The organism is Sphingopyxis sp. GW821-FHT12C06 (assembly GCF_058807415.1).
In genome coordinates this window covers 559,732-611,182 of record NZ_JBXAQR010000004.1, presented here as the reverse complement: position 1 = coordinate 611,182, position 51,451 = coordinate 559,732, and the positions used below count along the sequence as shown (strand labels likewise).

The following is a 51,451-nucleotide window of genomic DNA, read 5'->3' as shown; positions in this document are numbered from 1 at the left end:
GACACCCGCGCGATCCTCGTCGAACTCGGACGCCGCAAAATGGTCGGCGGACAGGAAGACATGATCGTCGATGTCGCCCTCGATATGGTGAAAGCCCAGACGAAGGCCAAAGGATGAGCAAGTCCTCGCTGCACCACCCGCTCGCCGCGGCGGACGTGCCGCAATGGGATGACGAGGCCGATGTCGTCATCCTCGGCTTTGGCGCCGCCGGGGCCTGCGCCGCTATCGAGGCGTGCGAGGCGGGCGCCGACGTGCTGCTGTACGAGCGCAATTCGGGCAGCGGCGGCGCATCAGGGCTGTCGGGCGGCGAAATCTATATCGGCGGCAATGGCGGCACCGAGGTTCAGCGCGCCGCCGGATTCGCCGACACCACCGAGGCCTTCACCGCCTATCTAAAAATGGCGGGCGGCCCGTGCGCCGACGACGCCAAGTGCGAGCTATACGGCCGCGAGGCGCTGAACCATTGGGAATGGCTCAAGCAGCAGGGCGTCCCCTACAAGGGCAATTATCTGCCCGGCAAGCATATCGAGCCGGTCGGCGACGACACGCTGATCTGGTCGGGCAGCGAGGCTGCGGCGCCCTTTTGCGACGCCGCCGTCCCCGCCCCGCGCGGCCATGTCATCCAGTTTATGGGCTGGGGCGGCGGCCGCAAGCTGATCGACATATTGGAACAGCGCGTCCGCAATCTCGGCGCCCGGATCGTCACCGACGCCCGCGCCACCGCGCTAATCCGCGACGGCGACCGCGTCGTCGGCGCGGTGATGCGGATCGACAATCAGGACCGCTATGTCCGCGCCCGCAAAGGCGTCATCCTCGCCACCGGCGGTTTTGTGATGAACGAGGCGATGCGGCGCAAATATTGCCCGCTGACTTATCTGATCAACGACCCGATCGGCGACAAGGACGACGGGTCGGGGATCAATCTTGGCCTCAGCGTTGGCGGCGACGCGATCCACATGGACCAGTTTTTCACCACCTGCCCGTGGACGATCCCCGAACCGCAGGCGCAGGGCGTGTTCGTCAACCAGCAGGGTCAGCGTTTCATCAACGAAGATTGCTATCATGGCCGCGTGTCGCGCGCGATGCTCGATCAGCCCGGCGACCGCGTCTATCTATTGCTCGACAGTGCCCATTTCGACCAGCCGTTCGACTATGCGCGGATGACGATCGCGGGAACGGGTGACGACTGGGAAGAGGTCGAGCGCGAACTCGGCATGCCGCAGGCCACGCTGTCGGCGACGATGAATTTCTACAATGATCATGCGCGCCGCGACGACGATCCACTGTTCGGCAAGCGCGCACCGATCCTGACGCCGCTCGATCAGGGGCCCTTCATCGCGCTCGAACTGAATTTTCAGACCAGCTATTTCAGCTTTTTCACCCTCGGCGGCCTCCGCACCTCGACCGATGGCGAAGTGCTCGATCGCGGCGGCCAGCCGATTGCAGGCCTGTTCGCTGCGGGCCGCTGCACCAGCGGGCTTCCGGCGTGGGGCCACGGCTATAGCTCGGGCCTCAGCCTTGCCGATTGCAGCTTCTTCGGGCGGCAGGCCGGACGCGCGGCGGCGCTGGGCGAATAGCTCAGCCCGCGAGCTGCCCCCCATCCACCGTAAACAGCGCGCCGGTGATCTTGCGCGCCTGATCGCTCGCGAGATAGGCGACCATCCCGGCTATATCTTCAGGCTCGCAAATCCCGTCGGGCAGCTTGGGCGCGTTGCGCATCATCAGCGGCCAGTCGACTTCGCCCTCGGGCGGCGGGCGGTTGGTCATCGGGGTTTTGACATGGCCGGGGCACACCGCGTTGATGCGGACACCCCGCGCCGCGAATTCGACCGCGAGGCTCTTGGTCAAGCCGACGACGCCATGTTTCGATGCTGCATAGCCGATCGAATAAGGCGTGCCCTGCACCCCCGCAGTCGACGCCATGTTGACGATATTCCCGCCGCTGGCGATCAGAAGCGGCAACGCCGCGCGGCATAGCGCGAACACGCTGGTCAGATTGACCGCGATCAGGCGCTGGAACCGGACCTCGTCGAAATCGAGCGTCGGCCCCCAATCGAGCAGCCCCGCGATGTTGCACAAAATATCGAGACCGCTCTCCCCCGCCTGCGCCACCAGCGCACGACAGGACGCGAGATCGGTCGCATCATAGGTCAGCACCGTCATCTCGCCGACCGCCACCGCGGCGGTTTCGCGAAGCCCCGCCGCGTTGACGTCGGCAATGACGACGTGCGCGCCCTCGGCCACCAGCTGCAGCGCCGTCGCGCGCCCGATCCCTGACGCGGCGCCGGTGACGAGCGCCCGCTTGTTCGCAAACCGCATAGTCTATGCCTCCCGCAGCAGATGCTGGCTCATGTCGCCGGTCATCGTCAGTTCCATCTCGCGGCGCGTAAAATGCCACGCACCGCCGTCCTTCGCAAAGCGATCACAATAGCTCGCCACGGCGACCGGCTGGAGCAGGAAGCCTTCGGCCGCCTGAAAGATGATAGCGCTGCACCGCGCCGACGCCTGCGCATCGCCATCGGGCTCGATGATCAGATTGCCACTGTGGTGGCGGGTCAGTGGCCGCTGGTCGGCCCCGTGCAGCTTCACGAAGCTGCGCATCAATGCCGCGACCGCGGGGCCATCCTGATGGATATGCCGCCCGGTCGCGGTGTAGATCATGTCGGCGCGATCGAACAACGCACCAGCGGCATCAAAATCGGCTCCGTCGACATGGACGAAATAGATGTTGATCAGCCGCTGGATCGCGAAATAGTCGTCCGCCGTCAAAATTCCATTCCGACGGTCAGGCCATAGGTGCGCGGATCGGGGAAATAGCCGATCAGGATTCCGCCAAAGCCCGGCCCGAAATCGATGAAGTTGCTCGGCGCATCCTCGTTGGTCAGGTTGCGGACCCACGCGCTGATCTTCGCATCGACCCCGCCGATCGGGACACGCGTCAGCGACGCCGTCATATTGACGATTGTGCGTCCCGGCGACTGCGTGTCCGCAGCGACCTGATCCGACGCATTGGGCGCGCTCAACGCATAGGGGAAGGTGTGATATTTCGACACCATGCTGAGGTCGCCGAGAATGTTGAACCGGCCCCAGCTGCCCTCCATGACGCGCCAGTCGAACCCGGCCGAAACCGAAAATTTGGGTGTGTGCGGGAAGGCGCGGTTGTCCGACACGTCGATGCCGCCGTCGATGAAGCTGTCATATTTGGCATCGAGATAGGCGAAAGAGCCGTTGAAAGTCAGCCAGGGCGCGGGACGGATGATCGTTTCAATCTCGATCCCTTTGATCGTCGCGACCCCCGCGTTCAACACGGTCGACGCGGCTGCGCCCCCGGCATCGAAAACCGACAGCTGAATATCCTTATGCTTGTCATAGAAGCCCGCAATATTCAGCGTCATCGCCCCATCGGCGAGCACGCTTTTCAGGCCCACTTCATAGCTGTCGACCTTTTCAGGGCGATAGGGATTGCACAGCTCCGGCGTCCCGGTCGGGCAATCCGGGGTTGGCGCCGCGAACGTGTTGGTTTCGCCGTTGAAGCCGCCCGATTTGAAGCCCCGCGCGAAACGCGCATAGACGTTAAGGTCGCGGTTGAGCTCATAGGACAGCGTCGCCGCCGGGCTGAAATTGCTGAACTTCGCGTCGGGCAGATCGCCGAACTGCACATCGGCGACGGTGATCGGCAGAGCCGGCGGGGTCGCCAATATCTGCAGGAAGCGACTGATGTCCTTCTTCTCTTTGGTATAGCGCCCGCCGAGCGTCAGTTTCAGCGCCTCGGTGATCTTGAAATCGGCCTGCGCATAGGCCGCCCACGCCGTGGTGTTGGAGGCGTAGCGCGAATCAAACCGGTTCGCCCCCGGGCCGAACACTCCGAAAAACTTCTGGGGATTCACCGTCCCCGCGCTCTCGTCATAATAGAAGGCGCCGAGCACATAGTGCAGACGATCGTCGATGGCCGAACCCGTAAGCTGCAATTCCTGGCTGAAGCTGTTCATGTCAGTGATGCGCGACGTCTGCGCGATATCGACCGGCGACCCGTCGAGTTCGAGCGTGTCGACGAAACGCAGGTCGCGATAGGCGGTGACCGACTTGAGTTCGGCGGCGCCCAGATCAAGCGTCGCGGTCAGCGCATGACCATAAATGCGCGAATATTCGGAAAAAGGCGACGCATTGATGCTGAGCGTGCCCTGCCGGTCGGGATTGGCGAACAGGCCGAGCGGGATGCCGATATAGCTTGGGCTCTTGGGGTCGAAAATGTCTCGCGGATCGCCATTCTGGTTGACGCGCAGCAGCTGTCCCGGCGCGGGGCGCTGGTCATATTTGCTATAGTCATAGGCATAGTCGAAGGTCAGATTGTCGGTCGGTTCGAACCGCACCTGCACCATCGCGCTCCGGCCGTTGAGCGACTGCGCCTCTTTCACCGACGCCGGCTGGGCAAAGGGCGCCGCGGCGGGAAAAGGATTGTCCTGGATGTCGTAAAAGCCGTCGCGCTTGGCGATTTGCCCCGACAGCTTGATCGAGAAGGGCCCGAGCGCGGGCAGGTTCAGCGTCGCCTTGGCGCGCTTATAATCATAATTGCCATAGCTGACCTCCAGCTTGCCGCCGAGTTCGCCGGTCGGCTTGGCGGTCACCAGATTGACCGCGCCCGCGAGGCTGTTGCGGCCATAGAGCGTACCCTGCGGGCCGCGCAGAATCTCGACCCGCTCGAGATCGGCGACGTCGAAAATCGCACCCTGATTCTTGGCGATATAGACGCCGTCGAGGTAAAGGCCGACCGCGGGTTCCCACGTTACCGCCGGATTGATCGTCACCGATCCGCGAATAGCAATCTGCGCGATCGTCCCGCTGCCCGGCGCGCGTTCGAATTTCACATTGGGCGCAACCGCACCGAGACTGTCGATCGAGGTGATGTCGCGCGCCTCCAGATAGGCACTGCTGAGCGCCGAAATCGCGATCGGCACTTCCTGCAGATTTTCGGCACGCTTTTGCGCGGTGACAACGATGACATTGGGGTCGACCGCACTGGCATCATCCTGCGCATCCGCCTGCTGCGCCTGCGCCGAGCCAGCAGCCAGACCGATCGCCAGCGCACCTATTGCCGCTGCTCGTGCAAAATTCCTGGACATCCTATCCCTTTCGATCATCATTTCGATTCTGCGATCCTGTTACGCAAATGATGATAATAATGCAAATCTGATTTGCATTTGCGCAATTATATTGTCACTTATCCTTCCACTTTCGAAATGGGAGAAGTGCCGTGACCGCGCCGACGCTGGAAGAAAGAATTGAGCGACTGGAAGCGCTTGACGCCATTCGCCAGCTACCGGCCAAATATGCGCTGGCGCTCGACATGCGTGACATGGACGCGATGGTATCGCTGTTTCCCGCAGATGTGCGCGTCGGCAAGGGCGCGAGCGGGCGCGAGGCGCTGCGCGCCTATATGGATGGGACGCTGCGCGTACCATTCACCGGCACCTCGCACCATATCGGCGGCCATATCATCGAGTTCGACGACACCGATCATGCGCACGGCATCGTCTATTCGAAGAATGAGCATGAAACCCCGGTCGCGGGCGGCGACGGCGAATGGGTGATCATGCAGATGATGTATGTCGACGATTATGTCCGCGCCGATGGCCCCGACGGCCCGCGCTGGTATTTCGCCCGCCGCCTGCCGCTCTATTGGTACGCGACCGATCTCAACAAGCCGCCGGTCGGTCCAGACAAGATGCGCTGGCCGGGGAGCGAAGCGGTCCCGGGCAATTTCCACAAGCTCTTCCCAAGCTACGAGGAATTTTGGGCACGCGAAGGCGCACCGACCACGCCGGTCGCCGAACCTGCGCCGCTCGAGAAGTTTCTGGAACAGATGCGCCGCGGTCAGGCGGCGCCGAAGGTCAAGGTTCGCGCCGACTGACGCGAGGGTCAGCGCCCTGCCTTCACCCTAAAAGGAATAGCTCCCGCCATTGGCGACGAGCACCGATCCGGTGACGAAACTCGCGTCGTCGCTGGCAAGATAAAGCGCGGCGGCGGCGATTTCGGAAGGATTGGCCATACGGCCGAGCGGCACCGATGCCTCCATCCCCTTGATCCACTCGGCGGGGATGCCGTTCATGATCGGGGTGTTGGTCGGCCCCGGCGCCAGCGCATTGACGCGGATGCCGCGTGGCGCGAGTTCGCGCGCGAGCTGGCGCGTCAGGCCGATGATCGCCGCTTTGCTGGCCACATAATGCGGCGAGCCCTCACCCGACTGCGCCGAGGTCGAGGAGATGTTGATGATCGCCCCGGGGGTACCGTCGGCCGCCTTGATGCGGGCAAATTCACGCGCAACATAAAAGGGACCGTTGAGATTGACCGCCATCACCGCGGCCCAGCCACGATCTTCCATATGGATAAGCTGGTCGACGATCGCGTCCGACGCGCCCTTTTCGGCAAGCTCGCCGTTGCGCTGCGCCATCGCCGCGTAAAATGGCTCTGACCCGTCGCCGGGCGCCGACCCGATCCCGGCATTGTTAACCGCGACGTCGAGCCGCCCGAACGCCGCGCGCGCCTGTGCCAGCGCCGCAGCGACCGAGGCGCTGTCGCCGACGTCGCAGGCGATCCCCAGCGTTGCCCCCGCCTGATCGGCATCCTCCTGCCGCAAATCGAGCGCCGCGACCTGCGCGCCCTCGGCGACAAAGCGCGCGACAATCGCCTGACCGATCCCGCGTCCGGCGCCGGTGACGACCGCCGCCCGCCCCTGCAAACGCCCGCCCGTCACTGGTTCACCCCCAACGCATCACGCGCGGCGATATAGCCGAAGGTCAGCGCCGGGCCGATCGTCACCCCAGCACCGGGATAGCTTTCGCCCATCGCCGATGCGGCATTGTTGCCGATCGCATAAAGCCCGAAAATCGGAGCGCCGTCGGCCTGGACGACGCGCGCCTTGTCGTCGGTACGCAACCCGCCGTTCGTCCCGATGTCGCCGGGATAGATGGGCATCGCATAAAAGGGGCCCTTGCTCAGCGGCCGCAGGCACGGATTGGGCGCCACGCGCGGATCGCCATACATTTTGTCATAGGTCGCCAGCCCGCGATCGAAATCAGGGTCGCTGCCCTCGCCCGCATACTGATTGAAACGCGAAACGGTCGCGGTCAGCGCCGCAGGGTCGACCCCCATATCCGCCGCCAGCGCCTCGACCGTCTTGCCCTTTTTGAGGATGCCGCGCACTTCGCCGCGCTGGAACCAGTCGGGCATCAGCGGGAGCAGCGGCCCCACCGGATAATTGTGTCGATATTCATGGTCGAAGACGAACCAACTCGGCGAGGCGTCGCCATGCTCTTGTTCGCGCCGCGCCATTTGCTGGCCGACGATATGATAGGAAGCGGCTTCGTTGAGATAGCGTTTCCCGCTCTGGCTGACGATGATGCTGCCCGGCAGCGCGCGCTCGATGGTCGAGAGCCGCCCCCGATCCTCGCCCGGCACGTAAAAGACCGGCGCGGCCCATGCCGATTGCATGTTCATCGTGTCGGCACCCGCCGCGACGCCCGCGCGGATGCTGTCGCCGGTGTTGCCCGAGGTGCCGCCCGAATAGAGCGCATTCTGGTACAGCGGTGCATGCTCGCTGCGCATCGCGGCATTTTTGTCGAAGCCGCCGGCAGCAAGGATCACAGCCTTGCGCGCGCCGATCCGCAGATCGCGCCCCTGATGTCGCACCACCGCGCCGACAACCTTGCCCTTTTCGATCACGAGATCCTGCATCGGGCTGTCGAGCCACAATGGCACCTTGCGTTCGTTCAGCGCCAGCCGGATCCCGCCGGTCAGCGCATTGCCCAAGGTCAACCGCCTGTCCTTGCGCGATTTGAAGCGGAACGGCCAGTCGAACCAATAGCGCGCGAGGCTTTTCGCAAGATGGAGAAACCAGCCCTTCTGGCGGAACAACAGCATATAGGTTTCGTCGAAATGCCAGTTCAAATAGCCGAACAGGCTCGCCGCAGGCGACGCGAAGCGCAGCGTCTCGACGTCCTTCCCTAGCCCCCGGCCGTCGATCGGCAACGGCATATGAGTGCGATATCCGGTCGGGCTACCGCCCGGATTTTCAGCGTGATAATCGGGATAGGGAAAGGCGCAGTAGGTTATCGGCGTGTACGCCCCCATCCAGCGCAGCATCTCCGAAGCGTTCGAAACATAGGCGCGGATATTGGCGTCGGGGACGTTCTTGGCCGACAGTTTGCGGACATAGCGAAACGCATCATCGACCTTGTCGTGAAACCCCGCCGCCGCGGCCTGGTCGCTGGCGGGAATCCATATTCCCGCGCCCGAGGTGGCCGAAGTGCCGCCCCATAATTTCTCCTTTTCGACGATCAATACGTCGGCGTGATTTTCGGCGCCAACCAATGCCGAGAGCAGCCCGCCCGCCCCCGAACCGACGACCAGCAGATCGACTTCTTTGTCCCAGCTCATGCTTTGCGCTTTCGTCACGACTGATAGGAATAGGGCATATAAAGCTGCGCCGACTTGCCGCCGTCGACCGGCAGCGCCGCGCCGGTGATATAGCTCGCGGCATCGGACAGCATGAAACAGATGACTTCGGCGAGTTCTTGCGGGTCGCCGCCGCGTCCCATCGGGATCGCATCGGCGGTCATCGCTGCAACCTCGGGCGCCTTGCGCGCAAAATCCTCGGTCCCCGCTGTCTGCACCTGCCCCGGGACGATCGCATTGACGCGCACGCCGTGGCGCGCACCTTCCATCGCCGCGCAGGCGGTGAAATGGGTGAGCGCCGCTTTCGACGCCGAATAGCTGGTCATATTGGTCGCGGCGCGGATGCCGCACGAGGAGGAGACATTGACGATCGCGCCTTTGCCCTGCTTCGTCATGATCGCCATCGCCGCCTTGGTGCTGACGAACACCGCGTCGGCGTTGACCGCGAAATCCTTGCGCCAATGCTCGAGCGTCAGCTTCGACATCGGCGCATAATGGGTCGACATCGCATTGTTGACCAGCATGTCGAGCCGCCCGTGACGCGCCGCAACGTCGTCGATCAGCGCCGCGAGCGCGTCGAAATCGGTCACGTCCAGCACATGGGTTTCGACCCTGCCGCCCGCGGCTTCAATCTCGGCCTTGGCTTCGGCGAGCTTGTCCTCGCGCCGTGCGCAGACGGCGACGGTCGCGCCGCGTGCCGCCAGCATGGCGGCGGTCGCGCGGCCGATGCCGTCGCTGCCGCCGGTGATGATCGCCACCCGGCCGTCGAAAATTCCGCTCATGCTCGTCACGCTCCCGCTGCCATTTTATTGAGGGCGGCATCCTGCGCCCCGGTGAGGATACAGTGCGTCCCCGTCGGCAGATACATCATCGAAACGCAGCGGTTGCACGCGGTGCAGCCCGATGCATGCGCCGTCCCCGCCGCCCATTGGTTCACAATCTTCGGATCATGGATCAAGATGCGCCCCATCGCGACGCAATCAAAGCCGTCGGCCATCGCCATCTCGACCCCCTCGATCGAATGGACCCCGCCCAGATAGGCGAGCGGCATTGTCACCGCTTCGCGGATCTTCAGCGCATGGTCGCGCAGGTAATTTTCGTGAAATACGACATTCTGCGGCTCGGTGAGCGATTGCAGCCACATTCCCATCCGGATGATCGGGTTCGGATTGCTCGCGCGATTTTCCTTGGGAAAGGAGGAGCCGAACATCGCGGTGATCGATTCGACGTTCAGCCCGTTCGACAGCACCGCCATATGCGCGCCGGTGCGTTCAAGGATGCGCGCAACCTGCACGCCATCGGCGATCTGGTTGCCCCGCGCGGTGCCATCGGTCATGCTATATTTGACGACGACCGCCAGATCCTTGCCGACCGCATCAAGCACCCGCGACAAGACTTCAGCCGGGAAACGCATCCGCTTTTCGATCGTCCCGCCAAATTCGTCGCGGCGCTTGTTATAGACGGGCGAGATGAACTGGCTGAGCAGATATCCGTGCCCCATATGCAGCTCGACCGCATCGAAACCCGCCTCGCGCGCCAGCTTCGCCGCCGCGACGAACTCGTCGGCCATCGCGGCGATCTCATTGCGATTCATGCGCTTCTTGAACCAGCGCTTCGACAGCATGCCGACCTTGTTAAAGCCGCCGCTCGACGATGGCGGCCGTTTCGCCTGCAATTGATCGGGGCCAAGGAAGGTGAACGACCCCGCGTGGGTGATCTGCGCGCAGGCGGCGGCACCATGGCGGTGGACACCGTCGGTCAGCGCTTTGAAGTCGGCGATTGATTCGCGTTCGAGTGTCGCCTGGTCGACGAAGGTGCGCCCGTCGCGGCTGGTCGCGCAATAGGCGACGGTCGACATCGCAGCGCCGCCTTCGGCCACGCGCTCATGGAACAGCGCCAAGCCCTTTGAAACCACGCCATTCTTGGCCATGCCTTCATTCGTCGCGGCCTTGATGAAGCGGTTTCGCAGCGTCAGCGGCCCCAGGGTGAGCGGGGAAAAGGGGGAAGCAGCCTCTCCAGACATGCGGGTTCCTCATTTCGGTTTCAATAACGCAATTGACGCTCTATGCGTCTTTATGTCAAGCTCATGCGTAATTTAAAAACACAAAAATTACGAATCATGAAGGGTTTTGCGGATGACCGATCGAATCATCATTGTGACCGGAGCCGGCCAGGGGGTCGGCCAGGGCATCGCCCTCGCCTTCGCCGCGCAGGGCGACACCGTCGTACTGGCCGGCCGGACTTTGTCCAAGCTCGCCGAAACAAAGCGGATGATCGACGAGCGCGGCCAAGGCACAGCGCGCGCGATCGAATGCGACGTCAAATCGGCCGCATCGCTCGGCGAAATGGTGTCGCAGACGATCGCCGAATTTGGCCGCATCGATGTCCTCGTCAACAATGCGCAGGAAGTCCCCAATGGCGAATTGCTCGCGGTCGCCGACGACGCCTTCATCGCCGGATTTGAATCGGGCCCGCTCGCGACGCTGAGGCTGATGAAGCTGGTGCACCCGCATATGGCGGCGCGCGGCGGCGGGGTGATTTTCAACCTCGTCTCGTCGGTCATCCACCGCTGGGACATGACCGGATATGGCGCCTATGCCGCGACGAAAAACGCGATCCAGTCGCTGACCCGCGGCGCGGCGGCCGAATGGGGCAAGAATGGTATCCGCGTCCTCAACATCGCCCCGCACGCGGAATCGCCCGGTCTCAAAGGCTGGGCGGAGAAGAACCCCGACGAAGCACGCGCCTTCTTCAAGACGATCCCGCTTGGCCGCGTTGGCCAGTGCGAAGAGGATATCGGCCGCGCGGTCGTCGCCCTGTGCGGCCCCGAAATGGCGTATCTCACCGGCGCTACGGTCCCGCTCGACGGCGGACAGGCGAATTTCGACTAGGCGCGCTTGACCGCCCCGACCACCGGGCGGACGATGCGCCCAACCGGATCATCACAGCCCGCCGCAACCAGCGGGCGACACAAGATAAATGGGAGACTGACATGACCGAACCGAAAATCGCCCTCGTCACAGGGGCCAGCCGCGGCGCCGGCGCGGGCATCGCGCGCGGGCTCGGCGAGAAAGGCATGACCGTCTATGTCACCGGCCGCACGCTGACGCCGGGCGACGCCAAGGGTTGGGACGGCACCGTCCTTCCCGGCACCGTCGCCGAAACCGCCGCGGCGGCAACCAAGGCCGGCGGCAAGGGCATCGCGGTCGTCTGCGACCATGCCGACGACGTGCAGGTCGAACGCCTGTTCGCGCAGATCGCCGCCGAACAGGGGCGGCTCGACATCCTCGTCAACAACGCCGCCTATATGCATCACCAGCTGATCGAGAAAAAACCTTTCTGGGAGAAGGAGCTTGCTGCGGCGAACATCCTCGATGTCGGGCTGCGCTCGGCCTATGTCGCAAGCTGGCACGCGGCGCGGATGATGGTGCCGCAGGGTTCGGGGCTGATCGCCTTCGGCTCCTCCTTTGGCGCCAGCTGCTACATGCACGGCCCCGCCTATGGCGCGCAAAAGGCCGGCGTCGACAAATTCGCGCACGACATGGAACATGATTTGCGCGGCACCGGGGTACGGACGATCTCGGTATGGATGGGCCCCTTGATCACCGAGCGCTCGACGATCGCGCGCGAGGTCAATCCCGAACAATATGAAGTCTTTATCGAGACCGCCGAAAATCCGGAGTTCACGGGTCATATCCTCCACGCCCTCGCCCGCGATCCGCTGGGCGCGGCGCTGTCGGGTCACACCGTCGTCGGCGCCGAAGTCGCCCGCGACCTCGGCATCACCGATCGCGGCAAGGAGCGGCCGTCGTATCGCGAGATGCTCGGAAGCCCGAATGCGCCAAATCCGGCGGCCGTCTATTGAGATATTACGCAGTGATGCGGCAAAAATTCACGCGCTTGCAATTATTCGTAATTTGATACAAAAATAATTACGCAAAATACGATCGACATAGAGTCGGCGCCCGTCAACGAACAGGAAAGAGGATGATTTGAAAACGCAATTTCACATTGCCGACCTGTTCGAGACGGTGGCCGATGCCGTGCCCGATCGCCTGGCGATCCAGGGGCCCGACGAGAGTCTGACCTATCGCGAGCTCGACGAACGCAGCGATGCGCTCGCGCGCGGATTGGCCAGCCGCGGCATCGAACGCGGCGATCATGTCGGCCTTTATATGCGCAACCGCGCCGAATATCTGGAGGCCTATCTCGCGGCGATCAAGATCGGCGCGGTGCCGTTCAACGTCAATTACCGCTATCAGCGCGCCGAACTCCTCTATCTGTTTCAAAATGCCGATGCGGCTTGCATCGTCCATGATGGCGAATATGCCGCGCTGGTCGACGAACTGCGTTCCGCGCTTCCGAAGCTGAAGCTCGCGATTTGCACCGACGGCGACGGGCTTTCGACCAGCTATGACAGCCTCCTCATCCCCGGCGAGAAGCAGCGCTACGAACGGTCCGAAGATGATTATATGCTGCTCTATACGGGCGGCACCACCGGCATGCCCAAGGGCGTGATGTGGCCGCACAAGGCGTTCTTCTATGGCTGCGCGGGCGGTGCGGGCTACTTCCATCCCGCCGGCCCGATCACCGCTCCCGAGGATATCCGAAGCCGCGCCGCCGAGGGGCCGCCGCTCAAGATGTTCACCATCGCGCCGCTGATGCACGGCGCCGCAATCTGGTCAGCGTGGACCGCGCTGCTCGCGGGGCTCACCGTCGTGCTCGATCGCAGCATAGCCTTCGATCCCGCCGCAATCTGGGACCGGGTCGATCGCGATCAGGCCAATCTGATCCAGGTCGTCGGCGATGCGATGGCGATCCCGCTCCGCGATGCGCTGCGCGACCATCCGGACCGCTGGACGCTCACCAGCGTCTATAATTTCGGGTCGGGCGGCGCGCTCTTCTCGCCGCATGTTCAGGACGATCTCGCCAGCCTGCTCCCCAACGCCGCGATCACCAACGGCATGGGCGCATCGGAAACCGGGACCAGCCTGTCGGTCAAAGCGACCGATGGAGGGATGCTGCGCGTGCCGTGCGACGACACCCAGCGTATCTTCGTCGGTGACCGGTTCGCCGAGCCCGGCGAAACCGGGCTCATCGGCCGCCGCGGCCATGTCCCCATCGGCTATTACAACGACCCCAAAAAAACCGCCGAAACCTTCCGCAACATCGACGGGCGCATCTGGGCGATCACCGGCGACAGCGGCTATGTCGATGGCGACGGCATGATCAATTTTCTCGGGCGCGGGTCGAACTGCATCAACTCGGGCGGCGAGAAGGTCTTCCCCGAAGAGGTCGAACGCGAATTGCGCGCGCATCCCGCGATCCTCGACGCGGTCGTCGTCGGCGTCGCCGACGAACGCTGGGGAGAGAAAGTCGCAGCGGTGGTATCGCTGCGCGAGCGCCACGACCGGCCCGAAGCAGCGGCGATCGCCGATTTCATCAAGACGCGGCTCGCCGCCTACAAGACCCCCCAGACGATCATCTGGGCCGACACGATCCAGCGCTCGGCAGCCGGAAAGCCCGATTATGTCTGGGCCAAGCAACAGGTAGAGGCAGCGTGAACCAGAGCGATCCCATTTTCGACGCCGTCACCGCCCCCGGCACACCCTTTGAACTGGGCGAACAGGACGGCATGCGCCGCTTCGTCAATGCCCCGGACGATCTGAACCAGTTGATCGAAACCGCGCGCGCCTTCGGCGACCGGGTCTGCGTCGCCGAGGGCGATACCCATTGGACCTACGCCCGGCTCTTCGAGCGGCGCGACGCGCTGGCCGGCATCCTCGACATCGAACGCGGCGACCGCGTCGCCATCTGCATGCGCAACCGCAGCGAATGGATGATCGGTTTTCTCGCGACGATCCGCTGCGGCGGCGTGGCGGCGCTGCTCAACAGCCGGGGATCGCCGAGCGAACTTTGCGCCGCGATCGACGATGTGTCGCCCGCCGTCGTGCTTGCCGACAGCGGGCGCGCGGCCTTGCTGCGCGAGGGCGGCTATACCGGCCGGCTGATCGTCGCAGCAGATTTCCCCGCGACGGGCACCGCGCCCGCCGGCGTCGCTCCCGCAAAGAAAAGCGACCCCGCCGCGATCCTCTTCACCTCGGGCACCACCGGCCGCGTCAAGGGCGCCGTGCTGTCCCACGAAAATCTGACGACCGGGATCATAGGCACCCAATTGGCGGGAACGATGGTTCTCCACAACACCGCGCGCGACCTCAAGATTCCGGTGTCGGCGATCCTCGAGAATATGCCGCAGCAGGTCAGCATGCTCGTCGTGCCGCTGTTCCATATTTCGGGGCTGGGCGCCGGCTTCCTGTCACCGCTGCTCGCGGGATCGAAAATCGTCCTGATGCGGCGCTGGGCCGCCGACGAGGCGATGGAGCTGATCGAGCGTGAAAAGGTCACGATGTTTTCGGGCGTCCCGACGATGATGTGGGACATTGTTCAGGCCGGAAAAGCCAAAAAGGCCGATCTGTCGAGCCTGCGCAATATCGGCATGGGCGGACAGGCGATGCCGGTCAGCCTTCTCAACGAATTGCGTACCGCCTGCCCCGGCGTCGTGATGGGCACGGGTTATGGCATGACCGAAACATCGGGCAGCGTCGCGATGAGCATGGGCGAGGATTTCATCCGCAACCGCGCTTCGGCGGGCCGCGTCCTCTCGCTCGTCGATGTACGGATCGAGGGGCCCGACGGCACCGCCCTTCCTTCCGGCGAAGTCGGCGAAATCGTCGTGCGCGGCCCGATGGTCATGCAGGGATATTGGCAGCGTCCTCAGGAAACCGCGGAAGTCCTCTCCTCCGACGGCTGGCTCAGGACCGGCGACGTCGGGCTGATCGACCCCGAAGGCTATATCTTCATCGTCGACCGCGCGAAGGACATGGTCATCTCCGGCGGCGAGAATATCTATTGTGCAGAGGTCGAGCGGATCGTGAATGCGATGCCCGAGGTCGTCGAATGCGCCGCCTTCGGTATCGCCGACGAGCGGCTCGGCGAATTGCTCGTCGTCCGCGTGGTCGGCGAGAATGTCGACGCCGCCGCGATCATCGCCGAGGTTGCCGATAAGCTCGCGCGTTACAAGGCACCGGCGCAGGTGCGGGTCGATACCGCCCCCCTGCCGCGCAACGACGTCGGCAAGATCGACAAAAAACGCCTCCGCACCGAATGGACCATGACAGAAGGAACCCCCGCATAATGGCTATGCCCACTGACATCGGCATTATCGACTGCATGCTCGGGATTCCCGAAAGCGAACATCGCGCCGACTGGTTCGACAGCTTCAAGCCGATGATCAAGGACGCCGAAACGCTGAAGCAGTTTTCGATGCCCGCGCAATATATGTTCAAGGACATTCCGCAGTCGGGCGCAGTTGACGATTTCGTCCAGTGGACGGTCGACCAGATGGACCGGTTCAACATCGACAAGGCGATGGTCGGCTGGAACGACAATGCGACCTCGCGCCGCGCCAAGGAGAAGTTCGGCGACCGTTTCTTCTTCGACCTGCCGTGCGATCCCAACAAGGGGGTCGAGGAAGTCCGCCGCATCAAGCGTATCCATGCCGAGGTCGGGCTGTCGGCGATCAGCGTCTTTCCGGCGGGCACCCTGCCGCAGGTCGCGATCAACCATAAATATATGTTCCCGCTCTACACCTGCGCCGCCGAACTGGGCCTCCCGATCTGTCTCAACGCCGGTATCCCGGGGCCGCGCATTCCGATGGAAACGCAAAAGGTCGAGCATCTCGACGAGGTGTGCTGGTTCTTCCCCGACCTGAAGGTTGTGATGCGCCACGGCGCCGAGCCGTGGGAAGCGCTGGCGGTCAAGCTGATGCTGAAATGGCCGAATCTTTATTATTCGACCAGCGCCTTTGCCCCCAAACATTATCCCAAGGCGATCATCGACTACGCGAACACGCGCGGCGCCGACAAGATCATCTATGCCGGATATTTTCCGATGGGGCTCAGCCTCGACCGGATTTTCAGCGACATGCCGAATGTACCCTTCAAGGACGAGGTATGGCCGAAATTCCTGCGCGAAAACGCGATCAAAGTCTTTGGATTGGGAGCCTGAGCGATGAACGATAGCGTCACCGATGCCCGCACCGCCCCCGTCGCGGTTTGGCGGTTGCTGGAAAATATGTCGAAGGATGAGTTGAAGGCGTGGCGCCTCGCCCCGATCGACAACGCCATCCCGGCGACCGAGCGCAACCTCGACACCCCCTATCCCTTTGGCTGGTTTCCCGTGCTGCTGTCGGACGAATTGCAGGTCGGTGAGGTCAAGCCACTGCGCTATTTTTCGACCGAGCTGGCGATCTGGCGCGGCGAGGACGGCAGCGTCCGGATGCTCGACGCCTATTGCAAGCATCTCGGCGCGCACATGGGGCATGGCGGCAAGGTCAACGGCAATCTGCTCGAATGTCCGTTCCACGCCTGGCGCTATGATGGCGAAGAAGGCGTGGTGAAGGACATTCCCTACGCGCGCGCCATCCCGCCGCAGGTGAAGCGCAAATGCACGCGCACCTGGCATATCCGCGAGGCCAACCGGATCATCTGGATGTGGTATCACCCCGACGATGTCGCGCCGCTGTTCGAGGTCGTCCACAGCCCCGAGGCGACCGATCCCGACTGGAGCGAATTTCAGATTGCCGAGTGGAACATCTATGGCAGCATCCAGAATATGGCCGAGAACGGTGTCGATTTCGCCCATTTCAAATTCATACACGGCACCGCGAACCTGCCGATGGGCGATCTCCACTGGGGCGAAGCCTATGACCGCAGCAGCGTGCTGCGCGCCAAAATGGGCACGCCGCGCGGCGAGGTCGATGGCGAGATCACCAGCGCCTCACAGGGTCCGGGGCAAAATTGGGTGCGCTTCACCGGCATTTGCGAAACATTGCTGATCGCCTGCGTAACTCCGGTCGAAAAGGACCATCTGAAGGTCCGCTATCTCTACACCCAGCCCAAGTCGCAAAAGGACGGCCCCAATGCCGGCCTCGCCCGCGCGATCATCGCCGACGTCAACAAACAGATGGATCAGGACAAGGTCGTGTGGGACCGGATGCGCTACGAGCCCAATCCGATCATCTGCGACGGCGACGGCCCGATCCCCAAATTCCGCCAATTCTACTCGCGCTACTACACGGCACCGTCCGCCACCCAAATCAAAGCGAGCGCCTGAGTGGGCGGCCCGTCGGACCTGACCCGTCGCGACCTGCTGACAAGCGGCGCCGCGGCGGCGGCAATGGTCGCGCTCCCGCAGGCGGCACAAGCGAAGGGAGCGATGATGCGAAGCGACCCATTGGACGATCACGACGCGCTGGGCCTCGCCAAACTCGTCCGCGACAAGGCGGTGTCGCCGACCGAACTGCTCGACATGGCGGTCGCGCGCGCCGAGGCCAGCGATCCACGCTTCAACTTCATGGCGCAGAAGCTCTATGATTTCGGCAAGAAGGCAATCGCCGCCGGGCTGCCCAAGGGACCGTTCCACGGCGTGCCGTTGCTGGTCAAGGATCTGAACACCCATATCGCGGGCGAGCGCAGCGGACAGGGCAGCCGCTTCTATGCTGATTATCGCCCCGACTATACGTCCGAACTGGTACGGCGCCATCAGGCCGCGGGCTTTGTCATCTTCGGCAAGACGACGACCCCCGAATTCGGCCTAACTGGCACCACCGAGTCCGTGGCCACCGGCCTGACGCGCAATCCCTGGAACCCCGACCATATCGCGGGGGGATCGAGCGGCGGCTCGGCGGCGGCGATCGCGGCCGGGGTCGTCCCGCTCGCCCATGCCTCCGACGGCGGCGGATCAATCCGCATCCCGGCATCCTGCTGCGGGCTGTTCGGGCTCAAGCCCAGCCGCGGCCGCGTGCCGATGGGGCCGAAGCGCACCGAAGGCTGGGGCGGGCTGTCGACCAATCATGCGATCAGCCGGACGGTGCGCGATTCCGCCGCGATGCTCGACGCGACCCACGGCGTCGAAATCGGATCGCGCTATGGCGCGCCGACCCCCGACGGCAGCTTTTTGTCGCAAGTCACCAAGGCGCCGGGCAAGCTGCGCGTCGCGCTGATGCTCGAGACACCCGGCGGCACCCCGGTCGACCCCGAATGCGCTGCGGCAGCGCACGCGGCGGCGAAGCTGCTCGAAAGCCTCGGCCATCATGTCGAGCTCGCCTCGCCCAAGGTGAATGCGCAGGCGATCGGCATGGCCAATTTCGCGACGATTTCCAGCGCGCTCGCCGCCGAAATCGAGGATCGCGCCAAGCTGACCGGCATCGCGCCCTCGCCCGACGTGCTCGAAAAAGTGACGCTGATCTTCCTGCAATATAGCAAGAATTTCAAAGCCATCGACGCGGCGCGCGCCAACAATATCTATCAGGAAACCGCGGTCGCGCTCGGCCAGTTCATGACCGGCTATGACATCATCCTGTCGCCGACGATGGCGATGCCGCCGGTCAAGCTCGGACGGCTCGACATGATGCCCGCCGATTTCGAAAAATGGGGGCAGGACGCCGCGGCGTTCACGCCCTGGACCGGCTTGTTCAACGTCAGCGGCCAGCCGAGCATGTCGATGCCGCTGGCGATGTCGGCGGGCGGCTTGCCGATCGGGGTGATGATGACCGGACGCTATGGCGACGAAGCAACGCTGCTCCGCCTCGCCGGACAGGTCGAACGCGCCGCGCCCTGGTTCGACAAGCGGCCAGCCTGAATTTTGAGAAGCGAGGACAATCGATGCGCGGACTGAACGGAAAAATCGGAGTGGTCGCGGGCGGCGGGCGCGGGATCGGCGCGGCGACCGCGATGCGGCTCGCCGACGAGGGCGCGCTGGTCGTCGTCGGCGACATCAACGAAGCATGGGCGAAGGACAGCGCCGCCGCGATCACCCAAAAGGGCGGCAAGGCGATCGGCGTCTTTCTTGACGGAACGAGCGCAGATTCACAGAAAGCCATCGTCGCGGCGGCTCTCGCCGAATTCGGCGGGCTCGATTTCTTCCATTCGAACCTCGCGGGCGGGACCGAGGGCGATGTCGATGCGCTGAACTGCCCCGAAGACGTCTTCGACCGCTCGGTCGCGATCAATTTGAAAAGCCATTTGCTGGCGACGCAGGCCGCGCTGCCGATACTGCTCGAACGCGGCGGCGGCGCGATGATCTATACCAGCAGTGGCGCGGCCTCGGGCGCCTCGCCATGGCAGGTCGCATATCCGATGACCAAGAATGGCATCCACGCGCTCGCGCGCCACGTCGCGAGCAAATGGGGCAAGGACGGCATTCGCGCCAATGTGATCTGCCCCGGCCTCATCATGACCGAGGCGGTCGCCCAGCATCTGTCGGAGGCACAGGTCGATGATCTGCGCCAACGCACCCCCTCGCCGCGGCTGGGCAAGCCCGACGATATCGCGGGCGCGGTCGCCTTCCTCGCCTCGGACGACGGCGGCTTCATCAACGGCCAGGTCTGGCACGTCAACGGCGGCACCCAGATGCGCGACTAGCGCGCACGGGCAAGCATGGAATCGGGATTATGAGGAGAATCAGGTGAACATATCGGTCGCGGCGTCGCCGACAGCGGCACGGCAGTCCAGCCCGTGGGTGGTGCTGATCGTCTTTCTGTTCATCTACATCTTCAACTATGCCGACCGTTATCTGATCTCGGGGCTGGTCGATCCGATCAAGGCCGAATTCGGCGTCGGCGACCAGTTTATGGGGTTGTTGATGGGGCCCGCCTTTGCCGTACTCTATACCACCATCGGTATTCCGATCGCACGCCTCGCCGACCGCTCGTCGCGCATCGCGATCATCTGCATCGGCTGTCTGGTATGGAGCCTTTTCACCGGATTGTCGGGCTTTGCCACCGGGCCGTGGACGCTGGCGCTGGCGCGCGTCGGGGTCGGGGTCGGCGAAGCGGCGTTCGTCGCGCCCGCCTATTCGATCCTGTCCGACTATTTCCGCGCCGAAAAGCGCGGCATGGCCTTCGCGGTTCTCGGCCTTGCGGTCTATTTCGGCCAGATCACCGGCTATGCCGTCGGCCCGCGGATCGCCGATGCCCATGACTGGCGTATGGCCTTTTTCGTCATGGCAGTCCCCGGCGTCCTACTGTCGGGCATCGCCTGGCTGGTGGTCCGCGAACCGGTGCGCAAACAGATATTGACCGTCGCCAACCAGATCCCGCTCCTCCCGCTGACCAAAAAGCTGATCCGGTCGAGTGCCTTCGTTCTGATGATGATTGCGATGGGACTGGGTACACTTTCAGGGGTCAGCTTCGGCTTCTGGGGCCCCGCCCTGTTCACCCGCCTCTATGACGTGCCGCTGGCCGAGGCGAGCAGCACTTTCGGCCTTTATTTCGGCAGCGCCGGCCTGATCGGCATGCTGCTGTTCGGCGCCTTTGCCGACAAGGCGGCCAAGGGCGGGCTCGAACGCCCGCTGAAAATGGCGGCGGGCGCGCTGCTCGCGGCCTCGGTGTGCATCATGCTCGTCACCTGGAGCGACAGCCTGGCGACGGCCAAACTCTTTGCCATCCCGTCGGGCCTGCTCGGCGGCGGCTGGTCGATCGGCATCATGGCGTCGCTGCAATATCTGCTGCCCGATCGCTTCCGCGCCACCGGGACCGCATTGTTCATCATGGTCACGACCTTTTTGGGCTTTGTCGTCGGCCCATGGGCGACCGGCGCGCTAAGCCAATATTTCGGCGACAGCGACATGTCGCTGCGCTGGGCGCTGACCATCATCATCCCCACCGGGATGGTCGCTGCGCTGCTGGCATGGATCGGTGCGCGCTATCTGGAATCCGATCGCGCGGCCCTCGCCAAGCCCGATGCCGCATAGGCCCGGCCCTTTCGTTGAACTTCGCCCGATGAAAAGATGGACTAGGCCGTGAAAAGAAATAAAAGTCCGGCGATGAAGAATGAATTCGAAATCGACGATACCGATCGGGCGATCATTGACGAACTGCGCCGCAACGGGCGTGCGACCAACCAGCAGATCGCCGAGGGGCTGGGCCTGACCGCGGCAACCGTCTCCAGCCGGATCCGGCGGATGGAAAATGCCAACAAGCTGCGCGTCGTCGCCGTCTCCGATTTCCGCGCCCACGGCTATAATGTGCTGATGGAGGTCGCGATCGAGGTCGACAATCGCCCCGCTACCGACGTCGCCGAGGAACTGGCCGCGCTTCCCGAAGTGTTCGCCGCGCATCTGACCACCGGCCGCTACGACATCGATCTGTTGGTCGTGCTGCAAACGATCGACCAGCTCCCCGATTTGCTGATGAACAAGTTCGGCAAGATCAAGGGGATCAGGTCGATGATCCCCGCCATCGCGGTCGATATCGTCAAATATAAATTCGACGTCGCGCCCATTGAAGCAAGAGAAGACTGATGGCGGATAGCCCGATCGACGAGATGGACCGCCAGCTGATCGAGATGCTGTCGCAAGATGCGCGCATGTCGAACCGCAAAATCGCCCTCGAACTCAATGTGACCGAAGGAACCGTGCGCGGCCGGATCAAGCGGCTGCAGCAGGAAAGGCTGATGTCGTTTACCGCGATCACCAGCGTCGACCTCGGCGAAGCGAGCAAGCTGGCCTTCATCGGGATTCAGGCCGACATGGGCAATCTGAAATCGATCGCCGACACGATCTCCGAAATCAGCCTGGTCACCAGCGTCCTGATCACGATGGGCCGGTTCAACATCCTCGCCATTTGCCTGTTCGACGATCTCGAACAGCTGCATTCGGTCGCGTCAGACCAGATCCTCGCGCTGCGCGGGGTTCACCATGTCGAGACCTCGGTCGTGGTGAAGACGCTGAAATATAACAGCCGGATTGTCCGCATCACCGACGACTGAGGTGCCGTGATCAGCTCACAGCGCGTAGCCAATTACATATTGCGTTACGCAGTTGACCATACTGTGAGCTAACATGTCACAATACGCGCATTGTGATTTGATTTTTCTGCGATTCATGATAGCCATGCCTTCGAAAAGATTCGCAGGTGAGGATGGCACATGGCAACCACGAACGACTATCGCCTCGGCGAATTCACCTATCCGCGCGGCTGGTTCATGATCGGCCGCTCCGAAGATGCGACGACGAAGCCCGAGGCGGTCCGCTATTTCGGCGAGGATATGGTCCTCTATCGCGGACAGAGCGGCCGCGTCTTCCTTATGGAGGCTTATTGCCCGCACATGGGCACGCACCTTGCGAAGAACACCACATCCTATGTCGTGATCGACGGCACCCAGGTCGAGGGCGACAACATCCGCTGCCCCTATCACGCGTGGCGCTTTGGCCCCGACGGCCGCTGTAACGACATTCCCTACTCGCCCGCGCCGCCACCCAAGAAGGCCTGCCTGAAAAGCTGGCAGGTGACCGAGCGCGCCGGCTGCCTGTGGGTCTGGAACGACATCGAGGGCGGCGAAGCGGACTATCCGCTCCCCGAGTTCCCGCAATGGGACGACCCGACCTGGATCAACTGGACGATCGAAGATCTGGGCGAGCTCGGCAGCCACCCGCAGGAGATCATCGACAATATGGCCGACAAGGGCCATCTGGTCCCCGTCCATGGCAGCCAGGACATGGAATTGTTTGAAAATGAGTTCGACGGCCATGTCTGCCGGCAGATATTGAAGGCCGGGCACCGCACGCTGACCAGCGGCGACGAAGGCATGACCAACGACACTTGGTACACCGGCCCGGGGATCCTCCAGTCGGCGATGGTCGGCGACTATCCCTCGCACATGCTGATCGCGCATACTCCGGTCGACGATGGCGTCGTCAAAGTCTGGTACGGCCTGTTCGTCAAATCGCCGAACGCGGTCCCGACCGACGAAGATGTCGCGATCGCCAAAGCCTATGGCGACGCCGGGGTTCAGGCCTTTGCCCAGGATTTCGAGATCTGGGGCAACAAGCGCCCGTGCATCCATCCGATGATGGTCCGCGGCGACGGCCCCTTCGACAAGGTGCGCATCTGGTACAAGCAATTTTACAACCCGCGGGCCGCGGCGGCGCAATATCAAACGCGTGTCAACGGCCTGTACGTCTCGCGCGGCACCACCCGCGACCCTTGGGACGACGCCGCCTGACCTTCCGGCGATGAGCCTAGGCTGATCCATGCCGTCATGGCGAATGCAATGCATCGCCACGCTGAACTGGCGCGGATCGGGATCCAATATTCCATAACTTTTGACCAGAGAACCCAAAGCCCCCGCCTGTCCGGGCGGCGGGCCCGCGTTCACCTACCAGTCAGTCGGCCAAATCGGGAGCCACACCCGCCATATGCGGAATTGGGGGTGTAAAAATGTCGCATTTGACTGTCAAATCATTGCCACTTTAATGATTTGCGTAATTGATATTGACATTTTATACGAATATCCCTTCACTCCACATAAGAATGGCTCCAGCAAGGAGCCGTCACTTCAGGGAGGGAAGAATGTCAGGCCATTACCGGAGCATTTCCAGATTTCTCGCGATCGGGGCCAGCGCCATCGCGATGTCGGCGCCCGCCTTTGCGCAGGAAAGCAACGCCGAAGCGTCCAACCTCGATACCATCGTCGTCACCGCGCAGAAGCGCGAACAGAATCTGCAGGATGTTCCGATCGCGATCAGCGCCATCGGCGCCGCGAAGCTGGAACAGTTGCAAATCAACGACACCCGCGACCTCTCGGGCCTCGCACCCAATCTGACCATCTCACCCGCCACCACCAACCATAGCGCGGCGGTTATCTCGATCCGCGGCATCCCGTCGGGGGCCCAGGAAACCTTCGGGCTCGACATGGCCAACGCCGTTTACATCGACGGCGTCTATGTCGCGCGCTCCAGCGCCGCGGGCATGAGCGTGATGGACCTCGAACGCGTCGAAATCCTCCGCGGCCCGCAAGGCACATTGTTCGGGCGCAACACCACGGGCGGCGCGATCAGCTTCGTCTCGCGCAAGCCGTCCGACGAATTCCGCGTCAGCGCCGAAGCCGGCTATGGCAATTTCAACGCCTGGAACGGCAAGATCGCAATCGATAGCGGGGAATTGTTCGGCGGCCTGAAAACCAGCTTCGGCTACGCCCACAGCGAGCGCAACGGGACGGTCGACAATATTCTGGAACCCAGGAAATCGCGTGACCCCGGATCGCGCAAGTCGGACGCGTTTCGCGCCGCCCTTGTGGCCGATCTCGGCGGCACCGGCAGCATCCAGTATATTCTCGACTGGAGCAAGATCGGCGGCAACCCGACAGCATTTCAGCTGACCCACACCGCCAACGGCACCTTCAACCCGCCGCAGATCGTCGATGCCAAGCCGGTGGTCGTGTCGCAGCAGGCACCGGTCGCCCAATATCTGGCCGCCGCAACCTTCCTCGAACCCGGCTGCGCGGCGCTCGGTGTCCCGACGCGCACCTATCGCGACAAGATTTGCCTGAACTCGGACGAACAGACGACCGACAAGTCCTGGGGCCATAATCTTCAGATCAAGAATGATTTCGAGGCTTTTGCCGTCAAACTGACTGGCGGTTATCGCACCTATACCAGCATCAACACCGGCAACGACCTCGATGGTCTCGGCACCATTCGCGGCCCGGCCTTCTCGAACGCGACCTTGTTCAACGGTATTCCCGAAGCACAGTTGGCGCTCATCCCGACGTCAGTAATCCCGGCAGCGGCGCGTCCGTTCATCGCGGCGGCTGCGGTTCCGACGACGACGCAGGACCTGTTCGACACCACCCATCGCAAGCGCCAGAAACAGTTCAGCACCGAACTCGAAGTGTCGGGCGACAGCGACCTGCTCGACTGGGTCGTCGGCGGCTTCTACTTCTGGGAAAAAGGGTCCGAACTCAATCCTCAGACCAGCGCCTTCATCCTCGACACGAACCCCATCCTCCAGCGATTTGGAGCGGATGTCGCAGCGGCCAATCCTGCCCGCTATCGCGCGGTCGTGACCCCGGCGGTACTGAACTATACAGCGACCAACGAATCCAAGGCCATCTACGGGCAGACGACCATCTATCCGACCGGCCGCGATAGCGGACTCAGCCTGACCCTCGGCGGCCGTTACACCTGGGACAACAAGCGGATGTCACGCACGCAAAATGGCGCACTTCCGCTGGCACGTATCGAATCGGGCGAAGGCAGCTTCCGGAAATTCACGTGGAACGCGATGGCGCGCTATGAATTCACCCCCGAAGTCAGCGTTTATGCGCGCGCGGCGACCGGATATCGCTCGGGCGGCTTCAACGCACAGGATCCGGTGATCACCGGAACGACCACCCTGCCCAGCTTCAAGCCGGAAACCGTGACCTCCTATGAACTCGGCGTGAAATCCGAATTGTTCGACCGCCGCGTCCGCCTCAATATCGCGGGCTATTATAATGAATATGATGATCTGGCGGTCATCGTTCCGGTCACCGACGCGCCTCCGGGAACCTTCGCCTCGCGGATCGGCAACGCCGGCAAGGTCACCTACACCGGCATCGAGGCCGATCTTCAGGCGTCACTCACCGACAATTTCTCGATCGACGGAACGATCGGTTATGTCGATATCAAGACCAAATCCTTCCTCGCGGGCCAATCGCCCACGTCAGGCGCGCCGGCGGTCGATATCGCATCGGTGGTACGCCCGACTTATACGGCACCGCTGACCGCCAATATCGCGCTCAACGCCCGCTTCCCGATTGGGTCCGGCGGCACGATGATCGTCGGACGCGTGGGCTACACCCATGAAGATGGGCGCTATAATTTCAGCAACGCTCTGTCATCGCCGTTCAACGAGGCGTTGAAGAGCGATCCGCGCGACCTCGTCGACGCCCAGCTGGCGATCGAGAAGCTGCCCCTCGGCGGCGGCGATGCCCGCGTCATGCTGTGGGTCAAGAACCTGACCAATGCGAAGGATATGATCCGCGGCATCGACTTTGGCCCGCTGGGTTATGCCGGCGGCTATTTCGCCGATCCGCGTACCTATGGCGTCACCGTCGGGATGAAATTCTGATCGATCTTGGAGGGGGTCGTTGCGGCCTCCTCGCTCCTCGAAACCGCCCGTCCTGACGTCGGTCAGGGCGGGCATTTTTCATGGAATGGGGTGCCGGCCGCTCGCTGCGCGAACCGCCACGCCAACCGGCACGCGGAAATTATTGGGCCCGGGGCCAAAGCGGCGGAATTGCCTCACCGCTCAATTCAATGATTTTCTTGAGGATCCGCTTGCCCTCGGCAATTTCACTCGCCGAAAAATGTTCCAGCAAATCATCCTCATACGCCTTGGCGACCGAGAGGATTTCCAGGAAATCCTCGCGCGCGCGCTCGCTCGGCCCATAGGCGCCGTCCAGCTCAATCAGCAAATTCCGCTCGACCATCGCGTCGAGCTTGGCCTGATCGGGATCATGACCGGTGTGTCGCAATGCCGCCTGCAAATAATCGAGCGTGACCGGCCCGTTGATCGCCGCCGCCGATATGGTGAAATATTCCACCTGATCGAGCCCGAGTTCCGCAAGCTTTTCCCATGTCGGCCGCGACGTCTGGAAATGCGAGCGCGACAAAAGATAGAGAAAAAAATCCTCGGTGAAGCGCCCCTGCTCCAACTCCACCCCCGACAGGATTTCGGTGGCAACCTTCGGGCGGGATTCAGCATATTTTCCGGCGTGAAACAGCAACGGCGCGTGATCGCGATGATCGAACGCCACAACTTCGCCGACGAAAATAATATGGTCGCCGCCCTCATATTGATGGACGGTCTTGCATTCGAATTTGGCCGAATATTCCTCCAGCACCGGCGACCCCAAGGTCCCGGCGTCCCACGGAACGTCGCGAAACTTGTCCTCGCCAGCCCGGGCAAAGCGATTGGACAAAAGCTCCTGATCGCAACTCAGAACATGGATCGCAAAATGCCCGCTATCCCGAAAAGCCGTCAACGACTGAGACGATTTGGCGAGCGACCACAGAACCAGCGGTGGATCGAGCGAAACAGAATTGAAACTGCTTGCGGTCACGCCGACCGGGCGATCTGGCCCCAAGGCCGTCGTGACAACGGTGACTCCGGTCGCAAAACTGCCCAATGCGTTTCGGAATTCGAGCGTGCTAAAACTATCCTGATTCATCAGGAAAACATTATCATATCTGCGGATTTAACGGAACATGTTTCGACGCAGCCAATGTTCATTTTTGGCGCAAATCCGCCGATCGGTTCAACCGCCACGCGCCTTGACAAGCACGCATTGGGCCAGCCCCAATTCACCAATATAGTTCAAATTTCTAAAAACTATAAACCATAATGGCAATCATGGATGCCGATCTTGCGGGTCCAGCCCGGACAATGCGTCGATCCGCCAGCGTTCGCCAACCTCGACCCGATCGAAAATATGCCGCCCCTGGGTGAGCAATATCGCGCCGAGACTGGCGCAGAGAAAGGCGGCCGCTGCGAGCGCGAGCGTCCGCATATCAGGGGCAGCATGGGTGTGCGTCACATGGAGCGCCACCAGCTCTCGGACCGCGAGCCCGGCGAGGCCCCAAAGTGCGATGCCCATCAGGCGCAATCCGATGTCGGTTCGTTTGTCTTGATGCCAGTTTCGCATGCTACATTCCTTGATGTAGCCATCCAATTAGACCCCTGCGTATAGGGTTTCGAGAGCGATTCCGGCGCGCGGCATAGTCTTCTCATAATGTCCGGGCATTTCGGCCCAAACACCCCCGCTTCAGCTGTCGCCGAGCAGCCGGTAGCCGACGCCGAGTTCATTGGCGATGACGCTGCCGACGGCCCCGGGTGCCTCGATCTTTTGCCGCAAATTGCGGATGACGATGCGCAGATATTCGACCGGCGCCTCTTCGGGGCCGGTCCACGCCGCCGCGAGGATGCGCTGGTGCGTGACGACGCGCCCGACATTGGCGGCGAGCAGCGCCAGCACATCATGCTCCTTGCGGGTCAGATGCGCCTCGGTCCCGCCGCGCCGCGCGATGCGCTGGTCGAGGTCGACCTCCAGATCGCCCTTGCGGAAGATTTTGGGTGCGCTTTCGGACACGCCATGATGGCGCAGCGCGACGCGCAGCCGCGCGAGCAGTTCCTCGCCGTCGAAGGGTTTGGTGACATAGTCGGCGGCGCCAAGGTCAAGCGCCGCGACCTTCTGGTCGGTCGCATCGCGCGCCGACACGACGAGGATGACGGTGTCGCCCTCCTTCTTGAGCAAGGGCACGAGTTCGAGCCCGTCGCGATCGGGCAGGCCGAGATCGAGCAGCACCGCATTGGGCCTTTCGGCCGCCGCGATGGCGAGCGCGCTGCGCCCGTCAACGGCCTCGATCACCTGATGCCCGGCGCGCTCGAGCGTGTTGCGCAGCAGGCGCCGGATCGATTGCTCGTCGTCGACGACAAGGATTTTGGCGGACATCAGAACTCGCTTTCCGGGGTATTGTTGCGCACGATGAGGGCCGAAGGGAAACACAGGCTGAAGCGCGCGCCGCTGCCGTCGCTGCGGTTCGCGGCCTCGACCGTCATGCCCATCGCCTCCGAAAAGGCTTTGACGATCGCAAGGCCAAGCCCGGTGCCGCCGACCGCGCGGTCGGAGCCTTCGAAGCGGCGAAATGTCTCGAACACCTCGGCTTCGCGGCCGGGCGGCAGGCCCGGCCCCTGGTCGATCACCGAGAGCTTGAGCATGCCGAAACTGTGCGCCGCCTCGATCAGAATCGGCGTGCCCGGGTCGGCATAGCGCCCCGCATTGTCGAGCAGGTTGAGCAGGCAATGGTGCAGCAATTGCTGGTCGACCTTGACCAGCGGCATCGCGGGCGGGACGGCCAACTCGATCGCATGCCCTTCGAGCGAGCGCCGCGCGTCATGCGCTGCGCCCGCGACGGCATCGGTCAGGTCGACCGCCTCGACCTTCAAATTGAGCGCCCCCGCCTCGACCCGCGCCATGTCGAGCAAGTTGGCGACGAAGCGGTTGAGTCGCGCCGCCTCGCTCTCGATCGTCGCGATGAGTTCAGGGGTCGTGCCATGGTGGAGTTCGGCCGCGGCCGCCATCACCGCAGTCAACGGCGTGCGCAGGTCGTGGCTGACCGACGAGAGCAAGGCGGCGCGCAGCCGGTCGCGGGTGCGGACCACCTCGACATCGCGCATATCCTCCTCAAGCCGGAGCCGTTCGAGCGCTAGCGCGGCCTGATCGACGAGACTGGTCAGCAGCGGCAACTGGTCGGGGCGCAGTGGATCGCCGCCGTCATCCTTCGAAAGACCGAGCACACCCTGTACCTTGTCGCCCGCGCGCAGCGGCTGGAAATACCAGTCCGACGCCGCAAGCGTCCCCGACCCTTTGCCGGTCGGCGCGGCATTGTCATACGCCCATTGCGCCGCCGCCATCTCCATCGTTTCGAGGCGGAAATCCATACCGCTGGCGGCCTGAACGACCAGCCCCGACCCGTTGGGCACCAGCACGACGGTCCGCGTATCGAACAGACGCGCAATATCTTCGCAGATCGTGCGCGCGAGTTCGACCGGATCGCTCAGCGGCGTCAGACGGCGCAAGAAGCCCGCAAGCGCCGCGTTTGTCCGCGCGCTCGCCGCCGCCATGTCGGCCTGCGCGCGCACCCGCGAAGTAAGCTGGCTGGTCAGCGACGCAACGCCGAGCAGGACGAGGATCGAAATGATATTTTCGGGATTGTTGACCGTCAGCGTACCCGTCGGCGGCAGGAAGAAGAAATTATAGGCGAGGCTCGAGACAAGCCCCGCGAACAGCCCGGTGCGTAAGCCAAACAGCGTCGCCGCCGCCATCACCGGCAGCAAATAGAGCAGCGCGACATTGCCGAGATCGAGAATATGGAACAGCGCGCTCGCCGCCGCGGTGACCCCCGCGACCATGAGCGTCGTCCATAGATAACCACGCCGTGATCCCCACGGTCCGCGCGGGAGACGAAAGCGTGCGGGCGCATCGGCGGGCACGTCGAGCGGCAGAACATGCACCGCCACCCCCGGCGTCTCGCGCACCAGGCGATCGACGACCGAACCGTGACGCAGTTCAAACAACCGCGAGCGGTGCGTCTTGCCAACGATGAGCTGCGTCGCACGGGCATCAACCAGAAACGCTTTGAGCCCCTCGACGATCGACGCCGCAGGGACAGTCGCGACGACCCCGCCGAGCCGGGTCGCGAGGTTCATCACCGCGGCGAGGCTACGATGCTCGGCCTCCCCGAACGACTGGGCGCGCTGCGTCTCGATGTAGACGGCGGTCCATGGTGCATGGAGCGCGTCGGCGCTGCGCTTGGCGGCGCGGACCAGCCCGTCGGCGCCGGGCAATTCGTTGATCGCGACGACGATCCGGTCGCCGCCAGCCCATGTCCCGCCGACGCCGAGGGCGCGGACATGGTCGAGCATCTGGGCATCGACCGCCTGCGCCGCACGCCGCAGCGCCAGCTCACGAAGCGCCGACAGGTTCGATTTCGAGAAGAAATGCGACAGCGCGCGCGTCGCTTCCTGCGGCAGATAGACTTTGCCCGCCTTCAGCCGTTCGATCAGCTCGTCGGGCGGAATGTCGACGACCTCAAGGTCCGCCTGTTCGAGGATGGAATCGGGCACCGTTTCACGAACGCGAACGCGGGTGAAGGACGCCACGACGTCGTTCAGGCTTTCGATATGCTGGATGTTGAGAGTCGAATAAACGTCGATCCCGGCGGCAAGCAGTTCCTCGACATCCTGAAAGCGCTTGGGATGCCGACTCCCCGGCGCATTGGTGTGGGCGAGTTCGTCGACGAGGACGAGGCGCGGCGCGCGTTCGAGTACCGCGTCGATATCCATTTCGTGGAGCGTGCGGCCCTCATAGGGAACCGCGCGGCGCGCGACGATCTCATGCCCGCGAACCAGCGCCTCGGTCTCGGCGCGGCCGTGGGTTTCGACGACACCAATCACCACATCGACCCCAGCGCGCGCGCGCGCGGCGCCGTCGGTCAGCATCTCATATGTTTTGCCGACCCCGGGCGCGGCGCCGAGAAAAATCTTCAAGCGTCCCCGGCCCTCCTGCGACGCCTGCCGCAGGAGGGCTTCTGGGTCAGGGCGATCTTTCTCGCCCGCCCTCACTGAGCCGGGCCGGCCCCGAGGCGATCGAGAGCCTGGTTGAGCGCGAGGACGTTGACGCGATCCTCACCGAGGAAACCGAGCATCGGGCCCTTGGTCTCGGCCGCGACGAGCGCGCGGACGCGGGTTTCGGGCAGCCCGCGGATCTTGGCGATGCGCGGCGCCTGCGCCAGTGCCGCTGCGGGCGACAGATCGGGGTCGAGTCCCGAACCACTGGCCGTGACGAGGTCGACCGGAACCGCCCCGGTCACGCCCTCGGCCTGCCGCTTTTCGACGTCAGCTTTAACCCGGTCGGTCAGCGCCTGCGCCGTCGGGCCGAGGTTCGAGCCCGACGAGGCGAGCCCGTCATAACCATCGCCCGCGGCCGACGGCCGGGTCTGGAAATAGCGCTCCGAAGTGAAGGCCTGCCCCACGACAGTCGAGCCGATGACCTTGCCGCTGGAATCGCGGATCAGGCTGCCATTGGCTTGGGCCGGGAAGAGGGTCTGTCCGATGCCGGTCATCGCCAGAGGATAGCCGATGCCAAGCAGGATGGCGAACAGGATCGTCATCACGATCGCGGGTCGCAGAGCGGATGTGAAGTCGTTGCCCATGGCTATGCTCCCTCAGGCGAGACCAAGGCCGCCAACGGCCAGGTCGATAAGTTTGATGCCGATAAACGGCGCGATCAGGCCCCCCAGCCCATAGACGGCAAGGTTGCGGGCGAGCAGCGGCCCCGCCCCCATCGGCTTGTAGGCAACGCCGCGCAGCGCGAGCGGCACGAGCAGCGGGATGATGAGGGCATTGAAGATGATCGCCGACAGGATCGCGCTTTCGGGACTCCCCAACCCCATGACGTTGAGCACGCCGAGACCCGGATAGAGGACGACAAACATCGCGGGGATGATCGCGAAATATTTGGCGACGTCATTGGCGACCGAGAAGGTGGTGAGCGCGCCGCGGGTCATCAGCAATTGCTTGCCGAGCCCGACGACCTCGATCAACTTGGTCGGATCACTGTCGAGGTCGACCATATTGCCCGCCTCGCGCGCCGCCTGCGTCCCGGTGTTCATCGCGACCCCGACGTCGGCCTGCGCCAGCGCGGGCGCGTCGTTGGTGCCGTCGCCGCACATCGCGACGAGCCGCCCGCCCTGCTGTTCCTTGCGGATCAGCTCGAGCTTGTCCTCAGGCGTTGCCTGCGCGAGGAAATCATCGACCCCGGCTTCGGCGGCGATCGCGGCGGCGGTCAGCGGGTTGTCGCCGGTAATCATCACCGTGCGAATGCCCATCTGGCGCAATTCGCCGAAACGCTCGCGAATGCCCGCCTTGACGATGTCCTTCAGGAAGATCGCGCCGAGCAGCTTGCCGTCGACCGCGACGGCGAGCGGGGTGCCGCCCCCACGCGCAATCTCGTCGGTGATACGGCGCAGCTCGGTGGCGGCCGCCGTTTCCTCAACCCCCGGATTGGCCTTGAACACCGAATCGACGGCGCCCTTCTGGATGATCGACGTGCCGATCTTGACCCCCGAGATGCGCGTCTGCGCGGTGAAGGGGATGACTTCGGCACCCGACGGCAGCGCCTCGGTCGCAACATGGAAGCGTTCGCGCGCCAGAACGACGATCGAGCGGCCCTCGGGCGTCTCGTCGGCGAGGCTCGCGAGCAGCGCCGCTTCGGCCAGTTCGCCGACCTGAACGCCGCCGACCGGGCGGAATTCGCTCGCCTGCCGGTCGCCGATCGTGATCGTGCCAGTCTTGTCGAGCAGCAGCACGTCGATGTCGCCCGCGGCCTCGACCGCACGGCCCGATTTGGCGAGGACGTTGAAGCGCACCAGCCGGTCCATGCCCGCGATGCCGATCGCCGACAGCAAAGCCGCGATCGTCGTCGGGATGAGCGTGATGAGCAGCGCCGCGAGGATGCTGACGGGGATTGCCCCGCCCGCATAGGAGGCGAAGCCCGGAATGGTGCCGACCGCGATCAGGAAGATGATCGTCAGGCCGACGAGCAACAGGGTCAGCGCGATCTCGTTCGGCGTCTTCTGCCGTTCGGCACCCTCGACCAGCGCGATCATCCGGTCGAGGAATCCCTGCCCCGGATTAACCGTAACCCGCACGCGGATCTCGTCCGAAATGACGCGCGTGCCCGCGGTGACGGCCGAGCGATCGCCGCCCGCCTCGCGGATCACCGGCGCGCTTTCGCCGGTGATCGCCGCCTCATTGACCGACGCCACGCCAAAGACGACTTCACCGTCCGACGGGATGAGATCGCCGGTTTCGACGAGGACGATGTCACCGATCTTGAGCGCGCTCGCGGGAACATTTTCGATCTGCCGGACATCGCCGCCCCTGAGGCGTTTGGCGGTCAGTTCGGCTTTGGCGGCGCGCAGCGAGGCGGCCTGCGCCTTGCCGCGCCCTTCGGCGATCGCCTCGGCAAAGGTGCCGAACAGCACCGTCAGCCAAAGCCAGATGACGAGCTGCAGCTTAAAGCCGGTCGCGAGGCCATCCTGCCCGACGACGAGCAATATGGTCAGCAGCACCGCGACGACCGCGGTGGTGAACATCACCGGGTTGCGGATCAGCTGTTTGGGGTTGAGTTTGCGAAATGCGTCGCCGATCGCCGGAACGATCAGGTCGGCGGTGAAGAGCGATTTTGTGTCTGCGCGTGCCATTTTGGCCCCCCGCTTAGAAGGTTTGACCGCGGATCATCGCGAGATGATCGGCGATGGGACCGAGCGCGAGGCTCGGCAGGAAGGTGAGACCGCCGAGGATCAGGATGATCCCGACCAACAGGCCGACCCAAAGGCCGCCGGTGGTCGGGAAGGACCCGGCGCTCTCCGGCGTATATTTCTTCGCCGCGAGGCTGCCGGCGATCGCCAGCATCGGCACGATGATGAAGAAACGGCCCAGCCACATCGCCACCCCGAGCAAGCCATTATACCAGGGCGTGTTCGCGGTCAGACCGGCAAAGGCAGACCCGTTGTTCGCGACCGCCGAGGTGAAGGCATAGAGAATCTCGGAGAAGCCATGCGGCCCCTTGTTGAGCGGCCCGGCCAGCCCCGCCTCGGCCACCGACGACAATGCAGTCAGGCCGAGGATGGTGAGCGGCAATATGGCGATCGCCAGCACCGCGAGCTTCACTTCGCGCGCCTCGATCTTCTTGCCGACATATTCGGGGGTCCGGCCGACCATCAGCCCGGCGACGAACACCGCGAGGATGGCAAACAGCAGGAAACCATAGATGCCCGCGCCGACGCCACCGATGACGACTTCGCCCAGCTGCATGTTGAACAGCGGGATCATCCCGCCAAGCGCGGTGAAGCTGTCGTGCATCGCATTGACCCCGCCGCACGAGGCAGCGGTGGTGACGACAGCGAAGAGCGCCGATGCCGCGATGCCGAAGCGGACCTCCTTGCCCTCCATATTGCCGCCCGCGACGCCCAGTTGATGCAGGATCGGGTTGCCCGCGGCTTCCTGCCAATAGGTGATCGTAACACCGGCGACGAACAGGATGAGCATCGCGGACAGGATCGCCCAGCCTTGCCGCGTGTTGCCGACGGCCTTGCCGAAGGTCCATGTCAGGCCAAAGCCGATCAGGAAAATCGACAGCATCTGCACAAGGTTGGTCAGCGCATTGGGGTTTTCGAACGGATGCGCGCTGTTGGCGTTAAAAAAGCCGCCGCCATTGGTGCCGAGCATCTTGATCGCTTCCTGCGAAGCGACCGGACCAAGCAGGAGCGACTGTTTGGCGCCTTCGAGTGTCGAGATATCGACCACGCCCGCCATCGTCTGCGGCACGCCATTGGCGATATAGAAAATCGTCAGCAGCACGCACAGCGGCAACAGCAGATAAAGCGTCACGCGCGTCGCATCGGCCCAGAAATTGCCGATCGTCGCCGCCGACCTCCGCGCGAAACCGCGGAACAGCGCAAAGGCGAGCGCGATGCCCGTCGCCGCCGACAGGAAGTTGTGGATCGTCAGCCCCAGCATCTGACTGAGGTTCGACATCGTCGATTCACCGCCATAGCTTTGCCAGTTGGTGTTAGCGGTAAAGCTGATCGCGGTGTTGAACGACAGATGCTCGCCGACCCCGGGCAGTCCCTGCGGATTGCCGGGAAGCACGCCCTGAAGCCGCAGCACGGCATAGGTGAACATCAACAGCATGAAGTTGAAGATCAGCATGTGCACCGCATAACGGCGCCAGCTTTGCTCGGCATTGGGGTCGATCCCAGCGAGCTTGTAAAAGCCACTCTCGACGGGGCCGAGTAGCGCATGAAGCGGGGTCCGGCGCCCTTCGTAGAGCGCGAAAAGCCACATGCCGACCGGTTTGGTCAGCAAGAGCAAAATGCCGATGAAGGCGAAGATGAGAATCCATCCCTGAAGGGTCATGACGACGCTCCTTTCTAGAAGCGTTCGGGGCGGATCAGCACCGCCACGAGGTAGAGGAGAAGACCGAGCGCGGTGAGCGCGGCGAGCCAAAGGTCGATGGTCATGACGTCACCTCACGCATTGTCGCACAGGCGGATGTAGGCGAGCGTTGCCGCCAGCAGCCCGACCAGTATCGAAATCCAGAGCAGATCCTGCATCTTCGTTCCTTCCTAGAATGCCGCGGTCAGCGACACGACGACCGCCGCGTCGGCGATCGATCCGATCCCATCCTGACCCTTGCTGAAGCCGGGCTGGAGGCTGGCCGCCTTGGCCTTGCTAATGTCGGTATCGACGTAGCTGACGTTCAGCGTCAGATTGCGCCACGTCGCATCGGCGCCGATCGACCAGTCCCAATAGCTGCCCGTGGGCGTCAGCGCGGTCGCGTTGGGGCCGAGCCCGTCGTGACCCGAGCTATGCCCGATATGGGCCTTGGCCGTGATCGGTGTTCCCGCGATCGTCATCGCAGCATCCCCCCAGACATAGAGGTTATCCTCTTTGTCGCCGGGATTATTGTACACGCCCAGAGCCGCATCGGCACCCGTGTTATACCAGCGGCCGAGCGCCTGCTGTTTCGGGGCATAAGCCGCGCCCGCGGTCAGCGTCGCGGGCCCGGCGGTGCCGGTCAGCTTGACATAGGGTTCGGCGAAATCGCTTTTGTCGGCGCCGCCCGGATACATGTACCAGGTCAGTCCGACATCGAGCGTGGCATTGTCCGACAGCTTCGCCTTGTAACCGCCGATCAGGTCGAGCTCCATATTGGCGCCGCCGAACGTGCCCCAGCTCGACAGGTTCGACGCCCACACCCCGGCGTAAAAGCCGCTTTCGTGAGTCAGGGTCACCCCGCCCTGAACCGCCATATTCTCGTCGGTCTGCGACACGCCGCGAAAGCGATAGTCGGAGGTCAGCGCCGCCGATCCGCTGATGGTGATCGCAGGCGTCGCGTCTTCGGTGCTGGCGTCGGATTGCGCATAGGCAGGCGCCGCGGCGATGCCCGCGAGGCCGATCATCGGTACAAACAGATATGTGTGCATAAGTCCCCCATTCGCAATTCCGGCGCCGCCAATCGGTGCGGAATGCGAATCTTGAGGGGGCTCAATTAGGTGGGGCAGGCATTTCAATTCGAGAGCGAATTCGGCCATCCGCATATGTTTTGCATATGCACACGCGATAAATTCGGGTCGGCGCCCCCTACCGACTATTCGCGGTCAGTTGGTCCAGTAAACATAATCCTGCCCATCCTTCCACGGCGCGTTGAGCGGCACGTCGATCCGCACCGGCGCCTCGATCAGCCCCGGCCAGATCGGCTTCGCCATATCCTTATTCTGCGCCACCAGCATCGCGCGCATCTGCGCGACGCGCTGCGGATCGCTCGCCGCGAGATCATGTTTTTCGGTCGGATCGGCGGCGAGATTATAAAGACGCGCCTGTTCGGGACGCTTCGTCACCTGCAATTTCCAGTCGCCCGCGCGCACCGCGCGATAATCGCCCGACCGCCAGTAAAGCGCCTCGCGCTTCGCCGGACCGGCAAGGATATTCTCGCTATCAATTTCACGGTCGCCCGGCACCGCCGCGCCCGTGACCCCCGCGATGGTCGCGAACAGGTCGATATGTCCGGTCATGTCGGCGCGCTGCGTGCCGGGCGCAATCTTCGCCGGCCAACGCATGAAGAGCGGGGTGCGAATACCGCCCTCGAAGAAGGTCGCCTTCCAGCCGCGATACGGTGCATTGAGATGCTCGATGCCATTATACCAGGCGCCGCCATTGTCGCTGGTGAAGATGACGAGTGTATTGTCGTCGATGCCCAGCGCCTTCAGCTTCGCCATCACATCGCCGATGCGCCGGTCGAGCTGCGCGATCATCGCGCCATAGACGCGGGTCTTGTGATCCTTGATCTGCGGCAGCCGGTCATAATCTTCGTTCGTCGCCTGCAACGGCGTGTGCGGCGCATTAAACGCCAGATACATGAAGAAGGGCCGGTTCCGATTCGCCTCGATCGCCGTCATCGCCTCCTTGGCGAAATAGTCGGTCATATGCCCCTCGGGGTGAAAGCGCTTGCTGCCGTTGAAGGTGACGGCATGGCGCAGATTGGCCCAGATGAAGCGATCGATGCGGTCCCATGGCAGCTTCGCATTGACGACATCGGGGTCATCCTCGGCCATGAACATCGCCGCGCCGCCGAGCACCGCGAGGCTCTCGTCAAAGCCCTGCGATTGCGGTTGCAGCGCCTTTGCTTCGCCAAGATGCCATTTGCCAATGTGCAGCGTATGATAGCCCGCCGCCTTCACCGCCTCGGCAATCGTCACCTCGCTCGCCGGGACGCCCATGTCGGGATAGTCGGGAATATCGGGAGTGATCAGATCGCCGTGGAATATCGGCTGCAACGGCCCCACCCCCTCGCCATGCGCCATATTTTCGGCGAACTGGACCGGCACCGCGGTATATTCGAAACCGAAGCGCGTCGGATAGCGCCCGGTCATCATCGCCGCGCGCGACGGCGAACAGGTCGCATTGGCGGCATAGGCGGTGGTGAAATTCAGCCCCTGCCGCGCCAGCGCATCGATATTCGGGGTCTGGACGATCCCGCCCGCGACCCCGCCTCCGTTCAGGCTGATGTCGTTAAAGCCCAGATCGTCGGCGACGATCAGGATGATATTCGGCGGGCGCTTGCCCCCAGGCGGACTGGCGGGCGCCGTCGACGGCCCCTGCTGCCACACCACCGGCCGATTGTCCTGCACCGGATCACGCCAGTCCTGAAGCAGCCCGGGCAGGCGGAATATATTCGCCTGAAAGCCCCAATATCCGCCCGCGGCCAGCGCAGCCACCGCGCCTAGCGCCACCCACCGCTTTTTCATCGCCCCACCCATTCCCACATGGCCAATATTATGGCACTATATGTGTCATTATATTCCGGCCCGCGCAACCGGCTTTGGCGTGGCCATTGACCCCGGCGGAAAACCGGGCCAGCGGGGGGCATATGACAATGGGAGAGCAAAAAACGATCAAGCCCAAGGCGGCCCCCGCGCGGGTCGATGGTCGGCGCGAACGCAGCCGGTCGAGCCACCGCCGCATCGTCGAGGCGATGATGGAGCTGATCGCGGGCGGCGACCTGATGCCCAGCGCCGCGCGCGTCGCCGAAGAGGCGGGCATCGGCCTGCGCACCGTGTTCCGCCATTTCGACGATATGGATTCGCTCTACGGCGAGATATCGGCAACGATCGCCGAGCGCGTGCTGCCGATCGTCACCGCCCCCTATTCGGGCGATGACTGGCGCGCCCATATCCGCGAACTCGCACGGCGCCGCGTCCGCGTGTTCGAGACGATGCTGCCCTTCCGCCTCGCCGCCAACATCAAGCGTTACCAATCACCGTTCCTGATGGGCCAATATGGCCAAGTCATCACGATCGAGCGCGAGCTGGTGCTGCGCCTGCTGCCCGCCCATGTGCTGAGCCATCGCATCACCGCCGAGGCGCTGTGCGCCGCGCTTTCGTTCCAGAACTGGCGTGCGCTGCGCCACGATCAGAGCCTGTCGTCCGAAGAGGCCGGCACGGTGACGGCGCATATGGTCGAGGCGCTGATCGCATCGCTGTCAGTCGAGGCCTGACCGCCTGGGCCGCGTGGACCGATGCGGAGTCAGGAAACGACCGCAAATCGACCTCGCCTCACGCGTCACCCCGGACTTGATCCGGGATCCACCGCAGCGTGGGAGTCATGGCCCCCGGATCAAGTCCGGGGTGACGAAGTGGAAATGGCAGCTAGCGACCGATTGCCGTCGTTAGAAAACTATGAAAGCATACGGCTATGAGAGCCAATATCTCGAACATGCTTGGCATTATGTTGGCACTGATTTCGTGTTCGCCAAGCAAAGCTAATCCAAAAGATAAAAGGGAGGTACCAAATCACGTATTGGACACGCTTCCAGCTCCCCAATGGACTCCATATAGGGAGAAAACGCAGAGCGCAAAATGCACGGGGGTCGACAAAAACGATCAACCGCAGTCTCTAATTCTCGAAGCGCGATGGGTGCCGGATGGCCTAGTTGGCCGAACTGTGCTGTTCGTATTGGAGGATTCGACCGGATTTCTGAAGGCCGGAAATCGGCTCGAAAACGCATTGTCCAGAGGTGACGATCGAAAGTACGGAATGGGAACCTCGGACTGGAACGGTGTTTTCTCTAACCGCGTGGGCGATCGTAACGCTCGCATCGCGATAGCGGAACATGACTATGATTATGCAACCGTTACATATGTGATACGGTCCGGCATTCTGAGCGAAGAAGACAGGCCGAATAGAGGTTCGCTTTCGCTAGTCGGCCGCTGCCGCTTGTTCGTCGAAAATGAACCGCGAAGCTATGAAAACAGGCCTCGGGCCGTCCTACCAAATTGATTGGCGGAACGGCCGCTTTCTACCCCCTATCGGTCGTTCGCTGTCGATCTGGTGGCAATGACCGCCTGCGACCGATAGCTGACGATAGCTGACCTGTTCACGCCTAAAGCAGCCTCCCGATTGCCGCCATAAGATGCGAGATACAGACTGTAGTCGACGGCGATAATCTACATGAGGAGAATGGCATTGCCTCGACTGCCCCTTTGGCAACGACCGACAGGCCAAGCACCGGCGAGCGCGATTAAACCAACTGATCGAACAACGGATGTGAATCCATCGCAAAAGCTCGTTCTCCATAACACAGGAACGGAACCGCTGGAGATCATGGTCGAGATAATTCCCGATCGATACGTCCTTCAGCCGGGTGACGAAATGGTTATCGAGGCTGACCTCAACGGTGCTCCATTTGACATCACACCCTATCACTTGGGCATGCAGATCTATCCTGGTAACGCATTCGATCCACGGGTCACTATAAACGGTATGGTTGCCGAGTCCGATTGGACCACGCCAGCTCCCGACGCCGGTTAGATGGAATATATTGGCATGACCGCTATGCCCATTTTGGCTTCCGCCTCGCATAATCTTTCAAGCTGCCGGTCCGCTTCCCAGCCCATATTCGCCGTTATGCAGGGTTTGAATTTGTCACCGCCGTCCGGGCGCGGCGGCGGCGTAGCCCCCAGACGAGCGCAGCCAACAGCACCGCTATCCCACCAACCCACAGGCCCAGCCGGATCAGGCGCGGCTTGCCCTGCCGCTCGAAGGCGTAGGCGTTGATCTGTTCATCGGCGGTATAGCCCGCGGGCATGTCGAGCACGCCATTCGCTTTCGCATAGGCCCGATAATCGGCCTGCATCGCCGCGAAACGATCGGGCATCGCGGTCGACAAATCCTGCGTTTCGCTGGGATCGCGCCGGATATCATAGAGCCGCCACCGCCCGTCGCCGGTCGGCGCGAGGTTACGCACCAGCTTGTAATCGCCGCGGAACAGCGCGGCGTTGCCCGACAACTCATATCCCAGCGGTTCGTCGCCATGGACGCTGCCCTCGCCGCCGCCAAACATCGGCGCGAGGCTCCGTCCCGCAACCGGCTCGACGCTGCGCCCCTGCCATGTGCCGCCATGGCCGGGCACCCCGGCCAGCTCGATCAACGTTGGCACGATATCGGTGACATGCGCAAAGCCGCTGCTGATCGCGCCGGTGCGGATTTTCGCGCTGCCCGGCCAGGCGATGATCAGCGGAACGCGCAGCCCGCCCTCGGCGGCGCTGAACTTATACCCCGACAGCGGCGACACGGCGGCGCTCGCCCAGCCCGGCCCGATCGCGCTGAAACTGCCGCGACGGCCGATGTTCGCGGTCGCAAGATCATATTCCATGCCGAGGAACAGCCGGTTGCGCAGGCTGTGGAACGGGTTGGTCGGCTCGGCGCCATTGTCCGACAGGAAGACGAAAATCGTATTCTCATAATCGCCGCTGGCTTTCAGCCGCGCAACAAGACGCCCGACTTCACGGTCCATCGCGGTCGCCATGCCACCATAGGCCTGCATCACACGCACCGCCGCCGCTTGCTCGTCGGTATCGAGCTTTTTCCAGTCGGGCGTCGTCGGCATCGTCACCATCGGCGTGCCCGCGGGCATGATGCCCAGCGCCGCCGCGCGTTTCGCCCGCGCGTCGCGCAGCGCCGTCCAGCCGTCCTGATACATCGCCGCATAGCGCGCGATATCGCTGTCGGGCGCCTGCACCGGGATATGGTTCGCCAGGAAATTGATCGACGCGAAGAAGGGCTTGCCGCTTTTGCGGTCCGCGTCGATATAATCGATCATCTTCTGCACGACGAAGCGCGACGAGTAATAATCCTTGGGCAGCGTCGCGGACTTGCCATTTTCGGTCCAGGCGGCGGTGTCGTACATCCCCTCAATCGGCCGCTGTTCGAAATTGTCGGCGCCCGCGTCGGCGAGGCTGAAGGCGCGGTCGTAACCGCGCGCCTCGGGAAGCCGGGTCGGGTCGCTGCCCAAATGCCATTTCCCGGTCAAATAGGTGCGATAGCCCGAAGCGCGGAGCAGTTCGGCGATCGTCACCACGCGGTGGTTCATCACCGTGTCGTAACCCGGCTTGCCGCGATGCGCGTCGGGAATGGTTTCCGGCATATTGCCGAGCCCTGCACGGTGGTTCATCACCCCCGTCTGCAACATAGCACGCGTTGGCGAGCAGGAACCCGAGACATGGAAATTCGAAAAGCGCATCCCGGCATGCGCGAGCGCGTCGATATTCGGCGTCGCGATCTCGGACCCGAAGGCGCCGACGTCGCTGAAACCCCAATCGTCGGCGAGCAGGATGACGATATTGGGGCGCGGCGGCGGCGCGGATGCACGCTGCGCCTGTGCCGGCATCACGGTGAGCAGCAGCACGCCGGAAATGATGATGGCAGTGCGCCCGGGCCCGCGGCCAAGCGGCCAGGCCATCCCCCGATTGAACAAGCGCACTGCCATCACTCCTCCCCCGAGGATATTGGCAGTCCCTATGTCAATATATTCGCGAGGGCAAGAGGCACACGCGCCTATCGCTCGCGATAATCGGGTGCGCGCTTTTCAAGAAAGGCAGTGAGTGCCTCCCAATGATCCTCGGTCGCCGACAGGATCACCTGCTGCCGGTCCTCAATCGCCATCGCCGCATCGAGGCTCTGTGCGTCGATATTGAGGTTCAGCGCCTGCTTCGACAAGCGGAGGCCGTGCGGGCTGGTCGCGAGCATCTCGTCGGCAAGCGCGAGACCGCGGGCCAGCAGCGCATCCTCGTCGACGATCTCACTGATCAATCCGGCGCGAAGCGCCCGCTCGGCGTCGATGAAGCGCCCCGTCAGGATCATCTCGGCGGCAAGGCTCGCGCCGACCAGACGCGGCAGGAAATAGCTCGACGCCATGTCGCAACCGCCAAGACCGATGCGAATATAGGCCGCATTAAGCTTCAGCGACGGCGCGCCGTAACGCACGTCGGATGCGAGCAGCAAGGACAGGCCGCCGCCGCATGCCGCGCCATGGCCAAGCGCGATGATCGGCTGCGGACAGGCGCGCATCTTGCGATAAATATTGCCGATGTGTGTCTGGGTGCGCAGCGTGCGGAGCACCGGAGTTTCGTCGCTCGCGCGGTCCTCGCGAATATCCAGCCCGGCGCAGAAGCCGCGCCCCGCCCCGCGCAGGATGACGACGCGAACCTCGGGACGATCGGCCAGCCCGCCGAAATAGGCGTTGAGCTCGTCGACCAGTCCCTCGTTCAGCGCGTTGAGGCTGTCCGGCCGGTCGAGCGTCGCAATCTCGACCGCGCCGCGCGCCTCGACCCGCAGCATCGTGGTCACAGCGACTGGCCGTCGTCGATGGTGATGACGCTGCCCGTGACACCCTGTGCGGCGTCGGAGCAGAGGAAGAGCAAGGGCGCGTGGAGATCGCTCGGCGGGCGCATGCGCTGGCGGGGGAAGGCGGCGATCATCTTGCTTCCGGCCTCGCCGTCGAACAGCGCCGCAGTCATTTCGGATTCGAAATAGCCCGGCTGGATCACATTGACGCTGATCCCGCGCCGCGCCCATTCGCGCGCCAGCGCTTTGCCGAGGTGGCGCACCGCCGCCTTGGTCGCGCCATAGACCGACGTCGCGGGGAAAATCTTCTCGGCGGTGATCGAGCCGATGATGACAATCCGCCCATGTTCCTTTTCGCGGCTGCCCGCCACATCGAGCCGCCTCGCGCCCTCGGTCACCGTCAGGAACACGCCGCGGACATTGGCGGCGAGCAGGCTGTCGACCTCTTCGACCTCCAAGCCCAGCGCCATTTTCTCGGTCGCGACACCGGCGTTGGCGACGATCGTGTCGATGGTGCCGAAGGCCGCCTCGGCGGCGTCATAGGCGGCCTTGGTCGAAGCTGCGTCAGTGACGTCCATGCTGACCGCGACCGCCTGCCCGCCGGCGGCTTCGATCTCTGCCACTTGCTCGGCCAGCTTGTCGGCGCGGCGCGCGGCTAGAACGACCTTCGCCCCCGATGCAGCGAGTGCTTTCGCAAAACCGGCACCCAGCCCCGACGAAGCGCCAGTCACGAGCGCGACGCGCCCCGTCAGATCAAATTTGGGTCGCTCGGCCATCTGTCTCTCTCCTTCGCTGCTCACGACGCCTTGGCGTCGATTGACGTTTACGTCAACCTGACATGACGAGTCGGGTAACGGTACGGAAAGGGGTTGACGACGATCATTTGTTCACTTAATGTTCTCATCGTGCACACACAACCTTTCCCCCGTTGCAGCTGCCGGGCGCAGCGGACGGGGGATAAAGGTTCCTCCTTCCCCTCGACATTTCCGGCAGGAATCTGCGGAGAGCATTGATCCTCGCGGCAAACGGCGGCAGATATGGTCGAACCATATATGATGGGACAATGGGGGCCTCGACATGACATCATCGTTCGGCACGTCCATGGATCGGCGCTGAGCCTGTGCACGGCGTCGAAGCCTTCGAGCTTGTTCTGGGACTCTTGGTCCTTGTCATCGGACTCCACTGGTTGGCGCTGAAGCTGCGCTGGCCGCCCGCCACCGCGCTTCTCGTCGGCGGCGGCACGCTGGCCTTTGTCCCGGGGCTACCCGCGATTTCGCTCGACCCCGAACTCGCGCTCGTTCTCTTCCTGCCGCCCTTGCTGATGGACGGCGCCTATTACACTGCGCTGGGGCGCTTCCGGCGCCATCTGCCGGGCATCCTGTCGCTCGCCGTCGGCGCCGTGGTCTTCACCACGCTCGTCGTCGGAGTGGTCGTCCACTGGATCATTCCCGAACTGCCATGGGCGGCCTGCTTCGCGCTCGGCGCAATCGTTTCGCCGCCCGATGCCGTATCGGCCCGCGCGGTATTGAAGGGTGTGCACCTGCCCCGCCGGCTCGAAGCCTTGCTGGAGGGCGAAAGCCTGCTCAACGATGCAACCGGGCTCATCCTGTTTCGTTTTGCCGTCGCAGCGACCCTCAGCGGTGTTTTCCATACGGGCGAAGCAGTCCAGAGTTTTGCCTTTGTCGCGGTCGGCGGCGTGATCGTCGGCGCCGCGGTCGCAGCCGGCTGGATATTTCTCGCGAGACGCTTTGGCGACCGGATGCTGGTCATGCTCATCACCCTCCTGCTGTGCTGGGCCGCCTATCTCGCCGGCGAAGCCGTCCATGTTTCGGGGGTCATCGCGACCGTCACCGCCGGGCTCGCCATGGGCTGGTATCAGCATGTGATCCTGTCCGCCGACGTCCGCCTCCGCGCCAATTCGGCGTGGCAGATCATAGTGTTCGTCCTTGAAGCGCTCGTCTTCATCCTGATCGGCTTTTCGCTGCGCGGCGCCATCGAACGGGTTGGCGGGATCGGGGCGATCCCGACTTCATGGATCGAGGTCATCATTGCGGTCGTGCTCACGGTCACCGTCGCCCGATTCGTCTGGATTTTCGCGTCGGAAGCCATCCTCGAAATCGCCCGAAAGGCAGGACTGAAACGCGCCCGTCCGCTCGGATGGCGACAGGCCACGATCCTCGGTTGGGCGGGCATGCGCGGCGTCGTGACGCTGGCGGTTCCGCTGACCCTGCCCATCGACATGCCCGGCCGCGATCTGATGCTGATCTGCGCCTTCGCAGTGATTTTCGCCACCGTTGTTGCGCAGGGATCGAGCCTCGGCGCACTCATCCGCCGGGTCCGGCCGGTCGACACCGACCCGCTGGCAAAAATGGCGATGCCAGCAGCCGAAGCGGCGATGGCACGGGCGCGTATGGCGGTGATCGAGGAGCTCGCTTATTCCCCCGACGGGACGCTCATCCACCCGCAGATGCTGGAAGAACATCGCAAGCGGATGCGCTTCATGGAACGCTATGAGGAAGATGCCGCCGCCGCGATGGACAATCTGCGCCCGCATTTCGACATCTTGCTCAAAGCCATCGCCGCGGGACGCGAAGAATTGATCCGCATCCATCGTGCCGGGTTAATCGAAGACGAAGTGCTCCACGAACTGGAACGCGACCTCGACGTCGAAGAATTGGCGATCACTTTTCAGCGCGGCGACTAGCACCCGCCCATTTTCTTGCACACCGCATGAGAGCGGAAGGCGAAAGCCACCTCGACAAATTACGGCCACCGATAGCGGCTCGGCGGAATGCCAAGCACGCGTTTGAACATGGTGGAGAAATTGCCCGGGCCGTCATAGCCAAGATCATAGGCAATCGACGTGACGGGCTCTCCCGCGGCCAGTTTCGGAAGGGCGGCCGACAGGCAGGCCTGCTGGCGCCATTCGGCGAAACTCATCCCCGTCTCGCGCCGAAAGAGCCGCGTGAAGCTGCGGCGATTAATCCCCATGGCATCCGCCCATTCGTCGATCGTCGCGGCAGCGTTAGGTCGCTCAAGGAAGGCGTGGCATCGCCTTGCAAGCGCAGGGTGCGTCGGGAAGGGAACCGCCAGCGGGATCAACGGCGCAACGTCAATTTCCGCCATCAACAGATGCATAACCAGCCCGTCACGCCCGGCGACGTCATATTCGGGCGGCACATGGGCGGCGGCACCGAGCAATTGGCGAAGCAGCGACGACACGCCGACGACCTGACATTCGGTTCCCCGCCCGGGGCATTCCCCGGGTTCGACGAGAACGCTGCACGTCTGCACCGCGCCCACCATGCGCACCGAATGCGGGGTCCCGCCGGGAATCCAGACCGCACGTTCAGGCGGTGTAACCCACGCGCCTGCCGGCGTACTGACCGCCATCACGCCGGTCGCCGCGTACAGAAACTGGCTGCGACGGTGCCGGTGCAGGGCCAGTTCGAACGAGTCCGGATATTCATGACCGATCGCGATGATCGGCCGGGCCACATGATCGTTTTCGTCGGGATAAAAGTCCATCATGTCCCACTTGCAGAAATGATTGGCTCATACAAGCAAGCGGGAAAGAAACGCCCTTGTTAAAGGCCGACTTCCCCAAAGCCGAAAGATCCGATTGTGACCGATACCACCGCCAACCTGCCCCTCCCGTCCAACATCGCGCCTCCCGCAGCACCGCGTCAGGATGGGCCGAAGCTTGTGGTGCAGATCGTCGGAGCGGTCGCCTTTGCCCATCTTTTGAACGACCTGATCCAGGCCGTGCTCCCGGCGATATATCCGATGCTCAAGGAGAAATATCATCTGAGCTTCGGCCAGATCGGCTGGATCGCCCTCATCTACCAACTCACGGCTTCGCTGCTCCAGCCATGGGTTGGTCTTTATACCGACAAGCGCCCTCTGCCCTATCTGCTGCCGCTGGGCATGATCGTCACGCTGGTTGGCATCGGCGGCCTCGCGATGGCCGACAGCTATTCGGCGCTAATCCTCGCTTCGGCCGTCATTGGCGTCGGATCAGCGACCTTCCACCCGGAGGCCTCGCGTGTCGCGCGCATGGCATCGGGCGGTCGCTTCGGAACCGCCCAGTCGGCCTTTCAGGTCGGCGGCAACACCGGCTCGGCCCTCGGCCCTATTGTCGCGTCGATGATCATCCTGCCCTTCGGGCAGACTGCGGTCGGCTGGCTCGCCTTCGTCGCCATTGCAGCGATATGGGTGCTCTTCGGCGTCACGCGCTGGCGGGTGCGGCACAGCCGGGCGCAGGCCAGCGCGCCCGCCGTCTCCCAGGTTTCGCCGCACAGTCGCCGCGAAATCATTCGCGCTCTGTCGGCAATCGGCATCCTGATGTTCGCAAAATTCATCTACATCGGCGCCTTCACCAACTATTTCACCTTCTACCTCATCGAGCGTTTCGAGCTGACCGCACGCGAGTCCCAATTTTATCTCTTCTGCTTCCTCGCCGCGATCGCAGCCGGAACCTTCGCCGGCGGACCGGTCGGCGATCGCATCGGCCGCAAAGCCGTGATCTGGGTATCCTTTCTCGGCGTCGCGCCCTTTGCGATGATCCTGCCGCACGCCAATCTGTTCTGGACGGCAATCTTCGCCATCTCGATCGGCCTGATCATGTCATCGGCCTTCGCCGCGCTAGTCGTTTATGCGCAGGAACTCGTCCCGGGCCGCGTCGGACTGGTGTCCGGGCTGATGTTCGGCCTGATGTTCGGGATCAGCGGGATCGGCGCGGCCGGGCTCGGCCAGCTTGCGGATCTCTATGGGATCGTCTGGGTGTATAAGCTCTGCGCCTATCTGCCTCTGCTCGGCCTCGCGACGTTCCTGCTGCCGCGCTCCGACGAGCATCGACGAACCATCTGAATAGAGGGGAAGCAAAACGCGCAACCGGGGCGACGCAATAAACGCCTCCCGCGGATTGTTCACATTGCCATATTCGCGCGTCCGGACGGACGGGTCAAAGCTATCCCGCAGTTTCGCCTGATCCGCCGACCGGCCCTCATTCTACTTTGATGACAAAAAGCAGTTAGGTGTCGTCACCCATCCGCAGAGCTGCAATAAACGCCTCCTGCGGAATATTGACGTTGCCATATTCGCGCATCCGCTTTTTGCCCTCTTTCTGCTTTTCCAGCAGCTTTTTCTTGCGGCTCGCGTCACCGCCATAGCATTTGGCGGTCACGTCCTTGCGCAGCGCGGCGATGGTTTCGCGGGCGATCACCTTGCCGCCGATCGCGGCCTGGATCGGGATTTTGAACATGTGGCGCGGAATCAGGTCTTTCAGACGCTCGCACATGCCGCGGCCGCGCGTTTCGGCGGTGCCGCGGTGGACAATCATGCTCAGCGCGTCGACCGGCTCGTTGTTCACCAGGATGCTCATCTTGACGAGATCGCCGGGGCGATGGCCGACCTGGTGATAGTCGAAGGACGCGTAACCGCGGCTGATGCTCTTCAACCGGTCATAGAAATCGAACACGACTTCGTTGAGCGGCAGCTCATAAGTGATTTGCGCGCGACCGCCCACGTAAGTGAGATTCTTCTGGATGCCGCGGCGATCCTGACACAGTTTCAGGATCGGGCCCAGATATTCGTCGGGCACATAAATCACCGCCTCGATCCACGGCTCCTGAATTTCGTCGATGCGGTTCACGTCGGGCATGTCGGCGGGGTTGTGGAGTTCGATCTCCTTCGCCGCCTCATTCTTGGTGTGCCCAAGCTTCAGCTTATATACCACCGACGGCGCGGTGGTGATCAGGTCGAGGTCATATTCGCGGCTCAGCCGCTCCTGAATAATCTCGAGGTGGAGCAGGCCAAGGAATCCGCAGCGGAAGCCGAAGCCCAGTGCGGCCGAGCTTTCCATCTCGAACGAGAAGCTCGCGTCGTTGAGGCGCAGCTTCTGGATCGATTCGCGCAGCTTCTCAAAATCATTCGCGTCGGTCGGGAACATACCGCAGAAAACGACCGGCTGGACTTCCTTGAACCCCTGCAGCGCCTGCGCCGCGGGCTTTTTGGCGTCGGTGACGGTGTCGCCGACGCGCGCCTGCGCGACATCCTTGATCTGTGCAGTGATGAAGCCGATTTCGCCGGGGCCGAGTTCGCCCAGCTGCTCGATCTTGGGCGTGAAGCAGCCGACGCGGTCGATGAGGTGGGTGGTGCCCGCCTGCATGAACTTGATCTGCTGGCCCTTTTTCAGCACGCCATCGATGACGCGGATCAGGATGACGACGCCCAGATAGGGGTCGTACCAGCTGTCGACGAGCATCGCCTTGAGCGGCTCATTCGCGTCGCCCTTCGGCGGCGGAATGCGGGTAACGATCGCTTCCAGCGCTTCCTCAATGCCGATACCGGCCTTGGCGCTGGCGAGCACCGCATTGTCGGCGGGCAGGCCGATGATGTCCTCAATCTCGGCCTTCACCTTGTCGACGTCGGCCGCGGGAAGATCGATCTTGTTGATAACCGGTACGATTTCATGGTCGTGCTCGATCGACTGATAGACGTTCGCAAGCGTCTGCGCCTCAACGCCCTGCGCCGCATCGACCACCAGCAGCGCCCCTTCGCACGCAGCGAGGCTGCGCGACACTTCATAGGCGAAGTCGACGTGACCCGGTGTATCCATCAAATTTAGCTGATAGGTCTCACCATCATGCGCCTTATAGGTGAGGCGCACTGTCTGCGCCTTGATCGTGATCCCGCGCTCCTTCTCGATGTCCATATTATCAAGGACTTGTGCCGACATCTCGCGCGCGGTCAGCCCGCCGGTGAACTGGATCAGCCGGTCGGCCAGCGTCGACTTGCCATGGTCGATGTGCGCGATGATGGAGAAGTTGCGGATATGGGACAAAGCTGTGGTCATGCGCCGCGCACTAGCAGCGGAAAGTCGCGCTGTCAGCAGGGGAAGCTACACCGCCAGCCAACGCCTGCAATCGTCGCGCACGCGCGCATCGCCATCCCCCAAACCACGCTCCAGCACCGCAATGCGCGCATCCCCCCTTTCGAGTGCCGCCAGCGCAGCAATCGCATTCGCCCGCACCCGCGGCACCGGATGCACCCGCGCGAACCGCTCAGCTACATCGCGGCCATTCCCGCTCAGATGCACCGCGCAACGCAGCAGCATTTCGCTCGGGCTCAACGTCGGGCGCCGCGCGATTGTGCCATGATCGAGATCGACAATATATTGATCGCGCCACAGGACATGCTCGCCCTCGTCCATGATATTGAGGCTGACCGACAGGCTTTCCGGCGGGAGCTGACTGTGGACATCCCGGTGGGCGCGATAGAGCATCATTTGCCCCTCTCCGAGTTGGCTTCGCTCGACGAATTTCAGGTTCAAAGGCTCGCCGATGCGGCCGTCGATCGTCTCGGCGTCATAATCATAATAGTCGCTGACATAGCCGGGGCCGAAATAGCCTGCGGTGAGGAAATGGAAATTATGATCGTGCGGCAGTCCATAGGCGAAGGCGGCGGGGCCGCTGCTGGCAAATGCCGCGTCATGGACGGCAGGCCACATATTCGCCCGCAGGAAATGACCGCGCGGGCCGCGGTACAACAGGAAGACCTGCGCCGAATAACGATTGACCTCGAGCTGGTCGCGATAGCTGGCCTTGAGTTCGGCGATGACGCGCTCGGCAAGAAAATCACGGTTGCGCGCGAGGCCGGCGAGCAGCGCAGTGCATTGAGCAATGCTCGCCTCATCCGATAGATCGACGCCGCTTTCGTCGAGGCGCGCGACAACTTCCTCGAGGTCGAGGGCCGGGCCAGGCGGCGGATCGATCAGGCGGGGCATATGCCATTCTCCCGGGCAAGACCTCGGCCATTCATGGACGGAAGAGGCGCATAAAGCGCCAGCGTCGCGGCGGCGGTGCG

42 protein-coding genes and 1 pseudogene (1 of these 43 cut by a window edge) are annotated in these 51,451 nt (G+C 63.2%); 19 read left to right on the top strand and 24 right to left on the bottom strand.

Features of this window, described 5'->3' with window-relative positions:
• A pseudogene (locus tag AC1RRJ_RS15205) lies at positions 1 to 117 on the top strand (4-hydroxy-2-oxovalerate aldolase); the annotation flags it as partial.
• The gene (locus tag AC1RRJ_RS15200; protein ID WP_493124122.1) at positions 114 to 1,577 is read left to right on the top strand and encodes an FAD-dependent oxidoreductase; all 1,464 of its coding nucleotides are present in this window, start codon (positions 114 to 116) and stop codon (positions 1,575 to 1,577) included. The pseudogene AC1RRJ_RS15205 and the gene AC1RRJ_RS15200, both read left to right, overlap by 4 nt.
• Position 1,578: 1 nt before the next feature.
• Here the strand turns inward: AC1RRJ_RS15200 and AC1RRJ_RS15195 are convergent, their stop codons facing one another.
• From AC1RRJ_RS15195 to AC1RRJ_RS15185, 3 genes are read right to left on the bottom strand one after another with little or no spacing between them, the layout of a single operon-like run.
• Complete coding sequence (locus AC1RRJ_RS15195; protein WP_493124120.1) at positions 1,579 to 2,319, bottom strand: SDR family NAD(P)-dependent oxidoreductase; 741 nt, start codon at positions 2,317 to 2,319, stop codon at positions 1,579 to 1,581.
• A gap of 3 nt (positions 2,320 to 2,322) precedes the next feature.
• Complete coding sequence (locus AC1RRJ_RS15190; RefSeq protein WP_493124118.1) at positions 2,323 to 2,769, bottom strand: nuclear transport factor 2 family protein; 447 nt, start codon at positions 2,767 to 2,769, stop codon at positions 2,323 to 2,325.
• A complete protein-coding gene (locus AC1RRJ_RS15185) occupies positions 2,766 to 5,120 on the bottom strand; it encodes a TonB-dependent receptor (RefSeq protein WP_493124116.1) in 2,355 nt (784 codons plus the stop codon). The genes AC1RRJ_RS15190 and AC1RRJ_RS15185 overlap by 4 nt, the downstream gene beginning before the upstream one ends.
• A gap of 131 nt (positions 5,121 to 5,251) precedes the next feature.
• Here AC1RRJ_RS15185 and AC1RRJ_RS15180 point away from each other — a divergent pair, with 131 nt between their 5' ends.
• Positions 5,252 to 5,908 (top strand): nuclear transport factor 2 family protein, encoded by a 657-nt coding sequence (locus AC1RRJ_RS15180; RefSeq protein ID WP_493124114.1) that lies wholly within the window; start codon positions 5,252 to 5,254, stop codon positions 5,906 to 5,908.
• Between the two features lie 27 nt (positions 5,909 to 5,935).
• Here the strand turns inward: AC1RRJ_RS15180 and AC1RRJ_RS15175 are convergent, their stop codons facing one another.
• Genes AC1RRJ_RS15175 through AC1RRJ_RS15160 form a run of 4 tightly spaced genes read right to left on the bottom strand, consistent with a single transcriptional unit; the run spans position 5,936 to position 10,474 of the window.
• The gene (locus AC1RRJ_RS15175) at positions 5,936 to 6,751 is read right to left on the bottom strand and encodes an SDR family NAD(P)-dependent oxidoreductase (RefSeq protein WP_493124112.1); all 816 of its coding nucleotides are present in this window, start codon (positions 6,749 to 6,751) and stop codon (positions 5,936 to 5,938) included.
• Complete coding sequence (locus AC1RRJ_RS15170) at positions 6,748 to 8,433, bottom strand: FAD-binding protein (RefSeq protein WP_493124110.1); 1,686 nt, start codon at positions 8,431 to 8,433, stop codon at positions 6,748 to 6,750. The genes AC1RRJ_RS15175 and AC1RRJ_RS15170 overlap by 4 nt, the downstream gene beginning before the upstream one ends.
• 14 nt (positions 8,434 to 8,447) lie before the next feature.
• Positions 8,448 to 9,233 carry an SDR family NAD(P)-dependent oxidoreductase gene (locus AC1RRJ_RS15165; RefSeq protein ID WP_493124108.1) on the bottom strand — a complete coding sequence of 262 codons (786 nt, stop codon included), beginning with the start codon at positions 9,231 to 9,233 and terminating at the stop codon, positions 8,448 to 8,450.
• A 5-nt stretch (positions 9,234 to 9,238) separates the two neighbouring features.
• Entirely contained in the window at positions 9,239 to 10,474 is a 1,236-nt protein-coding gene (locus tag AC1RRJ_RS15160; protein ID WP_493124106.1) for an NADH:flavin oxidoreductase, read from the bottom strand.
• 112 nt (positions 10,475 to 10,586) lie between these two features.
• On the opposite strand from AC1RRJ_RS15160, the gene AC1RRJ_RS15155 reads away from it, so the two are divergent.
• The 13 genes from AC1RRJ_RS15155 to AC1RRJ_RS15095 all read left to right on the top strand — a co-directional run bounded on the left by AC1RRJ_RS15155 (position 10,587) and on the right by AC1RRJ_RS15095 (position 26,404).
• Positions 10,587 to 11,342 carry an SDR family NAD(P)-dependent oxidoreductase gene (locus AC1RRJ_RS15155; RefSeq protein WP_493124104.1) on the top strand — a complete coding sequence of 252 codons (756 nt, stop codon included), beginning with the start codon at positions 10,587 to 10,589 and terminating at the stop codon, positions 11,340 to 11,342.
• 101 nt (positions 11,343 to 11,443) lie between these two features.
• Positions 11,444 to 12,316, top strand: a complete 873-nt coding sequence (locus tag AC1RRJ_RS15150) for an SDR family NAD(P)-dependent oxidoreductase (RefSeq protein WP_493124102.1) — start codon at positions 11,444 to 11,446, stop codon at positions 12,314 to 12,316.
• Between the two features lie 127 nt (positions 12,317 to 12,443).
• Complete coding sequence (locus AC1RRJ_RS15145) at positions 12,444 to 14,015, top strand: AMP-binding protein (RefSeq protein ID WP_493124100.1); 1,572 nt, start codon at positions 12,444 to 12,446, stop codon at positions 14,013 to 14,015.
• On the top strand, positions 14,012 to 15,646 hold the full coding sequence (locus AC1RRJ_RS15140) for a class I adenylate-forming enzyme family protein (RefSeq protein ID WP_493124098.1): 1,635 nt from the start codon (positions 14,012 to 14,014) through the stop codon (positions 15,644 to 15,646). Before AC1RRJ_RS15145 ends, AC1RRJ_RS15140 begins: the two co-directional genes overlap by 4 nt.
• Positions 15,646 to 16,518, top strand: coding sequence for an amidohydrolase family protein (locus AC1RRJ_RS15135; RefSeq protein WP_493124096.1), 873 nt, complete (start codon positions 15,646 to 15,648; stop codon positions 16,516 to 16,518). The genes AC1RRJ_RS15140 and AC1RRJ_RS15135 overlap by 1 nt, the downstream gene beginning before the upstream one ends.
• 3 nt (positions 16,519 to 16,521) lie before the next feature.
• Positions 16,522 to 17,625 (top strand): Rieske 2Fe-2S domain-containing protein, encoded by a 1,104-nt coding sequence (locus AC1RRJ_RS15130; protein WP_493124094.1) that lies wholly within the window; start codon positions 16,522 to 16,524, stop codon positions 17,623 to 17,625.
• The gene (locus tag AC1RRJ_RS15125) at positions 17,626 to 19,152 is read left to right on the top strand and encodes an amidase (protein ID WP_493124092.1); all 1,527 of its coding nucleotides are present in this window, start codon (positions 17,626 to 17,628) and stop codon (positions 19,150 to 19,152) included.
• Between the two features lie 23 nt (positions 19,153 to 19,175).
• Positions 19,176 to 19,934: an SDR family NAD(P)-dependent oxidoreductase gene (locus AC1RRJ_RS15120; RefSeq protein ID WP_493124090.1), complete on the top strand. Its 759-nt coding sequence runs from the start codon at positions 19,176 to 19,178 to the stop codon at positions 19,932 to 19,934.
• Between the two features lie 43 nt (positions 19,935 to 19,977).
• On the top strand, positions 19,978 to 21,264 hold the full coding sequence (locus tag AC1RRJ_RS15115; protein WP_493124088.1) for a spinster family MFS transporter: 1,287 nt from the start codon (positions 19,978 to 19,980) through the stop codon (positions 21,262 to 21,264).
• A 72-nt stretch (positions 21,265 to 21,336) separates the two neighbouring features.
• Complete coding sequence (locus AC1RRJ_RS15110; protein ID WP_493124086.1) at positions 21,337 to 21,813, top strand: Lrp/AsnC family transcriptional regulator; 477 nt, start codon at positions 21,337 to 21,339, stop codon at positions 21,811 to 21,813.
• The gene (locus AC1RRJ_RS15105; protein ID WP_493124084.1) at positions 21,813 to 22,280 is read left to right on the top strand and encodes an Lrp/AsnC family transcriptional regulator; all 468 of its coding nucleotides are present in this window, start codon (positions 21,813 to 21,815) and stop codon (positions 22,278 to 22,280) included. Before AC1RRJ_RS15110 ends, AC1RRJ_RS15105 begins: the two co-directional genes overlap by 1 nt.
• 159 nt (positions 22,281 to 22,439) lie before the next feature.
• On the top strand, positions 22,440 to 23,516 hold the full coding sequence (locus AC1RRJ_RS15100) for an aromatic ring-hydroxylating dioxygenase subunit alpha (RefSeq protein WP_493124082.1): 1,077 nt from the start codon (positions 22,440 to 22,442) through the stop codon (positions 23,514 to 23,516).
• A gap of 347 nt (positions 23,517 to 23,863) precedes the next feature.
• Positions 23,864 to 26,404: a TonB-dependent receptor gene (locus AC1RRJ_RS15095; protein ID WP_493124080.1), complete on the top strand. Its 2,541-nt coding sequence runs from the start codon at positions 23,864 to 23,866 to the stop codon at positions 26,402 to 26,404.
• 139 nt (positions 26,405 to 26,543) lie between these two features.
• Here AC1RRJ_RS15095 and AC1RRJ_RS15090 read toward each other — a convergent pair whose 3' ends face one another.
• The 10 genes from AC1RRJ_RS15090 to AC1RRJ_RS15045 form a co-directional block, all read right to left on the bottom strand.
• Entirely contained in the window at positions 26,544 to 27,506 is a 963-nt protein-coding gene (locus AC1RRJ_RS15090) for a flavin reductase (protein WP_493124078.1), read from the bottom strand.
• A gap of 180 nt (positions 27,507 to 27,686) precedes the next feature.
• Positions 27,687 to 27,980 carry a hypothetical protein gene (locus AC1RRJ_RS15085; RefSeq protein ID WP_493124076.1) on the bottom strand — a complete coding sequence of 98 codons (294 nt, stop codon included), beginning with the start codon at positions 27,978 to 27,980 and terminating at the stop codon, positions 27,687 to 27,689.
• 120 nt (positions 27,981 to 28,100) lie between these two features.
• A complete protein-coding gene (locus AC1RRJ_RS15080; RefSeq protein WP_493124074.1) occupies positions 28,101 to 28,787 on the bottom strand; it encodes a response regulator transcription factor in 687 nt (228 codons plus the stop codon).
• A complete protein-coding gene (locus tag AC1RRJ_RS15075; protein ID WP_493124072.1) occupies positions 28,787 to 31,384 on the bottom strand; it encodes a DUF4118 domain-containing protein in 2,598 nt (865 codons plus the stop codon). Before AC1RRJ_RS15075 ends, AC1RRJ_RS15080 begins: the two co-directional genes overlap by 1 nt.
• Positions 31,385 to 31,455: 71 nt before the next feature.
• Positions 31,456 to 32,049, bottom strand: coding sequence for a potassium-transporting ATPase subunit KdpC (kdpC, locus tag AC1RRJ_RS15070; RefSeq protein WP_493124070.1), 594 nt, complete (start codon positions 32,047 to 32,049; stop codon positions 31,456 to 31,458).
• 12 nt (positions 32,050 to 32,061) lie between these two features.
• A complete protein-coding gene (gene kdpB / locus AC1RRJ_RS15065) occupies positions 32,062 to 34,101 on the bottom strand; it encodes a potassium-transporting ATPase subunit KdpB (RefSeq protein WP_493124068.1) in 2,040 nt (679 codons plus the stop codon).
• Between the two features lie 13 nt (positions 34,102 to 34,114).
• Positions 34,115 to 35,818 (bottom strand): potassium-transporting ATPase subunit KdpA, encoded by a 1,704-nt coding sequence (kdpA, locus tag AC1RRJ_RS15060; protein ID WP_493124066.1) that lies wholly within the window; start codon positions 35,816 to 35,818, stop codon positions 34,115 to 34,117.
• A 14-nt stretch (positions 35,819 to 35,832) separates the two neighbouring features.
• Complete coding sequence (kdpF, locus tag AC1RRJ_RS15055) at positions 35,833 to 35,922, bottom strand: K(+)-transporting ATPase subunit F (protein WP_066860912.1); 90 nt, start codon at positions 35,920 to 35,922, stop codon at positions 35,833 to 35,835.
• A gap of 105 nt (positions 35,923 to 36,027) precedes the next feature.
• On the bottom strand, positions 36,028 to 36,888 hold the full coding sequence (locus tag AC1RRJ_RS15050) for a TorF family putative porin (protein WP_493124063.1): 861 nt from the start codon (positions 36,886 to 36,888) through the stop codon (positions 36,028 to 36,030).
• 174 nt (positions 36,889 to 37,062) lie between these two features.
• Positions 37,063 to 38,709, bottom strand: a complete 1,647-nt coding sequence (locus AC1RRJ_RS15045) for a sulfatase-like hydrolase/transferase (RefSeq protein WP_493124061.1) — start codon at positions 38,707 to 38,709, stop codon at positions 37,063 to 37,065.
• 122 nt (positions 38,710 to 38,831) lie between these two features.
• Between AC1RRJ_RS15045 and AC1RRJ_RS15040 the strand changes: the two genes are divergently transcribed.
• Positions 38,832 to 39,458: a TetR/AcrR family transcriptional regulator gene (locus tag AC1RRJ_RS15040; RefSeq protein WP_493124059.1), complete on the top strand. Its 627-nt coding sequence runs from the start codon at positions 38,832 to 38,834 to the stop codon at positions 39,456 to 39,458.
• Positions 39,459 to 40,865: 1,407 nt separating this feature from the next.
• Here AC1RRJ_RS15040 and AC1RRJ_RS15035 read toward each other — a convergent pair.
• From AC1RRJ_RS15035 to AC1RRJ_RS15025, 3 genes are all read right to left on the bottom strand, one after another.
• Entirely contained in the window at positions 40,866 to 42,728 is a 1,863-nt protein-coding gene (locus tag AC1RRJ_RS15035) for an arylsulfatase (RefSeq protein WP_493124057.1), read from the bottom strand.
• Between the two features lie 68 nt (positions 42,729 to 42,796).
• Positions 42,797 to 43,579, bottom strand: coding sequence for an enoyl-CoA hydratase/isomerase family protein (locus AC1RRJ_RS15030; protein ID WP_493124155.1), 783 nt, complete (start codon positions 43,577 to 43,579; stop codon positions 42,797 to 42,799).
• Between the two features lie 5 nt (positions 43,580 to 43,584).
• Entirely contained in the window at positions 43,585 to 44,361 is a 777-nt protein-coding gene (locus tag AC1RRJ_RS15025) for an SDR family NAD(P)-dependent oxidoreductase (protein WP_493124055.1), read from the bottom strand.
• A gap of 344 nt (positions 44,362 to 44,705) precedes the next feature.
• Here AC1RRJ_RS15025 and AC1RRJ_RS15020 point away from each other — a divergent pair, with 344 nt between their 5' ends.
• The gene (locus AC1RRJ_RS15020) at positions 44,706 to 46,289 is read left to right on the top strand and encodes a Na+/H+ antiporter (protein ID WP_493124053.1); all 1,584 of its coding nucleotides are present in this window, start codon (positions 44,706 to 44,708) and stop codon (positions 46,287 to 46,289) included.
• Positions 46,290 to 46,348: 59 nt separating this feature from the next.
• On the opposite strand, the gene AC1RRJ_RS15015 is transcribed toward AC1RRJ_RS15020, so the two are convergent.
• Complete coding sequence (locus AC1RRJ_RS15015; RefSeq protein ID WP_493124051.1) at positions 46,349 to 47,116, bottom strand: AraC family transcriptional regulator; 768 nt, start codon at positions 47,114 to 47,116, stop codon at positions 46,349 to 46,351.
• Between the two features lie 93 nt (positions 47,117 to 47,209).
• Here AC1RRJ_RS15015 and AC1RRJ_RS15010 point away from each other — a divergent pair, with 93 nt between their 5' ends.
• Positions 47,210 to 48,454, top strand: coding sequence for an MFS transporter (locus tag AC1RRJ_RS15010; protein ID WP_493124049.1), 1,245 nt, complete (start codon positions 47,210 to 47,212; stop codon positions 48,452 to 48,454).
• A gap of 163 nt (positions 48,455 to 48,617) precedes the next feature.
• On the opposite strand, the gene lepA is transcribed toward AC1RRJ_RS15010, so the two are convergent.
• The 3 genes in view from lepA to AC1RRJ_RS14995 are tightly spaced (at most 45 nt apart) and all read right to left on the bottom strand, a layout consistent with a single transcriptional unit that may run on beyond the window.
• Positions 48,618 to 50,441: a translation elongation factor 4 gene (gene lepA / locus AC1RRJ_RS15005; RefSeq protein WP_493124047.1), complete on the bottom strand. Its 1,824-nt coding sequence runs from the start codon at positions 50,439 to 50,441 to the stop codon at positions 48,618 to 48,620.
• 45 nt (positions 50,442 to 50,486) lie between these two features.
• A complete protein-coding gene (locus AC1RRJ_RS15000) occupies positions 50,487 to 51,371 on the bottom strand; it encodes a transposase (protein ID WP_493124045.1) in 885 nt (294 codons plus the stop codon).
• Positions 51,359 to 51,451 carry the 3' end of a HEAT repeat domain-containing protein gene (locus tag AC1RRJ_RS14995; protein WP_493124043.1) on the bottom strand. 825 nt of this gene lie beyond the right edge of the window, so only the last 93 of its 918 coding nucleotides appear in the window; the start codon falls outside the window, past its right edge; it ends in the stop codon at positions 51,359 to 51,361. The genes AC1RRJ_RS15000 and AC1RRJ_RS14995 overlap by 13 nt, the downstream gene beginning before the upstream one ends.

Excerpts from the sequence above, each read along its gene's own strand:
- AC1RRJ_RS15080 (WP_493124074.1), bottom strand. The coding sequence starts at position 28,787 with ATGTCCGCCAAAATCCTTGTCGTCGACGACGAGCAATCGATCCGGCGC.
- AC1RRJ_RS15050 (WP_493124063.1), bottom strand. The coding sequence starts at position 36,888 with ATGCACACATATCTGTTTGTACCGATGATCGGCCTCGCGGGCATCGCC.
- AC1RRJ_RS15015 (WP_493124051.1), bottom strand. The coding sequence starts at position 47,116 with ATGATGGACTTTTATCCCGACGAAAACGATCATGTGGCCCGGCCGATC.
- AC1RRJ_RS15045 (WP_493124061.1), bottom strand. The coding sequence starts at position 38,709 with ATGAAAAAGCGGTGGGTGGCGCTAGGCGCGGTGGCTGCGCTGGCCGCG.
- AC1RRJ_RS15200 (WP_493124122.1), top strand. The coding sequence starts at position 114 with ATGAGCAAGTCCTCGCTGCACCACCCGCTCGCCGCGGCGGACGTGCCG.
- AC1RRJ_RS15025 (WP_493124055.1), bottom strand. The coding sequence starts at position 44,361 with ATGGCCGAGCGACCCAAATTTGATCTGACGGGGCGCGTCGCGCTCGTG.
- AC1RRJ_RS15090 (WP_493124078.1), bottom strand. The coding sequence starts at position 27,506 with ATGAATCAGGATAGTTTTAGCACGCTCGAATTCCGAAACGCATTGGGC.
- kdpF (WP_066860912.1), bottom strand. The coding sequence starts at position 35,922 with ATGACCATCGACCTTTGGCTCGCCGCGCTCACCGCGCTCGGTCTTCTC.
- AC1RRJ_RS15040 (WP_493124059.1), top strand. The coding sequence starts at position 38,832 with ATGACAATGGGAGAGCAAAAAACGATCAAGCCCAAGGCGGCCCCCGCG.
- AC1RRJ_RS15085 (WP_493124076.1), bottom strand. The coding sequence starts at position 27,980 with ATGCGAAACTGGCATCAAGACAAACGAACCGACATCGGATTGCGCCTG.
- AC1RRJ_RS15130 (WP_493124094.1), top strand. The coding sequence starts at position 16,522 with ATGAACGATAGCGTCACCGATGCCCGCACCGCCCCCGTCGCGGTTTGG.
- AC1RRJ_RS15150 (WP_493124102.1), top strand. The coding sequence starts at position 11,444 with ATGACCGAACCGAAAATCGCCCTCGTCACAGGGGCCAGCCGCGGCGCC.
- AC1RRJ_RS15110 (WP_493124086.1), top strand. The coding sequence starts at position 21,337 with ATGAAGAATGAATTCGAAATCGACGATACCGATCGGGCGATCATTGAC.
- AC1RRJ_RS15185 (WP_493124116.1), bottom strand. The coding sequence starts at position 5,120 with ATGTCCAGGAATTTTGCACGAGCAGCGGCAATAGGTGCGCTGGCGATC.
- AC1RRJ_RS15100 (WP_493124082.1), top strand. The coding sequence starts at position 22,440 with ATGGCAACCACGAACGACTATCGCCTCGGCGAATTCACCTATCCGCGC.
- AC1RRJ_RS15165 (WP_493124108.1), bottom strand. The coding sequence starts at position 9,233 with ATGAGCGGAATTTTCGACGGCCGGGTGGCGATCATCACCGGCGGCAGC.
- AC1RRJ_RS15155 (WP_493124104.1), top strand. The coding sequence starts at position 10,587 with ATGACCGATCGAATCATCATTGTGACCGGAGCCGGCCAGGGGGTCGGC.
- AC1RRJ_RS15000 (WP_493124045.1), bottom strand. The coding sequence starts at position 51,371 with ATGCCCCGCCTGATCGATCCGCCGCCTGGCCCGGCCCTCGACCTCGAG.
- AC1RRJ_RS15030 (WP_493124155.1), bottom strand. The coding sequence starts at position 43,579 with ATGCTGCGGGTCGAGGCGCGCGGCGCGGTCGAGATTGCGACGCTCGAC.
- kdpC (WP_493124070.1), bottom strand. The coding sequence starts at position 32,049 with ATGGGCAACGACTTCACATCCGCTCTGCGACCCGCGATCGTGATGACG.
- AC1RRJ_RS15035 (WP_493124057.1), bottom strand. The coding sequence starts at position 42,728 with ATGGCAGTGCGCTTGTTCAATCGGGGGATGGCCTGGCCGCTTGGCCGC.
- kdpB (WP_493124068.1), bottom strand. The coding sequence starts at position 34,101 with ATGGCACGCGCAGACACAAAATCGCTCTTCACCGCCGACCTGATCGTT.
- AC1RRJ_RS15160 (WP_493124106.1), bottom strand. The coding sequence starts at position 10,474 with ATGTCTGGAGAGGCTGCTTCCCCCTTTTCCCCGCTCACCCTGGGGCCG.
- AC1RRJ_RS15135 (WP_493124096.1), top strand. The coding sequence starts at position 15,646 with ATGGCTATGCCCACTGACATCGGCATTATCGACTGCATGCTCGGGATT.
- AC1RRJ_RS15095 (WP_493124080.1), top strand. The coding sequence starts at position 23,864 with ATGTCAGGCCATTACCGGAGCATTTCCAGATTTCTCGCGATCGGGGCC.
- lepA (WP_493124047.1), bottom strand. The coding sequence starts at position 50,441 with ATGACCACAGCTTTGTCCCATATCCGCAACTTCTCCATCATCGCGCAC.
- AC1RRJ_RS15105 (WP_493124084.1), top strand. The coding sequence starts at position 21,813 with ATGGCGGATAGCCCGATCGACGAGATGGACCGCCAGCTGATCGAGATG.
- kdpA (WP_493124066.1), bottom strand. The coding sequence starts at position 35,818 with ATGACCCTTCAGGGATGGATTCTCATCTTCGCCTTCATCGGCATTTTG.
- AC1RRJ_RS15120 (WP_493124090.1), top strand. The coding sequence starts at position 19,176 with ATGCGCGGACTGAACGGAAAAATCGGAGTGGTCGCGGGCGGCGGGCGC.
- AC1RRJ_RS15170 (WP_493124110.1), bottom strand. The coding sequence starts at position 8,433 with ATGAGCTGGGACAAAGAAGTCGATCTGCTGGTCGTCGGTTCGGGGGCG.
- AC1RRJ_RS15195 (WP_493124120.1), bottom strand. The coding sequence starts at position 2,319 with ATGCGGTTTGCGAACAAGCGGGCGCTCGTCACCGGCGCCGCGTCAGGG.